Source organism: Stappia sp. (assembly GCF_040110915.1).
GTDB lineage: Bacteria > Pseudomonadota > Alphaproteobacteria > Rhizobiales > Stappiaceae > Stappia.
In genome coordinates this window covers 4099990-4156303 of sequence record NZ_CP157793.1, presented here as the reverse complement: position 1 = coordinate 4156303, position 56314 = coordinate 4099990, and the positions used below count along the sequence as shown (strand labels likewise).

The following is a 56314-nucleotide window of genomic DNA, read 5'->3' as shown; positions in this document are numbered from 1 at the left end:
CCGCTGGTCGCGCGGTATGCCGGGCCCGTCGTCCTCCACCTCGAGGCAGGCCGTGCCGCCGGCCCGCGTCACGCGCACCGTGGCGGCATGACCGGCGCCCGCGTGCAGGATCGCGTTCTCCAGAAGATTGGACAGCAACTCGCGCAAGAGCATCGGTTGACCGGAGACGAAGACCGGGCCGTCGGGCGCCTCGAACCCGAGATCCAGTCGGGCGCGGGCGGCGCGCGGCTCCACGCGAGCGGTCACCCGCCGGGCGAGATCGGCGAGATCGACGGCCTCCGCGTCGAGCCGGTCGGCGGAGGCCTCGTCGATACGCGCCAAGAGCAGCAATTGGGCGAGCGTGCGTTCGCTTTGCGCCACCGCCGCATCGGCCACGTCGAGCGCGGCGCGGACCGTCTCGGGATCGTCGGCGCGGCGCGCCAGTTCGATCTGGGTGCGGATGATCGCAAGCGGCGTGCGGATCTGGTGCGAGGCATTGCCGGTGAAGCGGCGCAGCGCGGCGAGCGCCTCCGACAGCCGCCCCATGAAGCCGTTGATCGCGGCGACCAGCCGGTCGACCTCGCGCGGAACCGCATGGCGGATCGGACGGAGATCGTCGGGCGTGCGCCGGTCGACCGCCTCCTCCAGCCGCGCGAGCGGCCGCAGCGCCCGGCGCACGCCGAAGAAGACCGCCGTTGCGGCTATCGCGATCAGCAAGCCCTGTCGCAGCGCGGAGCGCAGCAGGATATCCTCGGCGAGCGCCCGGCGCGCCGTGGTGGTTTCCGCGACCGCGACGCGGTAGCCGATCGACCGGTCGGTGGCCGAGGCCGCCCCCGACAGAACGACGACGCGCACCGGCTCGCCGCGATAGACCGCATCGGCGAAATAGGGCTGGCGCGCAAGCCGCGTGCCCTCCGGCACGTCGGGCATCGGCAAGTGCCGGTAGCCCGTGACGAAGGTGCCGGGCGGCCCGTCGACCCGGTAGAACACCCGGTCCTCGGCGGCACTCGTCAGCATCTCCAGCGCCACGAAGGGAACGTCCACCTCGATCTCGTCGTCGCCATTGACCACGACGCGCTCCGCGATGGCCAGCGCCGATCCGGCCAATACCCGGTCGAGCACCGCATTGGCGGTTTCGCGCGCGTCGCGGTAGGTGTCGACCAGACCGAGCGCGGCCAGCACGGAAAAGGGCACCAGCAGCCACAGCAGCAGGCGCCCGGTGAGCGAGCGCAGGACCGGACGGCGCGCCGGGCGCAGATCGGCGCTCATGCCGGCGCCCTCATGGCCGCGCCCTCATGGCCAACGTCCTCATGGCCAACGCCCTCATGGCCGCGTCCTCACGCCGTTTCCAGCGCATAGCCGAGACCGCGCGCGGTGCGGATCTTCAGCCCGTGCGGCTCCAGCCTTCGGCGCAGGCGCGAAACGTATTGTTCCACCGCATTGTCGGAGAGCTCGTCGTCGAAGGCGGTCAGCCGCTCGGCGATCTGCTGTTTGGACACGACCCGCTCGCTGCGTCCGATCAGGATCTGCAGCACGCTCAACTCGCGCGCCGTCAGGTCGAGCGGACGCCCGTCCACCAGCGCCTGGCGGGCATCGAGGTCGAAGGTCAGCGGCCCGAACTCCAGCCGTCCGCCGCGCGCCCCGGCATGACGGCGCAGCACCGCGCGCACGCGCGCCTGCAGCTCCGCCACGTCGAAGGGCTTGGTCATGTAGTCGTCGGCGCCGCAATCGAGACCGCGTACCCGCTCGTCCAGCGCGCCGCGCGCGGTCAGCACAAGCACCGCCGTCGGCGTGCCGCGCGCACGGATCTCGCTCAAGAGGGACAGCCCGTCCGTGTCCGGCAGCGACAGATCGAGGATCACCAGATCGAACGGCCCGGTCGCGAGCGCCGCCCGCGCGCCTTCCCCGTCATGCACGACGTCGGCGACATAGCCGGCATCGCCCATCACCCGGGCGATGCCGGCGGCCAGGGTCGCATTGTCCTCGACGATGAGCAGGCGCATGGGGCATCCCGGGTTGCGCGGTGACGGTCCCCGCACGCGGGGCCGGCGGGCAAGCGCGACCGAGTTTAACCGCAGCGCGCCGCCCCGATGCAAGCGCGGACATGCCTTCGCGGCAAGAGCTTGCCCCGGACCCGGACGGACCGACATACTGCCGGGCATGATCCGCCGTTTTCGTTCCTGGCTTCCCGTTGTCGCGCTCGCCCTGTTGCTGGGGTCGGTCGTGCCGCTTGCAGGCAGCGCCCGCGCCGCCGACGCGCCGACACTCGTCCTGCCCGCCACGGCCGACGAGCCGCGCCGGCTGACGATCTACTCCTCCCTCGACGCGACGCTCGCCGAACCGCTGCTGCGCGCCTTCCAGGCCCGGCGGGCGGATGTGACCATCGCCTTTCACGAATTGCAGACGCAGGACATCTACGCCCGCATCGTCGAGGAGACGGACCAGGGCGTGCCAACGGCCGATCTCGCCTTTTCCTCCGCGATGGACCTGCAGGTGAAACTCGCCAACGACGGCTACGCCCAGGCGGTGCGCCTGCCCTCGGCCGAAGCGCTGCCAGACTGGGCGCGCTGGCGCGACACGGTCTATGGCACGACCTTCGAGCCGGCGGTGATCCTCTATCACAAGCCGTCCTTCGCCGGGCGCGCGCCGCCGCGCACACGCGCCGCCCTGGCCGATTTCCTGAAAGCCAACGAGGCCGATGTTTACGGCCGGGTCGGCACCTACGATGTGGAACGTGCCGGGCTGGGGCTGTTCTTTCTGGCGCGCGACCGCGAGCACAACCGCGACATCTGGAGCCTGTTCAACGCGCTCGGCGCGGCCGGCGTGAAGCTCTATTCCAATTCCTCGGCCATCGTCGAACGGGTCGCCGACGGCCGGTTTCTGCTCGGCTACAACATTCTCGGCTCCTATGCCGCGGCCTGGGCGAAGAGCGCGCCGGACCTCGGCATCGTGCTGCCGGAAGACTACACGGTCGTGATGTCGCGCATCGGGCTGGTGCCGCGCGCCGCCGCCGCCCCCGATCTCGGCGCCGCCTTTCTCGATTTCCTGCTGTCGCGCGAGGGCCAGCGGGTGATGTCGGACGATCTCGGCCTGCCGGCCCTGCATCCCGATCTCGACGGCGCCAACACGGCAACCGGCTTGCGCCGGGTCTACGGCACCCGCCTGCGCCCGATCGCGGTGGCGCCCGCGCTCGTGGTCTATCTCGACCAGGTGAAACGCCAGCGGCTGATCGAGCGCTGGAACCGGGCGCTACGCACGCAATAGACCTTCGCGGCCGCAGCAAGCCTTTTGCGACGCAGCGACAGCTTCACGTCAGACAAGCGTGGCAGAGTGAGCGTCCGGTGTCGTTCGCGCGGCGCCGGCCGCTGCGGACGCGCGGGTGTGGAGGCACCCGGGCGGACGGCGGATCAGCCCTTCAAGGAGGGGCCCCTTCAAGAACCAGGAACACCATCGCCGGTCGGGCGCTCCACGGGGTCCGCGGGCGATGGCGGGAGGAACATCAATGAGCAAGACCACACGACGCGGCCTGGTGGCCGTCGCCGCCGCCTTCGGGCTCGCCGTCGCCAGCGCGGGTACGCAGGCCGCCGACATCGAGTCCATTCACTTCCTCGTGCCCGGCGGCGCCGGCGGCGGTTGGGACGGCACGGCGCGCGGCACCGGCGAGGCGCTGACCAAGGCCGGCATCGTCGGCCAGGCCTCCTACGAGAACATGTCCGGCGGCGGCGGCGGCAAGGCCATCGCGCATCTGATCGAGATCGCCGACAAGGCGGACGACACGCTGATGGTGAACTCCACGCCGATCGTCATCCGCTCCCTGCAGAAGGTGTTTCCGCAGTCCTTCCGCGATCTCACGCCGATCGCCGGCACCATCGGCGACTATGCCGCGCTGGTCGTCCACACCGACAGCGACATCCAGGACTTCGGCGCGCTGGCCGCCGCCTTCAAGGCGGATCCGACCAGCGTCTCGCTCGGCGGCGGCTCGGTCGCCGGCGGCATGGACCACCTCGTCGCCGCGATGATCATGAAGGGCGCCGGCGGCAATCCGACCGACGTGAAGTACGTGCCCTACGACGCGGGCGGCAAGGCCATGGCCGGCCTTCTGTCGGGCGAGATCCAGGCACTGTCGACGGGCTTCGGCGAGGCGATCGAACTGGCCAAGCAGGACCAGGTCCGCATCCTCTGCGTGACCTCGGCCGAGCGGCTGCCGGCGGCGACCGATGTGCCGACCTGCATCGAGGCGGGCGCGGCCGGCGCGGAATTCGTGAACTGGCGCGGCTTCTTCGGCGCGCCGGGCCTGTCGGCGGAGAAGCAGAAGGCCTACATCGACGCCTTCACCAAGATGTACGACACCCCGGAGTGGGAAACCGTGCGTGCGCGCAACGGCTGGGTCAACATCTTCAACCCGGGCGAGGATTTCTCCGCCTTCCTGGAAAAGCAGGAGCGTGAAATCGGCGGGCTGATGAAGGAACTCGGCTTCCTGTGATCGCCGGAGTGTCCCGGGGGCGCGGCCGCGGCGCCGTGCCCTCGGAACCGTCGCACGTCCTTTCCCTCGCAATTCAAGGATCGGCCATCCGCGATGCTGACCCGCGACCGTATCGGCGCGCTTCTTCTGCTCGCCTTCTCGCTCGGCTACGGGGCGATGATCTTCAACATCCCGCTCCTGCCGTTTCAGGCCAATCAGGCCTTCACCGCCCGCACCCTGCCCCAGGCGCTCACCGTGCTCGGCGTCGTCCTGTCGCTCGCGCTGCTGTTCAAGCCGCTGCGCGAGGCGGACCGGGCGGCAGACGCGCGCTGGCGGGAGACCATGGCGCGCCTGCTGCGGCGCGTGCCGGACCACGGCTTTCCGCTCGGCAAGGTGCTGATGCTCTGCGTCCTGATGGTGATCTACGGCCTCACCGTGCGCCCCTTCGGTTTCCTGCTCGCCACCTCGGTCTTTCTCATCGGCGGCATGACGGTGCTCGGCGAACGGCGGTGGGGGATGGTGGTCGCCACCTCGGTCGCGGTCGTCGTCTTCTTCTGGACGCTGATGACCCAGTTCCTCGGCGTCTATATCGCGCCGCTGCCGGACATCCTCGGATTCGGGAGATAGGCCATGCTCGACGGCATTCTCATCGGTCTCAACACGGCCATTTCCCCGATCAACATCCTGATGGTCGTGATCGGCTGTTTCGCCGGAACCTTCATCGGCATGCTGCCGGGTCTCGGGCCGATCTCGGCCATCGCGCTGATGATCCCCATCACTTACGGCTTCGATCCCGCCACCGGGCTCATCCTGATGGCCGGCGTCTACTACGGCGCGGTGTTCGGCGGGTCGACCTCCTCGATCCTGATCAACGCGCCGGGCATTGCCGGCACGGTCGCAACCGCCTTCGACGGCTATCCGATGGCGAAACAGGGGCACGCCGGCAAGGCGCTGGCGATCGCCGCCTATGCGTCGTTTTCCGGCGGCACCATCGCGGCGATCTTCCTCCTGTTCGCCGCGCCGTCGCTGGCCAAGGTATCGCTCGCCTTCCAGTCGACGGACTATTTCGCGCTGATGGTGCTGGGGCTGACGGCCGTCGCCGCCTTTGCCGGGCGCGGCAATGTCATCAAGGCGCTGCTGATGACCGTGCTGGGGCTGATGCTTTCCACCGTCGGCACGGACGAGACGCAGGGCATCCAGCGCTTCACCTTCGGCATGATCGACCTGATCGACGGCATTTCCTTCCTGTTGCTCGCAATGGCGACCTTCGCGCTCTCCGAGGCGTTGATGTCGGTGCTGAAACCGCGCACGGCGGAAGAGGCGGCGCGCGAGAAGGAGGCCAACGCCAACCTCGGCTCGATGAAGCTCAGCGGCGAGGAGGTGAAGGAAATGGCGCCCGTCGTCGGCCGCTCCTCGGTGCTCGGCTTTCTGGTCGGGGTGCTGCCGGGCGCCGGCGCGACCATCGCCTCCTTCCTCGCCTACGGCATGGAACAGCGGCTTGCCGGTCCGAAGAAGGGCAAGCTCTTCGGCCATGGCTCGGTGCGCGGGCTGGCCGCGCCCGAGACGGCCAACAACGCCGCCTCGTCGGGCTCCTTCGTGCCGCTCCTGACACTGGGAATCCCCGGCTCGGGCACCACGGCGATCATGCTGGGGGCGCTGATTTCCTACGGCATCCAGCCGGGACCGCGCCTCTTTCAGGAAAATCCGGAGGTGTTCTGGTCGGTCATCATCTCGATGTACATCGGCAATGTGATCCTGCTGATCCTGAACCTGCCGCTGATCCCCTATATCGCCCGCGTGCTCGCCCTGCCGCACACGGTGCTGGTGCCGATGATCCTGTTCTTTTCGCTGATCGGCGTCTATTTCGTATCGTTCAACACCTTCGACATCCAGCTGATGGTGATCTTCGCGGTCGCCGCACTTGTGCTGAGATTGCTCGACATGCCGATGGCGCCGATGCTGCTGGGGTTCATCCTCGGCGGCATGATGGAGGAAAACCTGCGCCGCGCGCTCATCATCAACAACGACAGTTGGTCGTTCCTGTGGGAGCGCCCGCTGACGCTGACCATCCTGGTGGTCGCGGTGCTGGTGCTCGTGGTGCCGATGATCTCGCCGCTCATCGCCCGCGCGCTGTCGCGCCGTCGCGAGGCGGCCGGCGAAGGGGGATGAAGGGGGATGAAGGGGGATGAAGGGGGAAAAGGCGCGCGCGTCCGGTCTTCCCTGCCGCGAAACGACGAAAGGCGCGCCCCGGGGCGCGCCTTTCGCCTGTTTGGAGCCGGTGGTCCCGGCAGCAACGGCGGCTCGGTCAGCTCGCCTCGCGGATCCCTGAGAGGAAGGCTTCCACGTTCTGCCGCAGGCGCTTTTCCTCGTTCTGCAGCGTCTCGGCGTCCTGACGGATGCGCAGGGCCACGCTGCCGGTCAGCTGCGCCGCTTCGGAGACGCCCGCGATGTTGCGCGACACATCCTGCGTGCCGGCGGTCGCCTCCTGGACGTTCATGGCGATCTCGTTGGTCGCGGCCCCCTGCTGCTCGACGCTCGCCGCGATATCGCCGGAGATCCGGTTGATCTCCTCGATGGTGCGGGAGATCTCGCGGATCGCGCCGACGGCCCCGTCGGTTTCCGTCTGCACCTGCTGGATCTGGGCGACGATCTCGTCGGTGGCCTTGGAGGTCTGGGTGGCGAGTTCCTTCACTTCCGCCGCGACCACGGCGAACCCCTTGCCGGCCTCGCCGGCGCGCGCCGCCTCGATGGTCGCGTTGAGCGCCAGAAGGTTGGTCTGTTCGGCGATGTCGTTGATGAGCTTCACCACCTCGCCGATGCGGCTTGCGGCGATCGACAGGCCCTCGATCTTGGTGTTGGTCTGCTCCGCCTGCGACACCGCGCTCTCCGCGATATCGGCGGAGGCGCGCACCTGGCGCGAGATCTCGGAGACGGAGGCCGACAGTTCCTCGGCCGCCGCCGCCACGGTGCCGACGTTGGAGGAGGCCTCTTCCGAGGCGGCCGCAACGGCCGTGCTCTGGGCGCTGGTGTTTTCCGCCGCGCCGGTCAGTTCGCCGGCGGCGGCGTTCAGGTTCTCGACCGAATGGGCCACCGATGCCAGAAGCTGCGCGGCGGAGGCGTCGAAATCGCCGGTCAGCCGGGCGACCTCCTCGGCGCGGGCGATGCGGCGCTTCTGCTCCTGCTCCTGCTGGGCCGACAGGCTTTCCGCCTGCGCGGACTTCTCGCGGAAGACCTCGAGCGCCTTGCCGATGCGGCCGATCTCGTCGGAGCGCTCGGCGGTGTCGATGTCGACGCTGTAATTGCCGTCGATCAGCGCCTGGATGTGGTCGAGCGTGCGCTCCACCGGCTTGCGGATGATGCGCTGGCCGACGATGTAAAGCGCCGCGCCGACGCCGACGAGCAGCACGAGGCCGACGCCGACGATCCACATCACGATGGTGTTGGAAGCCACGTTCAGGCTCGACAGCGGCACGCTGACGAGCACCGACCATGTCTGCCCGGTCTCGCCGATCTCCACCGGAATGACCATGCGCATCACGTCCTCGCCGAGCGCGCGGGAGAAGCCGGTGTAGTCCAGCGCCCGGCCGTCCGCGATCGCCGCAAGCGCCTGATCGGCGCCGGCCGCCTCGTCGTCGACGAACGCCTCGCGGAACGGCTTGCCGATCAGCGAGGTATCGGGATGCGCCACCCAGGTACCGACCTGCGACACAAGCATGATCATGCCCGTGCCCAGCGGCTTGATCTTGGCAAGCTCTTCCGAAAAGCCGGTGGCGAAGACATCGATGCCGGCCGCACCCAGGATCTTGGATCCATCCATGATGGGCGCGGACATGGACACGCCGATCGCCATGTCGTCGCCGACGGGCCAGGTGTAGGGTTCGGTCGCGAAAAGATCGCCGGTGCGGTAGGTGTGGTTGAACCATTCCTTGTCGGGCGCATCGGTGATCTCGCCCGTGGGACGGTGGCCAAGCGAGCCGTCTGCATTGCGGTAGACATAGGGCCGCCACTGCCCGGTCGCGTCGTGCCAGCTGTCGGCATTCGCGAAGTCCGCGTTGCGCCCGTCGAGTTCGTCGGTGATGACGACGCCCCAGGCGCCCGACAGCGTCTTGTCGCCGCGCACCTTCTGCACGACGATTTCCGTCCAGGCCTGGCGGTCGGTCACGCCCTTGGCCTTCAGGACCGTGAAGGCCTCGGCCAGACTCCGCGTGGTCGTCAGGCCCTTTTCGAGCTGACGGCGGATCGACTGGGCCTCACGCTCGCCGACTGCGCGGGCCTCGCCGATGGCGATGTCCTTGGCGATCCGGGACGATTGCCATGCAATGATGGATATTCCGCAGACAAGTGTCAGGAACAGCACAAGGCTGCTCGTGACGACGAGCTTCACCGTGATCGACGCATTCTTGAACATGGGGCCACCTGGTCGCTTCGTGGATGCGCCGGTTTCCGCCCGCCGCCTCACGATACGCTTGCGCTGCACCGCGATAACAGGAAGTAAACGGCAGCCCGTTTCCTAGGAAATGATTTTTTTCTACCCAACCTGCGGTCGAAAAATTAATCAAGGGTTGTATTTACGAAGAAATACGCAGGGGTGGATTGCGCACCCCCGCGTCATGATTTGCCGGATCGGCGGTTACATCTTGTCGGTGACGGCCGTGGTCGTCGCGCCTTCCGGCTCCCTGGTGATGACCGGGTCGGAGCCGCCGCTCAAGAGCGTCATCACGGTGCGCTGATAGTCCGCCGGGTCGAGCCGTCCGTCGGCCCCTTCGGTCAGCTTGTTGATCTCGCGCATCATGCGGCGCTGGTGCTTTTCGGTCTGCGCGCCGGTGGCGTCGTTTTCCAGCACGATGTCGGCCGCCTCGTCCGGGTTCTCCCGCGCATAGGCCCAGCCCTTCATCGAGGCGCGCACAAAGCGGGCCATCTTGTCGACGAAGGCCGGGTCCTCGAGGTTCTCCTCAAGGACGTAGAGACCGTCCTCCAGCGTCGCCACGCCCTGATCCTCGTATTTGAAGACGACGAGCTCACTCTCGGGAATGCCGGCGTCGATGACCTGCCAGTATTCGTTGTAGGTCATGGTTGAGATGCAGTCGGCCTGCTTCTGCAGCAGGGGATCGACGTTGAAGCCCTGCTTGAGCACCGTCACGCCGTCGTCGCTGCCGTCGGTGGGAATGCCGAGCTGGCTCATCCAGGACAGGAACGGATACTCGTTGCCGAAGAACCACACGCCGAGCGTCCGGCCGCGGAAGTCCTCCGGCTTGGTGATGCCCGTCTCCTTCAGGCAGGTCAGCATCATGCCCGACCGGGCGAAGGGCTGGGCGATGTTGACCAGCGGCACGCCGCGTTCGCGGCTCGCCAGCGCCGACGGCATCCAGTCGACGATCACGTCGGCCCCGCCGCCGGCGATCACCTGCGGCGGCGCGATGTCCGGGCCGCCCGGCTTGATCGTGACGTCCAGGCCTTCCTCCTCGTAGAAGCCCTTGTCCTTGGCCACGTAATAGCCGCCGAACTGGGCCTGGGTGACCCACTTCAACTGCAAGGTGACCTCGTCGGCCGCCTGTGCCGGCCCGAAGGCCAGGGCGAGCGCGGCCGCGGCAAGCAATGTCCGTTTCATCTGCTACTCCCTCTGGTTTCGGCCCCGCCGCCCGTTATCCCCGGACTGACGGATGCCAGAAGGTGACCCAGCGTTCGACGAGGGCCACCAAGCCGTAGAAAAGAGATCCGGCGAGCGCCGCAACGGCGATCGACGCCCAGACCATGTCGACGTTCATGCGCCCCACCTCGGTGGAGATGCGAAAGCCCATGCCGACAATCGGCGTGCCGAAGAATTCCGCAACAATGGCCCCGATGAGGGCAAGGGTCGAGTTGATTTTCAAGGCATTGAAGACGAAGGGCATGGCCATCGGCAGCCGCATCTTGAGCAGGGTCTGGCGATAGTCTGCCGCATATGTGTGCATCAGGTCGTGCTGGATGCGATCCGCCGCGGCAAGCCCGGTCACCGTGTTCACCAGCATCGGGAAGAAGGTCATCACGATGACCACCGCCGCCTTGGACGGCCAGTCGAAGCCGAACCACATGACCATGATCGGCGCGACGCCGATGATCGGCAGGGCGGAGACGAGATTGCCCACCGGCAGCAGCCCGCGCCGCAGGAAGGGCACGCGGTCGGCGAGGATGGCGACCAGAAAGCCCGCGGTGCAGCCGATGGCGTAGCCGATCAGAACGCCCTTGAGGAAAGTCTGCTGGAAATCCGCCCAGAGGATATGCGGCGACACGAGTATCCGGTCCCAGATCATCGCCGGCGGCGGCAGCAGCACCTTCGGCACGTCGAAACCGACGACCAGGATCTGCCACAGGATCAAGAGCCAGATGCCGAAGGTGAGCGGGATGGCGAGGGCCACCGCCCGGCGCAGCCCCGGCGCGCGCGGCTCGAGCGCCGCCATTTCCTCCACCGACAGCCAGGCCATCGCCCAGGCGACGACGACACAGGCCCAGAACGCCCCGCCGGCCGCGCCCGGATGCCCGCCGATCAGCCCGATCAGCGCGGCGGCCAGTCCATAGGACACGACCCCCAGCGCAAGACAGGCGAGCGCACCGGTCAGCCGCTTCAGCCGATAGGCGGCAAGCACGAGCAGGGCCGCGACCGCGCCGAGCAGCACCAGCGGCACATCGACGAAATCGCGCCGCACCCCCTCGCCGTCGATCACGGGAAACAGGAAGCCGACGACGACGAGCAGAAGCGCCCCGGTCGACAGCACCAGCGCAACGGGACCGAGGCGCGCGGCCCCCGACGGGACGGCGGCGGACGACGCGGCGGGAGACGAGGTCACGGGCGCGCTCATGTGGCCATTCCCATGCGCTTGAGAACAAGCTTTTCCGCCGCCCCGATCAGCGAGACGAGGCCGGCGGCGAGCACGGCGGCGACGATCAGCGCCGACCAGATCTGCACCGTCTGCCCGTAGTAGGAACCGGCCAGCAGGCGGGCACCCAGGCCCGCGACGGCGCCCGTCGGCAGTTCGCCGACGATGGCACCGACAAGGCTTGCCGCGACGCCGATCTTCATGGAGGCGAAGAGATAGGGCATGGCGGAGGGAAGCCGCAGCTTCCACAGGGTTTGCGAGGTGCTCGCGGAATAGGTCTTCATCAGATCGAGCTGGATGAGTTCGGGCGCGCGCAGCCCCTTCACCATGCCCACCGTGACGGGGAAGAAGGAGAGATAGGTGGAGATGAAGGCCTTGGGCAGCAGGCCCGAGATCCCCACCGCGTTGAGAACGACGATGATCATCGGGGCGATCGCCAGGATGGGAATCGTCTGCGAGGAGATCACCCAGGGCATCAGGCTCTTGTCGAGCACGCGCGAATGCACCACGCCGATGGCGAGCACGATCCCGAGCGCGGTTCCGAAGAGGAAGCCGAGCAGGGTCGAGGACAGCGTGATGCCGCTGTGATAGACGAGGCTGCGCTTCGAGGTGACGCTCTTTTCCGCCGTCGTCTCCCAGATCTCGACGGCGACCTGATGCGGGGCGGGCAGCACGGGCCGGTCCTGCGCCAGCGTGTCGGCGATCAGCCGCGTCAGCGGCACGTCGGTCTGGCCGGCGCGCTCGTAGATGCCCTGCTGAAACGGCGTGTTGAGAAGGACGGCGGCGCCGTACCAGATCGCGACGATGGCCGCGACGACCACGAGCACGGGCCCGGCGGTGCCCTGCATCAGGCCGGCGAGGGGGGAGCGGGCGGGAGGAGACAGCGTCGTCGAGGTCATGCCGCGTCTTGCCTCCGCTCGAACCAAGTCTCCACGGCCTCAAGCAGCGCGGCCGCCGCGGGCGGCTTCAGCGCCGCGCCGAAGTGCACCGTGCGTCCGTCGCAGTCGAAGGCGATCGCCCCATAGGCCCCGACCGGAAGGCCGAGGCCCTCGTGCTGTTCCGCATGCTGGGGAACCTCGGGTTGCGGCCTGTCTTCGACACGGCGCAGCTCGCGGACCTGCCCCGCCGGGTAGTGCCAGGAGCGGGCGATGAAGGGCAGGACGAGGCGCTTCGTCACCGTGTCGTCGCGCAGGATCAGGACCTCGCGGCCCAGGACCATCCAGATCATCGACAGGAAGGTCGCGAGCCAGGCCAGCGTCAGGATCGCGGCCCAGACGGACAGGGTGAACTGGACGAAGACCGGGGCCTCCATCGGCGCGGTCATCAGCGACAGGGACAGATAGCCGGCGAAACTCAGGCCGAAAAGCCACAGACCGAGGAACACGAGGCCGGGCCCGTTGCGGGTCGAGGCCACCTCGATCCAGGTTCCGACGGCGTCGGAATAGATGCTCAGACGGCCGATCTTCCGGGTTTCGCCGGTCATGCGGCCACCTCCTTTCGCGCAAGCCAGGTTTCAAGAGACGCGAGCAGGGCATCGCCCGCCTTGGGCCCGAGCGCGGCCCCGATATAAACGGTCTGTCCGTCGTGCTCGAAGGCGACCGCGCCATAGCGCCCGAGCGGAAAGCCGACCCCCTCGTGCTGGGCAATGTCGGGATCGCCGGTCTCCTCGTTGCGGCGCGGGTCGGACACAAGCTCCGCCGCATAGTCGCGGGTGATCCCGACCCAGGGCAGGACCAGCCGCTTGGTCAGCACGCCGTCGCGCAGGATCAGGATCTCGCGGCCGGCGAGCATCCACACGATGCCGGCGGCAATGGCGACCCAGCCGGCGGCCCAGAGCGAACACCACACGGCGATGAAGACGGAGAACGCCGGCGGCCCGCCAAAGGAGCCAAACAGCATGGACACCGACACGAAGCCCGCCATCGACCAGCCGGCCAGCGCGATCAGCAGGAACACCAGGACCGGCAGGGGGCGGCGGGCCGTCACCTCGATCCAGGTGCCGATCTCGTCGGTGTAGATGGACAAGCGCCCGAGGCGCTTCGTCGTGCCGGACGTCGATGCGGCTTGCACGGTGGGCATCTGCGACGCTGCGCTCATGAAGCCGCCTCCCGCGTCGCCCGCTCCACGCGCGCAAGGATCGCCTCGCGCAGGGTCTGCGCCTGCTCCAGCGTCACGCCGGAGACCAAGCGCTGCGGCGCGGCCCGCTCGCTCTTGATCTCCAGACCGAAGCCCGGCCAGTCGACGGGCTTCGCCTTGGCCTTTCCGTATTCCGTCTGCAGCAGCGCGACGTTGGACAGTGCCGACAGCGGCCAGCTCCGCCTCGGACCCAGGGGCACCGCGCCAATCCCGGGAAGCAGAAGCATCGCGGCGACCTCCACGTGCGGTCCGAGACGCACGAAGATCGAACCAAAGTTCGCCCGCGCCAGCTCGTAGAGCATGTAGCCGAGCAGGCCGACCATCGCGGCGGTGACGATATCGAGATGCGCGCGGGCATAAATCACCGTGGCGACGGCCAGGAAGCCCACGGGCAGCAAGGCAAAAGCCGTTGCGAGCGGCTTCTGCCGTGACAGGACGGTGAAGCGCTCGCCATCGCCGTCGCGCGCCCGCGTCATCCGCGTCGCCCGCCAGCCGACCCGGAATCGCACCGCCTCAGCTGTCATGGGCCCCTCTCCGTCGGCATGTCTCAGTCGTCATAGGAATGCCCCGCCCGAAGACCCTCGCGCACGCGATGCGCGATTTTCAGGAACTCCGGCGTCTCGCGGATGTCGAGGGTGCGGTTGCGCGGCAGGTCGCTTTCGATCACGTCGTAGATGCGACCCGGGCGCGGGAAGAGCACCACGATCTTGGTCGACAGGAACACCGCTTCCGGGATCGAGTGGGTGACGAAGACGACGGTCTTGTGGGTCTTGTCCCACAGCTTCAGGAGCTGTTCGTTCAGGTGATCGCGCACGATCTCGTCGAGCGCGCCGAAGGGCTCGTCCATCAGCAGCAGATCGGGATCGAAGGAGAGCGCCCGGGCAATGGAGGCCCGCTGCTGCATGCCGCCCGACAATTGCCAGGGATACTTGCGCTCGAAGCCGGCGAGATTGACCAGCTCCATGTTCTTCGCGATGCGCGCCGCGCGCTCTTCCCGGGAAAAGCCCATGATCTCCAGCGGCAGGGCGATGTTGTCGGCAATCGTCCGCCAGGGATAGAGCGCGGCGGCCTGAAAGACGTAGCCATAAGCGCGCGCCAGCCGCGCTGCATCCGGGCTCATGCCGTTGACCGAGATGGTGCCGCCGGTCGGCTGCTCCAGATCGGCGATGACGCGCAGAAGCGTGGTCTTGCCGCAGCCCGACGGCCCGATGAAGGAGACGAAGTCGCCCTCCTCGATGGTCAGCTCAATGTCCGACAGCGCATGCACCGGACCGTCGTTTGTCTGAAAGGTGAGCGACAGCTTGTCGATGTCGATGACGGATCGGCACCCCGCCGTCGCCGCTGCGTCGTCCGTGGTGGTCGCGTGTCCCTGGCTCACTCGTGTCTCCGTCCGCATGCCGCATAATCGCGGCGGCCCTCGGCATTGAGGGCCGCCCCGGGTCTCACACCCCGCTGACGGGAATGCCCGTGCGCTCCACCTTGCGTGGCGCGGTGAGTTCCTTCCAGGTGGACAGCGCGGCATTGACCGCCTGGAACGGCGTGCGCTTGACGAATTTGCCGTGCCCCTGCTTGTCGATCACCTTGCCGTCGTCGAAGGCGAGGCGTCCCCGCGTCAAAGTGAAGCGCGGAAGCCCCTTCACATGCTTGCCCTCGAAGACGTTGTAATCGATGGCCGAGACCTGATTGGCGGCCGCGATCGTCTTTTCCTTCGCCGGGTCCCAGACGACAATGTCGGCATCCGCGCCGACCAGGATCGCGCCCTTCTTGGGGTACATGTTGAGGATCTTGGCGATGTTCGTCGAGGTGACGGCGACGAATTCGTTCTTGGTCAGCCGACCCGTCTCGACGCCGTGGGTCCACAGCATCGGCATGCGGTCTTCCAGACCGCCGGTGCCGTTCGGGATCTTGGTGAAATCGCCGATGCCGGTGCGCTTCTGCTCCGTGGTAAAGGCGCAATGGTCGGTCGCCACCACCTGCAAGGAGCCCGATTGCAGGCCGGCCCAGAGGCTGTCCTGGTGCTTCTTGTCGCGGAAAGGCGGCGACATCACCCGCCGCGCCGCGTGATCCCAGTCCGGATGCCGGTACTCGCTGTCGTCCAGTGTGAGATGCTGGATCAGCGGCTCGCCGTAGCAGCGGATGCCGTTCTGCTTGGCCCGGCGGATCGCCTCATGCGCCTGCTCCGAGGAGGTGTGCACCACATAGACCGGCACGCCGGCCATGTCGGCGATCATGATCGCGCGGTTCGTCGCCTCGCCCTCGACTTCCGCCGGACGGGAATAGGCGTGCGCTTCCGGCCCGTTGTTGCCCTCGGCGAGCAGCTTTTCCTGAAGCTGGGCGACCACGTCGCCGTTTTCCGCATGCACCATCGGCAGCGCGCCGAGCGCCGCGCAGCGCTGGAAGGAGGCGAACATCTCGTCGTCCTCGATCATCAGCGCGCCCTTGTAGGCCATGAAGTGCTTGAAGGTGTTGATGCCCTTCTCCTTCACGACCGTCTCCATCTCGTTGAAGACCTGCTCGCTCCACCAGGTGATCGCCATGTGGAAGGAATAGTCGCAATGGGCCATCGTCGACTTGTTGTCCCACATCTGGATCGCCTCGAGCAGGGACTGCTCCGGCGCCGGCAGGCAGAAGTCGACGACCATCGACGTGCCGCCGGCCAGGGCCGCGCGCGTGCCGCTGTCGAAATTGTCGGTCGAATAGGTGCCCATGAAGGGCATTTCCAGATGCACATGCGGGTCGATGCCGCCCGGCATCACATAGCAGCCGGTCGCGTCCAGCACCTCGTCGCCCGAAAGGTTCGGGCCGATCTCGACGATGGTGCCGTCCTCGATCTTCACGTCGGCCTCATAGGTGAGATCGGCGGTGACGACCGTGCCGCCCTTGATCACTTTGCTGGTCATCTCTGGTCCCCTCTTTCGTCTTCATACCGCGCGGCCCGTTTCCGGGCTCTTGGATTGCCGCGGTCTAGTGCTCCTCAGAATGCGCCCGGCCTCCGCCCGTGCAGGCTCCCCGATCCCGGATCTCGCTGACGCTCGTCCGGGATGACGTCGGAGCGGGTTTCCTCCATTTCCGCGTCCTCCCGGGCAAGGCGAAGCCGCGACCCGGGATCGGAGAGGCACGGCAATGCCGCATCAGGCACAACGCAAGTCCCTCACTCCACAATCTCCGCGCTCTCCAGCACCGCGTGCAGCAGCACGTCGGCGCCGGCGGTCGCCAAGTCCTTGGAGATCTCCATTGCTTTACATCGCCATGGCCAATGGCGGGTCACCGGGTCATTGCCGCTTTCGGATCGACTCTCCGGCTGTTCGAATCCGATGCGCACCCGACGATTCTCATCGGATGAACGTGCAGGAGAGCAAAGCGTCAGGGAGCAAATGTCGTCCTCGAACCTGACAAAGCGGATTTCAGACCTCGACCAGGCCGAGCCGTCTTTCAACCCGCGCCAGCCGCTCGTCCATCCGATCGACGCGCGTCGAAAGGCTGGCATATTGCGCCTCGAGTATCCCAAGTCGGGTCTTGATCTCGCGAAGGTCGTCGGAGTGGCGCGCAAGCGTGCCCTGGATCGCCTTGAGCGTTTCCAGCAGCAGCTCGTTCGTGACGCCCTCGCGGGGATCCACGGCCATAAGGCTCGCCTTTCGTGGTGCAACCGGGGGATCATAGGCTGATTTCCCTCACTCCACAATCTCCGCGCTCTCCAGCACCGCGTGCAGAAGCACGTCGGCGCCGGCGGTCGCCCACTCCTTCGAAATCTCCTCCGCCTCGTTGTGCGACAGCCCGTCGACGCAGGGGCACATGATCATCGAGGTGGGCGCGATGCGGTTGATCCAGCAGGCGTCGTGGCCGGCGCCCGAGACGATGTCCATGTGGCTGTAGCCCAGCCGTTCGGCGGCCGAGCGCACGGCAGTGACGCAGCCCTCGTCGAAGGTGACGGGGTCGAAGTGCCCGACCGGCTCGATCTCCAGCGAAAGCCCCAGGTCCTCGGCGATCTTCGGCGCGCGGTCCTCGAATTCCGCCTTCATGCCGTCGAGAATCGTCTGGTCGGGCGAGCGGAAGTCGATGGTGAAGACCACCTTGCCCGGGATCACGTTGCGGGAATTGGGATAGACGTCGCAGTGGCCGATGGCGCCGACCGCGCGGGGCTGATGCCTCATGGCGATCTCGTGCACCAGCTCCGTCAGGCGCGCCATGCCGAGACCGGCATTCCGGCGCATCGGCATCGGCGTGGAGCCGGTGTGGCTGTCCTTTCCGGTCACCGTGACCTGCAGCCACCACAGGCCCTGGCCGTGGGTGACGACGCCGATGTCCTTGCCTTCCGCCTCGAGGATCGGGCCCTGCTCGATGTGCAGTTCGAACATGGCGTGGATCCTGTCCTTGCGCGATCCCACCGGCTCGTCGCCGACCCAACCGATGCGTTTCAGTTCGTCGCCGAACGCCTTGCCCTCGGCGTCGACGCGACCGTAGGCCCAGTCCTGGTCGTGCATGCCGGCGAAGACGCCCGAGGCCAGCATGGCCGGGGCGAAGCGGGTGCCTTCCTCGTTGGTCCAGTTGGTGACGACGATCGGCCGTTTCGTCTTGATGTCGAGGTCGTTGAGCGTGCGGATGAGTTCCAGTCCGCCGAGCACGCCGAGCACGCCGTCGTATTTGCCGCCCGTCGGCTGGGTGTCGAGATGCGAGCCGACGTAGACCGGATCGGCGTCCGGATCGGTGCCCGCGCGCGTCATGAACATGTTGCCCATGGTGTCCACGGCCATGGACATGCCGGCCTGTTCGCACCAGGCCTGAAACAGCTTGCGGCCCTCGTTGTCGGCGTCGGTCAGCGTCTGGCGGTTGTTGCCGCCGGCGACCCCGGGTCCGATTCTGGCCATCTCCATCAGGCTGTCCCACAGCCGGTCGCCGTCGATGCGGATGTTCTTGGCCGGTGCGTTCATGTCTGCTCCCTTCCGGTGGTGATGCCTTGCGGTGGCGCTTGTGCCCGCCGGCTCCCCCCGACGGGATGCCTGTCAGTCTGTCGAACGCCCTAGTCCATGTTCGGGAAGGTGTAGACCGCCCCGTCCTTGATGCCGGCCGGCCAGCGGGTGGTCACCGTCTTCAGCCGGGTGTTGAAGCGCACGCCTTCCGCGCCGTAGATCGAATGATCGCCGAAGAGCGAACGCTTCCAGCCGCCGAAGGAGAAATAGGCGACCGGCACCGGGATCGGCACGTTGATGCCGACCATGCCGACCTCGATGCCGTCGGCGAAGGCGCGCGCGGCGTCCCCGTCGCGGGTGAAGATCGCGGTGCCGTTGCCATATTCGTGGGAATTGATCAGATCGAGCGCCTCGTCGTAGCCGCCGGCGCGCACCACCGACAGCACCGGGCCGAAGATCTCCTCCCGGTAGACCGTCATGTCCTTCGTCACCCGGTCGAACAGCGTGCCGCCGACGAAATAGCCGTTCTCGTAGCCCTGAAGCGAGAAGCCGCGCCCGTCGACGACCAGTTCCGCGCCTTCCTTTTCGCCCTGGTCGATGTAGCCCAACACCTTGCGCATGTGGGCGTCCGTCACCAGCGGCCCCATCTCCGCGTCCGGATCGGTGGCGGGGCCGATCTTGAGCCCCTGCACCCGGGGCTTGAGCTTTTCGACCAGCCGGTCGGCGGTGTCCTCGCCGATGGGCACGGCGACCGAGATCGCCATGCAGCGCTCGCCGGCCGAGCCGTAGCCCGCGCCCATCAGCGCGTCCGCCGCCTGATCCATGTCGGCGTCGGGCATGACGATCATGTGGTTCTTCGCCCCGCCCAACGCCTGCACGCGTTTGCCGTGGGCGGTGCCGGTCGCATAGACGTATTCCGCGATCGGCGTCGAGCCGACGAAGGAGATCGCCTTCACATCGGCATGCGTCAGCAGGACGTCGACCGCCTCCTTGTCGCCGTGCACGACATTGAGCACCCCGTCGGGGAACCCGGCCTTCTGGAAGAGATCGTAGACGACCATCGCCGCCGACGGGTCGCGCTCCGACGGCTTGAGGACGAAGGTGTTCCCGCAGGCGACCGAGATCGGATACATCCACAGTGGCACCATCGCCGGGAAGTTGAACGGCGTGATGCCGGCGACGACCCCGAGCGGTTGACGGTCGGAATAGCTGTCGATGGCCGGGCCGACGTTGCGGGCGAATTCGCCTTTCAGCAGATGCGGAATGCCGCAGGCGAACTCCACCACCTCGATGCCGCGCGCGACCTCGCCCAGCGCATCGTCATGCGTCTTGCCGTGCTCCGCCGAGATCGCCCGCGCGATGTCGTCGGCATGGGCGGACAGAAGTTCCTTGAAGCGGAACATGTGGCGCGCCCGCTTCATCGGCGGCGTGTCGCGCCAGGCGGGGAAGGCGGCTTTCGCCGCCGCGATCGCCTCTTCCACCTCCGCGGCCGTCGACAGGCCGAGGGTCGCGGTCTGTTCGCCGGTCGCCGGGTTGAAGACGGGCGCGGTGCGGGCGGAACGGGAGGCGACGCGGGCGCCGCCGATGGCATTCTCGATCACGGTCATGAACGAACCTTGCGGGTTGAACGGCTCTTGTCCGGTCAGTCGATGCTCTCGAGCACGCTGCGCAGCGTGTCGACCAGCTGATCGATCTGACCCTTTTCGATGATGAGCGGCGGCGACAGGGCGATGATGTCGCCGGTCGTGCGGATCAGCGACCCGGCCTCATAGGCCTTGAGAAAGGCGGAGAAGGCCCGCTTCGTCGGCTCGCCGGCGATCGGCTCCAGTTCCACCGCGCCGATCAGGCCGATGTTGCGGATGTCGATGACGTGGCGCGTTCCCTTGAGCGAGTGCAGGGCGTCGGCCCAGTAGTCCTCCAATTCCGCCGCGCGGGTCAGCAGTCCCTCCTCCTCATAGGTGTCGAGGGTCCCGAGCGCCGCCGCGCAGGCGACCGGATGGCCGGAATAGGTGTAGCCGTGGAAGAACTCGATGAGATGCTCCGGGCCGGTCATGAAGGCGTCGTGAATGTCGCGGGTGCAGAACACCGCGCCCATGGGGATCACGCCGTTGGTGATGCCCTTAGCCGTCGTCACCAGATCCGGCATCACGCCGAAATGCTCCACCGCGAAGGGCGAGCCGAGACGGCCGAACCCGGTGATCACCTCGTCGAAGATCAGCAGGATGCCGTGCTGGTCGCAGATCGCGCGCAGCCGCTCCAGGTACCCCTTGGGCGGGATCAGCACGCCGGTGGAGCCCGCGACCGGCTCGACGATCACCGCCGCGATGGTCGAGGGATCGTGCAGCTGCACCAGCCGGATCAGCTCCTCGGCATACTCGGCGCCGCTCTCGGGCTGGCCGCGCGAATAGGCGTTGCGCTCCAGATCGTGGGTGTGGCGGATGTGGTCGACGCCGCCGAGCAGCGTGCCGAACATCTTGCGGTTGGCGACAATGCCGCCGACCGAGATGCCGCCGAAGTTGACCCCGTGATAGCCGCGCTCGCGGCCGATCAGCCGCGTCCGCGATCCCTCGCCGCGCACCCGGTGATAGGCCAGCGCCATCTTCAGCGCGGTTTCCACCGATTCCGAGCCGGAATTGGTGAAGAACACATGGTCGAGCGGGGTCGGCATCAGCGCCGACAGGCGGGCGGCCAGTTCGAAGGCGTGCGGATGGCCCATCTGGAAGGCCGGCGCGTAGTCGAGCTCGGCGACCTGGCGCTGCACGGCCTCGGTGATCCTCGGCCGGGCGTGGCCGGCGTTGCAGCACCACAGGCCGGCGGTCCCGTCCAGCACGTCGCGCCCGTCGGCCGTCTTGTAGTACATGCCCTCGGCGCCGACGAAGAGGCGCGGGTTCTGCTTGAACTGCCGGTTCGCGGTGAACGGCATCCAGAAGGCGTCGAGATTGTTGGTGTTGAGCGCGGGCTGCGACATGGATCCTCCGAAACCCCTTGCGCGCGGCGCACGCGGGGTCTTGCGTCTTGGTGATGCGAGTGGCCGCACGGGTGCCATGGCCAGGATCCATGCACTCCACGTGCCGTGCCGGGCCGCAGCCTAGCACCGCCTCTCGTTCCCCGTCTTCCCGCAGATCGCATTCACATGCCGGCGATCACACCCCGCGCCGGATCGGCGGGAGCGGACCTGATTGCGCGGCACATGCGCGGCTGCGGCAGAGCCCCGCGCGATGGGCGCGAAAGCCTTTCGGACCGCGACCTTGGGTCGTGATCGCGAACTGGAAGGGTGCGGCCGTCCGGTCTCGTTGATGTGGTGCCGGCGGTCCGTCGCGTGTTATCCATTGAGTCAGATCGAAAAACCTGACCAAATGGTCAAATCGAGCCTAGGAACGCTTGACCATCCGGTCAAGATCATTTTTTGGCCGACCTGCCGAATTGATGACCAGAGCCGATGCGCCCCACCGAAAAACCCGCAAAGAGCGCGATCCGGGCAGAAAACGAACGCGCGATTCTCAAGGCGGCGGAAGAAGTCTTCGCCGAACGCGGCTTTCGCGGCGCGACGACGGGCGTGATCGCCGACCGGGCCGGAATTCCCAAGGCCAACCTTCACTATTACTTCCCCACCAAGGAAGCGCTCTATCGCCGTGTGGTGGAGCACATCTTCAACGTCTGGCTGGATGCCGCCAACACCTTCGACGAGAGCGACGATCCGGTCGCGGCGCTGAGCGCCTATATCTCCGCCAAGATGGATATCTCCCGCGCCCATCCGATGGGCTCCAAGGTGTGGGCGAACGAGATCCTGCACAAGGCGCCGGTGATCCAGGATTATCTGGAAACGACGCTGCGCGAATGGACCGCCTCGCGCGTCGCGGTGATCGACCGCTGGATCGCCGACGGAAAGATGGCGCCGGTCAACCCTCACTACCTGCTCTACATGATCTGGGCGACCACCCAGCATTACGCCGATTTCAACCACCAGATCGACACGCTGAACGGCGGCGAGCCGCTCTCCGACGCGCAGTTCGAGGAGGCGAAACGCACCGTGATCGGCATCGTTCTGGCCGGTATCGGCGCGGTTCCGGCGCCCGCTCCCGGGTCGGGCCCGGCGGACGTCACGCGATTGCGGGAGGCGTGAGATGGACCGTCCCGACCCATCGAACACGCCGGGCGCGCCTACCCGATCCGACCGCACACCCCCGGCGCGTACCCGCATTCAGGAACGGAACCGCGCGCGCATCCTCGCCGCCGCGCTCACCGCGTTTGCCCGCTATGGCTATCGCGGCGCCCGCGTCGACCAGATCGCGGACGACGCGGGCATGTCGAAATCGAACCTGCTCTACTACTTCGGCTCCAAGTCGGCGATCTACAAGGCCGTGCTCGCCGACCTTCTGGAGCGCTGGCTCGCGCCCTTGCGCACGCTCGATGCCGACGGCGACCCGCGCAGCGAACTCACCGCCTATATCGACGCCAAGCTGCGGTTTTCCGCCGAGGAACCGGAAGCCTCGCGGCTCTTCGCCAACGAGGTGATGCAGGGCGCGCCGCAGATCCGCGACGTGCTGGAAGGCCCGCTCAAGGAGTTGGTGGAGGAAAAAGCGGAGGTGCTGCGGCACTGGGCGCGCGCCGGCAAGATCCGCGCCGTCGACCCGCATCATCTGATCTTCCTGATCTGGGCGACGACCCAGCACTATGCCGACTTCGCGCCGCAGATCGCCGCCCTCACCGGACGCGGCATCGAGGACGCGGGCTTTCGCAGGGACGCCCGGGAGACGCTTGCCACGCTGATCTTCGAGGGGCTGCTGCCGCGCGGCGCGGAGACGCAAGCGGACGACTGAGGCCGCGCCGGCGCTCGCGTTCCCCTAGGGCGTTGATCTCCCCTGCGGCCTTGATCTCCCCCGCGGCACGCGTATCCTCGATGGGGATCGGGCCGGCGCCTGCCGGTCCCGTCTCACGCGCGCGCCCGGACGACGGCTCTCCATTCTCTCGGCCCGCGCCTGCATGGAGCCCCGTCATGCGCCTGCCGATCCTTGCCGCGTCCCTCGCCCTCGCCGCCTCGCTCGCCCTCGCCCCCGCGCCGGCCCTTGCCGCGTCCTGCGGCAACGACGGCAGCGGGTTCAACGCCTGGCTCGCCGACTTCAAGCGCAAGGCGGTTCGCTCCGGCGTGTCACAGCGCACGGTCAATGCGGCGCTCGGAAATCTCTCCTACAATCGCAAGGTCATCCGTCGCGATCGCGGGCAGAAGTCCTTCAGGCTCAGTTTCGAGCAGTTTCTCGCCCGCCGGGCGCCGCCGAGCACCATCGCCATCGGCCGCAAGCGGCTGCGCCAGCACGCGGCCGTGCTCGACCGGGTCGAGCGTCGCTACGGCGTTCAGAAGGAAGTGATCGTCTCGATCTGGGGGCTGGAGTCGGGCTTCGGCCGCTTCATGGGCGACATCCCGATCTTCTCCTCGCTCGCGACGCTCGCCTACGACTGCCGCCGCTCGGCCTTCTTCACCAACGAGCTGATGAGCGCGCTCAGGATCGCGGATCGCGGCATGATGCGGATCTCCGACATGAAGGGCGCCTGGGCCGGCGAAATCGGCCAGACGCAGTTCCTCGCCTCCAGCTACGAGAAATACGCCGTCGACTTCGACGGCGACGGACGGCCCAATCTGATCCGCTCCACCCCGGACGTCTTCGCTTCCACGGCGAATTTCCTGCGCCGGCACGGCTGGCGCAAGGGCGCGGACTGGTCGCCCGGCACCGCGAACTTCGGCGTGCTGCGCGACTGGAACCGCGCCAAGGTCTACCAGCGCACCATCGCCTACATGGCGACGCAACTGGCGCAGTGAGGGGGATCGGCGACGTTGACGATCAGGGCTCTGCGCCGCTCCGCGACACTTCCAACAGGATGACCCACGGTGTCTCGAAATCGAGCCTGAGCTCGGCAACCGGGATCCTTGATTCCGGCAAGGCCGCAGCGATGGTGTCACGGAACTCCGCCGCGATCAGCGCTTCCAGCTTCTCCAGGAGCCGCGAGCGCTCGATCAGGCTCGTAACTGTTGGCGAAAACGCACTGGAGACCAGTTCGACATTCGCCGCGACGCCAGCACCGTCAGGTGTCGGACGGAACCGCGTGGCAAAGCACACCTTGCTGTGCTCCTGCGCGATGCGCGTCTTCATCAGGTCGCGTCCCTGCACCAGGGCCTGCCCGAAGAGCGAGCTCGACAGCCCGTAGGTTCCCTTGTTGCAGAACCAGCGCTCATAGACAATGAACGGGCAGATCTCGAGCGTCTGCTCCACTTCGGCCGACGTATCGACCTCGTCGTCCAACAGGCTGCGGTCGATGGAGACGCCGCTCAGTGTCATCCGATCACCGCATTCCTGATAGGGCATCGATCGCGGGATCACCTCGCGCAATTCCTGCCGCAACTGGACGGTGTCAATGGAGACGATCTGCGTGGCCGACTCGTTTTCAGTCTGTGCAGGAGCCTCACGCGCGTGGCCGAATGTCGCCAGGACGGCGAGAGCGCCGATCGCGGTCCACCGTCTCATGGCTCTCTCGGCTCCCGATTCACGAGAATCAGGGCGGACACCGTGGCGACCTGCCGCTTCTCGATGAGTTTCTCATCGTCCGCCTCGATCGTCAGAAAGTGCAGGAAGCGAACGTGGTTCATCGCCGGAATGTCTATCGCATCTTCCGATATGAGATGCGTCAGCTCGGCGTAATAGGTTCCAGGCCATGGCTCCTGAAGCCGCACGGGACGTCCGTCGGCCACCGGACGGTTCAGGAACACCTGCAGGTCGTCGATCGAGCTGGCAAGTTCGACCTCCTCCCCACCCGCCGCCTGTATGGACACGCGGCGGACTTCGAGCACGAGATGCACATCGTGCTGTTTCCGCGCGCCTTCCACCCGATCCGGTGCTTCCTCGGGAGACGATCCGCCTGGCCCTTGCCGTCTTTCGGGCAAGCGATAGCCGTAGAAGGGAATGATCAACTGATCGTCGCCGGGCAGCGCACCTTCGAGCAGGCAATTGCCCTCGTCCGGCAGGTCAACGGGATCGGGGGTCGACGACGCGGCGAGGATGCTCTGCAGGAACGCATCGCGGCACCGTGGATCGAAGACCTGGATCTTTCGTTCGAGCCCGAAGGTCGCATGACCGTGAAAGGCCAATGTCGGGCGCTTGCGAACGAGCGTGTCGACGAAGCGCGGCAGATCGGCGTCCCTCATCTTGCCGCCGATTCCATCCTTCAAGACGGTCTCCGCGCCGTCGCGGATCGACGTGGCGAGGGATGAACTTGGTTTGGCAGCGGCCGCCGTGATCCAGGAGTCGATCCGGGCGTCGACAGCGCTGCGGATCGCGCTCGTCTCGACTGTTGCCAGCCGGTCGGTCACGTGCTGCTCGGTTCTGAAAAAATCGTGAGCGAGCGTGGAGATGACCCGGTCGGTCAGACCGTACTCGAACAAGCCGAGGACAAACAGGGCGACCGCGACGGCACTCCCGCCGCCCCAGAACGATTTCTGGCGCCAGAAGGGTCGCTCGAGATCGGCGAGGCGGGCAAGAGGCGTGCCCTTCTGGTCGTCCGCACCCAGTGCCTCGGTCGTCACGGCGGCTGCCCGCTCCGACATGGACTTCTCGGCGTCGACCGAGTTGAGCACCTCGCGCGCGACTTCGCGCGCGCAATCTCGGATGATTGCCTTCTGGCCCTCGTCGAAATCCGGCATGACAACTCTCGATAGGATCTCGCAACGAAGTGCACCCTATACGACTTCCTGCCGCTAGGTAAGCCGATTCACGTGTCCGCTCACCGTCCGCGCCCGACGTCACGCTGCAGGACCAGCGTCGCCAGCGCGGTCACGACCACGCCGGCCACCGTCCAGGCGCCGGGCCAGGGCGCGCCGAGCACCATCGTCTCGAGCAGCACGAAGGACGGCAGCAGGTAGGTGTAGGCCATCATCGGCCCGGACGGCAGACGCAGGCTGGCGTAGGTCGCGAAGTAGAAGCTCGAGGCGGTCGGGAACACCGCCAGATAGGCGATGCCGAGGAACACATGCGCCGGCACGGCTGTCCAGTCGGTCGCAAGGATCTCGCGCCAGCCATAGGCGACGAGCAGCACGGCGCCGCATACCAGGATCCAGAAGTTGAAGACCTCCAGCGGCTCGCCGGCATTCAGGAGCCGCATCAGCGGTGAGTAGAACGCATAGGCCGCAACGCCGAAAAAGAAGAGGGTCTCGCCGGGACCGAACTCGAAGCGGGCCAGGCGCGACAGGTCCGCGCCGTAGAGAACCAGCAGCGCGCCCAGCGCTCCGATCCCCAGACACAAGATCTGCCGCCGCGACACGCGCTGGCGCAGCAGCGCGAACCCGGCCAGCGCCGTGAAACCGGGCAGCAGCGTGAACACCGCCCCGGCGTTGAGCGCCGAGGTGAGCCGCAGCGCCTCGAACATGGTGACGAAGAAGACGCAGAGCACCGCCGCGATCACCGCATAGACGGGAAAGCGCGCAGGCCTTGGCCGTGTCCACAGGCCCTTCGCGGTGGCGAGGCCGGCGAAGATGGCGGCGGCCAGGCAGAAGCGCAGGGCGGTCAGCACCGCCGGGTCGAGCCCTTGCGTGATCGCGTGACCCACCGGGAAGGAGGTCGAGACCAGAAACACGAAGCCGAGCATCGCCAGATGGGCGCGCCCGGTCTCGTCGGCGTGCGGGGCGGCGGGTGCGGTCATCGCACCCGCCGCCGGTTGCGCCCGGCGCAGCCTGTCATGCGGTCCTCATGCGGGCCTCACGATGCGGGGGCCGTCATTCGGCGGCCTCCATCGTCCGGTTCGGGTTGTTCGGGTGGGTGGTCCAGTTGGCGTACTCGGGATCGATCGGCTTGCCGGTGCGCGGATCGACGCCTTCGGCGATATGCTCCATGGTGATGCAGTTTTCCACGGGGCAGACGGAAACGCAAAGGTTGCAGCCGACGCATTCCTCGTCGATCACCTCGAAGTGGCGCAGGCCGTCCTTCATCGACGTGATCGCCTGGTGCGAGGTGTCCTCGCAGGCGATGTGGCAGCGCCCGCACTTGATGCAGGCGTCCTGATCGATGCGGGCCTTGACCACATAGTTGAGGTTGAGCTGCTGCCAGTCGCTGACGTTGGGCACCGCCTTGCCGACGAACTGGTCGATCGAGGTATAGCCCTTCTCGTCCATCCAGTCGGACAGGCCGTCGATCATCTCCTCGACGATCTTGAAGCCGTAGGTCATGGCCGCCGTGCAGACCTGCACGGTGCCCGCCCCCAGCGCCATGAACTCGGCCGCGTCCTTCCAGGTCGTCACGCCGCCGATGCCGGAGATCGGCAGGCCGTGGGTTTCGGGATCGCGGGCGATCTCGGCCACCATGTTGAGCGCGATCGGCTTGACCGCCGGGCCGCAATAGCCGCCGTGGGCGCCGCGTCCGTCGATGGTCGGCTCCGGCGCCATCCGGTCGAGATCGACCGACACGATGGAGTTGATCGTATTGATCAGGCTGACCGCGTCGGCCCCGCCGGCCTTGGCCGCCTGTGCCGGCTTGCGGATGTCGGTGATGTTGGGCGTCAGCTTGACGATCACCGGCATGTCGGTGTGCGTCTTGCACCAGCGGGTGACCATCTCGATGTATTCCGGCACCTGGCCCACGGCCGAGCCCATGCCGCGCTCGCTCATGCCGTGCGGACAGCCGAAGTTGAGCTCGACACCGTCGGCGCCGGTGTCCTCGACCCTTTTGAGGATGTCGATCCAGTTCTTTTCCTCACACGGCACCATCAGCGACACGATCATCGCCCGGTCGGGCCAGTCGCGCTTGACCTGCCTGATCTCGCGCAGGTTCACCTCCAGCGGCCGGTCGGTGATGAGCTCGATGTTGTTGAAGCCGATGAGATTGCGGTCGCGGCCGTGCACCGCGCCGTAGCGCGGGCCGTTGACGTTGACGATCGGCGGATCCTCGCCGAGCGTCTTCCACACGACGCCGCCCCAGCCGGCCTCGAAGGCCCGCACGACGTTATAGGCCTTGTCGGTGGGCGGCGCGGAGGCGAGCCAGAACGGATTGGGCGACGAGATGCCGAGAAAACTGGTGGTGAGATCGGCCATTTGAAAAACCTCCCCTCTTGAGCGATGGGGGTGAAACGGGGCGCGCGCGCCGGGTCGGACGAGAAGCGTCCGTCAGGCGCTCAGCGCGGCGTGAATGGCGGCGGCGGCGATCTTGCCGTCCTCCACCGCGGCGACGGTCAGATCCTCGCCGCCGGCGATGCAGTCGCCGCCGGCCCAGACGGTGTCGAGCGAGGTCCTGCGATCCGCGTCGACCGCGATGCGCCCGCCCTCGAGCGCAAGCGCCCCGGACCCGCCGAGCGCATCCGCCACGAAGGTCTGGCCGATCGCCTTGAAGACCTGGTCGGCCTCCAGCGTCACCGTCTCGCCGGTGCCGGCGAGCCGTCCGTCGGCGTCGGTCGCGGTGCGTTCCAGCTCGAGGGCGCGCACATGGCCGTTGGCGCCGACCAGCGCCTTCGGCTGCAGCCATTCGCGGATCACGACGCCGTTGGTGAGCGCCACCTCCTGCTCGTAGGCGCTGGCCTTCATCGCATCGCGGTCGCGGCGATAGGCGATGGTCACCTCCTCCGCGCCGAGCCGCTTGATCTGCACCGCGATGTCGATGGCCGTCATGCCGCCGCCGATGACGACGACCTTGCGCCCCACCGGCAGCTTGGCGAGGTTCTTCGCCTGGCGCAGCTCCGCGATATAGGCGACCGCGTCGATCACCCCGTCGAGCGCCTCGCCCTCGGCCCGAAGCGCGTTGACGCCGGGCAGGCCCATGCCGAGGAACACCGCGTCGAACTCCGACCGCAGCCCCTCAAGCGTGATGTCGCGACCGAGCGCCTTGTTGCATTCGACCGTGATGCCGCCGATGGCGAGGATGAAATCGACCTCGCGTTGCGCGAAATCATGCGTCGTCTTGTAGGCGGCGATGCCATATTCGTTGAGCCCGCCGATCTTGTCGCGCGCCTCGAAGATCGTGATGTCATGCCCCTCGCGGGCCAGCGCATGGGCACAGGCGAGCCCCGCCGGTCCGCCGCCGACGACGGCGACCTTGCGGCCCGTCGGCGCGGCGCGCGTGTAGGGATGCGCCTGCGAGCGCGCCAGGAAGGTGTCGGTGGCATGGCGCTGCAACAGGCCGATCTGCACCGGCTTGTCCTCTGCGAGGTTGCGCACGCAGGCCTCCTCGCACAACGTCTCGGTCGGGCAGACGCGGGCGCACATGCCGCCGAGAATGTTCTCCGCGAAGATCGTCTTGGCCGAGCCGATCGGATTGCCGGTCGAGATCTGGCGGATGAATTTCGGAATGTCGATCGACGTCGGGCACGCGATGGTGCACGGCGCGTCGTAGCAGAAATAGCATCGGTCCGCCTCGACCTTCGCCTCATGGGCGCCAAGCGGGGGATGCAGGTCGTCGAAGTTTTCCAGATAGTCGTCGGGCGAGAGCCGCCCCGCGCGAATGTCGGGGGGTGTCAGGGCGTCGGCCATGGCTGCACCTTCTGCGACGGCCGGAGCCCGCACGGGGTCCGGCGCGATGTTCTCCTCGTGGACCCGGGACGGCCTCCTCTTGCCGTCGGTCCGGATGTGGTGATTGCGCACGGCCCGCCTCTCGTTGGGCGGAGGCGGGTCCGTTCGGGTATTGGGCCGAATTTTGACCAAATAGTCAAATTCATTCCCGGAGCCCCCTCGGGCGGCGCCGGACTTGGCAGGCACGGGCGGCGCATGCGATACGCGACGGATCTCATGCGCCGCGCTCAAGCGCCTCATTCAAGCGCATGCCCCGCCTCAGCTTTTCGGAGACCCTTCGTGACCCGACCCGTGCTTTACGACTACTGGCGTTCCTCGGCGAGTTACCGCGTCCGCATCGCCTTGAACCTGCTCGGCATCGCCCATGACACGGTGCCGGTGAACCTCCTGACCGGCGCGCATCGCGGCGCGGAGAACCTGGCCCGCAATCGCCAGGGCCTGGTGCCGACGCTCGACATCGACGGCGTCATGCTGACCCAGTCGCTCGCCATCGTCGAATATCTGCATGAAACGCGCGAGGGCAGCACGCTGCTGCCGGCCGATGCGCTCGGCCGCCAGCGGGTGCGCGCGCTCGCCCATGCGGTGGCGATGGAGATCCATCCCGTGTGCAATCTCTCCGTCGCCGCCCATGTGGCGGAGCTCACCGGCGGCGGCGACGCGGCCAAGGTCGCCTGGATGCAGACCTTCATCGGCAAGGGGCTGGCGGCGCTGGAAGCGATGCTCGACGCGCCGCAGACCGGCACCTTCTGCCATGGCGACACCCCGACGCTCGCCGATCTCTGCCTCGTGCCGCAGGTGTTCAACGCGCGGCGCTGGGGCGTCGATCTCGACGGGTGCCCGAGGCTGGTGGCGATCGATGCCGCCTGCGCCAGGCTGGACGCCTTCGCCGCCGCCCACCCCGACCGGATCGGCCCGCCCGACGCCTGAGCCCGGACGCCTGACTCTGGAGCCTGACGTTGGCGCACGATCCACGCGCCCCTTGGCGCCGCCCGGGAAAACGCGCCATGATCGGCGTCGCGCGGAATCGCGCAGATGTCATCACGGGAGAGGCGCATGCTGACCAGCACCACCAGCACCCTGCAGGGGCGCGAGATCATCGATTACAAGGGGATCGTCACCGGAGAGGCGATCCTCGGCGCCAATGTCTTCAAGGACCTCTTCGCCGGCATTCGCGACATCGTCGGCGGCCGCTCGGCGGCGTATGAGGAAGAGTTGATGCGCGCCCGCATGATCGCGCTCGACGAAATGAAGACGCGCGCCGGCGAGCTTGGCGCCAATGCGGTGATCGGCATCGATCTGGACTATGAGACCGTCGGCCAGGGCGGGTCCATGCTGATGGTCAGCGCCACCGGCACGGCGGTCGTCGTGCGCTGACGCCGCCTCATCAAGACACCGACCGCGAGGATCTAACACAAACGGCGGCGGGAGTGCCCCGCCGCCGTTGTCCAGTCTGCGCCGATGCCGCGACCGGGAGACGCTCAGTCCAGCCCCTCGAAGAGCGCGGTCGACAGGTAGCGCTCGGCAAAGGAGGGGATGATCACGACGATACGCTTGCCGGCCATCTCGGGCCGGGCGCCGACCTTGAGCGCGGCGGCGAGCGCCGCGCCCGAGGAAATGCCGACCGGCAGGCCTTCCAGCCGCGCCGCCTTGCGCGCCATCTCGAAGGCCTCTTCGTTGGAGACCTGCACGACCTCGTCGTAGACCTTGGTGTTGAGCACGCCCGGCACGAAGCCCGCGCCGATGCCCTGGATCTTGTGCGGCCCCGGCTGACCGCCGGACAGGATCGGACTGTCGGTCGGCTCGACGGCCACGACCTTGACGTTGGGATCGCGCTCCTTGAGCACTTCGCCGACGCCGGTGATCGTGCCGCCGGTGCCGATGCCGGAGACGAAGACGTCGAGATTGCCGCCGGTGTCGTTCCAGATCTCCTCCGCCGTCGTGGCGCGATGGATCGCCGGGTTCGCCGGGTTCTCGAACTGCTGCGGGATCACCGCGCCGTCGATCTCGGCCAGCATTTCCTCGGCGCGCGCGACCGCGCCCTTCATGCCCTTCGGGCCTTCCGTGAGCTCCAGCTCGGCGCCGAGCAACTTCAGCATCTTGCGCCGCTCGATGGACATGGTCTCCGGCATCACCAGGATCAGCCGGTAGCCCTTGGCGGCGGCCACGAAGGCCAGCGCGATGCCGGTGTTGCCGGACGTCGGCTCGATCAGCGTGGTCTTGCCCGGCACGATGGTGCCCTTGGCTTCCAGAGCCTCGATCATCGCCACGCCGATGCGGTCCTTGACGCTGGAGATCGGGTTGAAGAACTCCAGCTTGCCGAGGATCTCGGCCTTGACGCCGGCCTCCTCGGCCAGCCGGTCGAGGCGCACCAGCGGCGTGTCGCCGATGGTCTCGGTCATGGAGGCATAGATCCGGCCGCGGCCGGGCGTGGGGGTGTTCATGGCAAACTCCTTCGTCGGCGGCCGGACCGGTCGGCAGGCCGGCCGGCAGGAAAGGGACATGGCCTCAATCTAGGCGCGCGGAGCGGATCATGCGAGGGGGGCGCGCGCCATCCGCGCCCGGCGGCATGGAATTCGATTTCGGAAAAGCCGGCATCCGCAGCATGATTTTCCAATGCCACACACGCGCGCTCGCCCCTTCGGCCTGACCGGTCAGTGATGCCCGGTCGACCCGAAACCGCCCGTGCCGCGCCGGGTCTCGTCCAGATCGTTGACCTCGATGAGGTCGGCGCGGGCGAACGGCGCCACCACCATCTGCGCGATGCGCGCGCCACGCTCCACGACGAAGGGCGCCTCGCCCAGATTGATCAGGATCACCTTGATCTCGCCGCGATAATCCGGATCGATGGTGCCCGGCGTGTTGAGCACCGTGACCCCATGGCGGGCGGCCAGCCCGGAGCGCGGGCGCACCTGCGCCTCGGTGTTGGGCGGCAGGGCGATGGCGATGCCGGTCGGCACCAGCGCCCGGGCGCCGGGCGCGATCTTAAGCGGCTGGTCGACGGCGGCCAGAAGGTCCATGCCCGCCGCCTCGTCGCTCTGATAGGCGGGCAGCGGCAGGTCGAGGCCGTGCGGCAGGCGGCGCACGCGCAAGGGAAGGGTCATGCGGATCATCCCGTTTTCGAAGGAAGCAACAGGGGGAACGCCCCCGGAACAAAGACAGAGCGCCGGTCGGCGCCCCGTCCATCGCATCGCCGCGCGAGCGACTCAACCGGCCGGCCGGCGCTAAGCGCCCGACCGCTCAGCCGAGACGCCGCGCGATCTCCTCGACCAGACGCCGGGCCACCTCCGCCTTGGGGAGCTTCGGCCAGTCGGTGACGCCGTCACGCGCGACGAGGCGCACGGTGTTGTCCTCGCCGCCCATCACCCCGTGCTCGGCCGACACGTCGTTGGCGACGATGAGATCGGCCCCCTTGCGGTCGAGCTTGGCGCGGGCGTTGTCGACCACATCGCGGGTTTCGGCGGCAAAGCCCACCACGAGGCGCGGGCGCAATGTGCCATGCCGGCCAATGGTCGCGAGAATGTCCGGATTTTCGGCAAGTTTCAGCGGCGGCACCGTGCCGCTGCCGTCCTTCTTGATCTTGTCGCCTTGCGCATCCGCCGCGCGCCAGTCGGCGACGGCGGCCGCCATCACCGCCACATCGGCGGGCAGCGCCGCGTCGACGGCGGCGAGCATTTCGCGCGCCGTCTCGACATGCACGACCGTGACGCCAGCCGGATCGGGGAGCGTCACCGGACCGGAGACCAGCGTCACCCGCGCGCCGGCACGCGCCATTTCGGCGGCAATCGCATGGCCCTGCTTGCCCGACGAGCGGTTGGCGATGTAGCGCACCGGATCGATGGGTTCATGGGTCGGGCCGGAGGTGATCAGCACATGCCGGCCGGCCAGGGCGCCCGGTGTCGTCTCCCGCCCCCCCAGAAGATCCTCGAGCGCGGCGGCGATCTCCAGCGGTTCGGCCATGCGCCCGACGCCCGCCTCGCCGGTTTCCGCCATCTCGCCGGCGTTCGGCCCCACGAACCGGACGCCGTCGGCCCCCAGTTGCGCCGCGTTGCGCCGGGTCGCGGGATGGCTCCACATGGCCGGGTTCATCGCCGGGGCGATCAGCAGCGGCCGGTCGCTTGCCAGCAGAACGGCGGTGGCGAGATCGCCGGCGAGCCCGGCCGCCATCTTCGCCATCAGATCGGCGGTCGCCGGCGCGACCACGATGGCGTCGGCCTCGCGCGCCAGCCGGATATGCCCGACGTCGTGCTCGTCCTCGCGGTCGAAGAGGTCGCAGAACACCTTGTCGCCGGTCAGCGCCCCGACCGCGAGCGGCGTGACGAACTGGCGCGCCCCCTCGGTCATCACCGCCCGCACCCGGGCGCCGCGCTCGCGCAGCCGGCGGATGAGGTCGAGGCTCTTGTAGGCGGCGATGCCGCCGCCGACGATCAGAAGGATGCGTTTGCCCGCGAGCGTCCCGGGCCCGGCCGGCGTCATGGCGTTACCCGCCGGCGCCGAAGGCACGCGGCGCGGGCGACACGACGCGCGCGCCCGATCCCGTCACCTCGTAGATCGCAAGGCCGCGGTCGTTGGTCCCCTGGCGGTTGAAGCGGAACACGCCGTCGATGCCGAGGAAGCCGTCGCGGTTTGTCAGCACGCGCTCGGAGAAGCGGGCCTGGCCGGCGGAGCGGACGAGACCGGCGGCCAGGATCGTCGCATCGTAGGCAATGGTCGCGTTGCGCGGCGGCGCGCTGCCGTAGGCGGCCTGGTAGCGCTGCGCGAAAGACTGGAAACCGGATTTGTCCGGCCCCGGGAACCATGCGCCGGTGAGCGGCGAGGCGTTGAGCACCTGCGGCGTGTCCCACTGGCCGCTGCCGAGCAGCTTGGTGGTGCCGAGATTGACCCCGCTCGTGGTGAGCGACTGCGCCACGAAGGGAGCCACATTGCCTTCCGGCACGAAGACCGCGTCGATCTGCTGCGCGTTGGCGGCAATCCGCGCGAGCTTGGCGGCAATGTCGGTCGTGTCGCCGCCCTGGGTGGTGTATTTCTCGATCGCCACGATCCGCGCGCCGGCGCGCCCCACCTCCTGGCGGAAGGCGGCCTCGACCACCGCGCCGTAGGACGTGTCGGGCAGGAGCGCGGCGAAGGAGCGCTTGCCCTGGCGCGCCGCATGGCCGACGACGCGCGTCACGTCGCTGCGCGGCAGGAAGCTGAGCAGATAGACGCCGCGCGAGGCAACCGATTCATCGCTGGAGAAGGCGACCACCGGCACGCCCGAGGAGCGCGCCATCGAGCCCGCGCCGCCGACCGCCGGCGCGAAGACCGGCCCGAGCAGCAGTTCCGCACCTTCCGCGATGGCGGCCTGCGCCGCCTGACGGCCGCCCTCGGCCGTGCCGCCGGTGTCCTTGATCAGGATCTGGATGTCGGCGCCCTGAAAATCCTTGAGCGCGAGGTCGGCCGCGTTGCGGAAGACCGACGCGATGGAGCTGGCGCTGCCGCCGCCGCTCATCGGCAACAGCAGGCCGACGCGCACGGAGCCCGCGCCCAGCGTCTGGCCGCTCACCCCCGGCTGGCCCTCGGGCGTGGAGGGATAGCCGGGAAACTCTCCGAGCCCGGAGCCCGCGCAGCCGGCCAGAACCGCCGCCGCGGCGACCGCCATGCCGATGCGCGCCCCGCGAAGGCCGCCACGGATCTTGCGAATACCCTGAAGCACTGCGCCTAAACTCCCCGAATGTCCGCAGTCGTTGCCCGAATGCCCGCGCGCTCGCGCACCCAAGACCGCAAGACGCTTAGCAGTCCGCCCCGCGCCCTGCAAATTCTTGCGCATAAACTTGGCGTTTTCCATGTTTCCTGTCAAAACGGCCCCGGCGCGCAGGCGCGCCTCTTAAGACAGACAGAGCGCGCAGGCGCGTTTCTCAATACAGCCAGGGCGCGCCCGCACATCCGACCGCCCGTCACGCCCATCCGCAGGACCGCAATGCCCGCAAAGCCCGACAGCGACGACAGGACCGCCGGCGCCCGGCGCGGCTTTCACATCGGCGCGCGGGGCTTCGACGCGCAACCGGCGGCGCCGGGGCTCTACATCGTCTCCACGCCCATCGGCAATCTGGGCGATATCACCGTGCGCGCCCTGGAAACGCTCGCCGGCGTCGACCGCATCGCCTGCGAGGACACCCGCGTCACCGCCACCTTGATGCAGCGTTTCGGCCTGTCGACGCCGCTCACCGCCTATCACGAGCACAATGCGGCGAAGGTGCGCCCGCGCCTGATGGCCCTTCTGGAGAGCGGCGGCTCGGTGGCGCTCGTCTCCGATGCCGGCACGCCGCTCGTCTCCGATCCCGGCTACCGGCTGGTGCGCGAGGTGCTCGAGGCCGGCCACCGGGTCATTCCCATTCCCGGCGCGAGCGCGCCGCTCGCCGCGCTCGTCGGCGCGGGGCTTCCCTCAGACACGGTCTGTTTCGCCGGCTTCCTGCCCCAGAAGCAGGGCCAGCGCCGCAGCCGTCTGGAAGAGCTTGCCCGCATCCCGGCCACGCTGGTGCTGTTCGAAAGCCCGCGCCGGCTGGCCACGGCGCTGGCCGACATGGGCGAGGTGCTCGGCGAGGCCCGCCAGGCGGCGGTGGCGCGCGAACTCACCAAGCGCTTCGAGACCTTCGAGCGCGGCACGCTGGGCGAGCTGGCCGAACGCTACGCCGGGGAAACGGTCAAGGGCGAGATCGTGGTGTGCATCGCGCCGCCCGAGACCGTCACGCAGGCCGACCCGGCCGACGCCGACGCGCTGCTCACCGAAGCGCTCGCCACCATGAAGGCCTCGGCGGCCGCCAAGCATGTGGCGCAGATGACCGGGCTGGAGCGCAAGGAGCTTTACGCCCGCGCGATGGAGCTCAAGGACGGGCCCGGGGACAGGCTCGGGGATGGGCCCAAGGATTGGACGGCGTCCGACGCGTGATGCGCTTTCGCCCGGCGGTTGCTACAACAACCCTGAACCCTGCCCCCACGTCCTATCGGGAGACTGCCTTGACCAAGATCATCATGGTGTTCTTCGCGCTCGTGGCCGCCATTCAGGTGATCAAGCCGCTCGGCTGGCCGGGGCTGAAGCACCGGCGCGATGCCTGGAAGCTCGCCGTCGGCGGCTTTCTGGTCACGCTCGTCGCGGTGATCCTGGCCGCCACGTTCCAGCCGGCGGCGTGAGCGGGCCGGCGACATGAGCGGCCCCGCCCGCAGCCGCCAGGCCGCCTATCGGCTCGGATTGCGGGCCGAGACCCGCGCCGCGCTGGCGCTCCGGCTCAAGGGCTGGCGCATTCTCGCGCGGCGGTTCCGCTCGAACGGCGGCGAGATCGACCTGATCGCCCGCAAGGGCGACACGATCGCCTTCGTCGAGGTCAAGGCCCGCGCCAGCCGCGACGCGGCGCTGCTCTCGATCACGCCGCACGCCCAGCGACGTATCGCGGCCGCCGCCCGCGCCTGGCGCTCGCAGGCCGCAGCGCCCGACAGCGCGACCTTCCGCTTCGACGCCGTGCTGATCGTGCCCCGGCGCTGGCCGGAGCACATTGCCGACGCCTTCCGCCCGCCGGATATCTGACACGTATGATCCGGCACGTATGATCTGGCACGTATGATCTGGCAGGCTTGATCCGGCACGCCCCAGAGGGCCGCCCCCGGCTGGACGGCTGGACAAAGGTAGCGCGGACCCGCATATGCTTGGCCCAAAGTCCCCTCCCCGCGCCCCCGACCGGGCGGCGCCCGCGCCGGAGCCCTTCATGACCTCTTCCCATCCGCTCAAGGTCGCGGTCCAGATGGACCACATCGCTTCCATCAACATCGCTGGCGACAGCGCCTTCGCGCTGATGCTGGAAGCGCAGGCGCGCGGTCACGACCTCTATCACTACACACCCGACCGGCTGGCGATGACCGGCGACACGGTGACGGCGGCGGTGGAACCGGTCGCCGTGCGCGACACGGTCGGCGATCACTTCACGCTTGGCGACAAGCGTCTGGTCGATCTCGGCGACATGGACGTGATCCTGATGCGGCAGGACCCGCCCTTCGACATGGCCTATGTCGCGGCCACCCACATGCTTGAGAAGATCCACCCGAAAACGCTGGTGGTGAACGACCCGGCCTCCGTGCGCAACGCGCCGGAGAAGCTCTTCGTCACCGAATTCGCCGACCTGATGCCGCCGACACTGATCACCCGCGACCGCGACGCCATCGACGCGTTTCGCGCCGAGCACGGCGACATCGTGATGAAGCCGCTGTTCGGCCATGGCGGCGCGGCGGTCTTCCGCATCACCCAGGACGATCTCAACTACGGCTCGCTCTACGACTTCTTCGCCGTGACCTTCCGCGAGCCCTGGGTGATCCAGCGCTTCCTGCCCAATGTGGCGAAGGGCGACAAGCGCATCCTGCTGGTCGACGGCGAGTTCGCCGGCGCGGTCAACCGCGTGCCGCAGGAAGGCGATCTGCGCTCCAACATGGTGCGTGGCGGCGCGGCGCGCGAGGCCGATCTCTCGCCGCGCGAACGCGAGATCTGCGCCCGTCTCGGCCCGGCGCTGCGCGAGAAGGGGCTGATCCTGGTCGGCATCGACGTGATCGACGACTGCCTGACCGAGATCAACGTCACGGCGCCGACCGGCATTCGCGCCGTCGCGAAACTCGGCGGCCCCGACATCGCCGCCGCCTTCTGGACGAGCGTCGAACAGAAGCGCGCAGCGCAGGGCTGAAACTCCCCCGCGACACGCTCCGCAGTTGTGAAGCCCGAACGGTTGCGCTAGGTTGCAAGCGTTTCGAAGACACGCGATTGCGGGACCGGAGGGCGGGCGATGGTGTCACGGATCGCGACCGTGGCGTTTCAGGGCATTGAGGCCAAGCCCGTCGACGTGCAGGTGCAGATCGGGCCGGGCCAGGTGGCCTTCACCATCGTCGGCCTGCCCGACAAGGCGGTGGGCGAAAGCCGCGAGCGCGTGCGTTCCGCGCTGCTTGCCTCGGGCCTGTCGCTGCCGGCCAAGCGTGTCACGGTCAACCTCGCCCCGGCGGATCTGCCCAAGGAAGGCTCGCATTTCGACCTGCCGATCGCGCTCGCGTTGATGGCGGCCATGGGCGCGCTGCCGGCCGCCGATCTCGACGGCTACGTGGTGCTCGGCGAACTGGCACTCGACGGCACCGTGTCGCCGGTCGCCGGGGTGCTGCCGGCGGCGATCGCCGCCAACGCGCAGGCGAGAGGCCTGATCTGCCCCGCCGCCTGCGGCCCGGAAGCCGCCTGGGCGGATGCGGAGATGGACATTCTCGCCCCGCAATCGCTGATCCAGCTCGCCAACCACTTCAAGGGCACGCAGGCGCTGTCGCGCCCCGTGCCCCGGCTCAACGCGGACCTTGCCCCGCTGCCGGACCTTTCGGAGGTGCGCGGCCAGGAATCGGCCAAGCGCGCGCTGGAGATCGCGGCGGCCGGCGGGCACAATCTGCTGATGGTGGGACCGCCGGGGGCGGGCAAGTCGATGCTGGCGAGCCGCCTGCCCTCCATCCTTCCGCCGCTGACGCCGAAGGAACTTCTCGAGGTCTCGATGGTCGCCTCCATCGCCGGGGAACTCGCCGACGGCAAATTGTCGGAGCGCCGGCCGTTTCGCGCGCCGCACCACTCCGCCTCCATGGCGGCCCTCGTCGGCGGGGGCATGCGCGCCCGCCCCGGCGAGGTGTCGCTCGCCCACAACGGGGTGCTGTTTCTCGACGAACTGCCAGAGTTCCAGCCGCAGGTGCTCGACAGCCTGCGCCAGCCGCTGGAAAGCGGCGAGACGGTGATCGTGCGCGCCAACCACCGCACCACCTATCCCTCGCGCGTGCAGCTGATCGCCGCGATGAACCCCTGCCGCTGCGGCCATGCGGGCGAGCCGGGCCATGTGTGCAAGCGCGGCGAGCGCTGCGTCACCGAATACCAGTCGCGCCTGTCGGGGCCGCTGCTCGACCGCATCGACCTGAGGATCGAGGTGCCGGCCGTCACCGCCGTCGATCTGATCAGCCCCGGCCGGGCGGAAAACTCCGCCGATGTGGCCGTGCGGGTCGCGGCGGCGCGCGAACGGCAGATCGCGCGCTATGCCGCGCTGGGCCTGCCGGCGCGCACCAACGCCCAGGCCGGCGCGCGCACCATCGAGGAGGTGGCGAAGCCCGATGCCGCCGGGCTGGACCTTCTGCACAGCGCGGCGGAAAGCCTGGCCCTGTCGGCGCGCGGCTATCACCGCATTCTCAAGGTCGCGCGCACGCTCGCCGATCTCGACGGCGCGGACACCGTGGGGCGGATGCATCTCGCCGAGGCGCTGAGCTATCGCGGCGCCTCCTTCGACCGCAAGGCGGCCTGACCCCGCCCGCCCCCGCACCACGTCGGACACCCGCCCCGACGGGACGCAACCCTTTCTCAATCCTTGCCCCGGACACTGGCGTGACTGACGGTGCCCCTGCACCGCTTCGTTTCCTCGCGCCCAGAGGTCCGGTTTCTCGTGCCGACATCCGCCGATACCCGCCCCGCGTCCCGATCCGCTGCCGCGACGACGCCCGGTTCGGCCCGTCCGGGACGGGCGGCGACGCTTCTGGTCGCCCTGGTCGCCTTTCTCGCCGGCGGCGCGGGATTGCTGGCGCTGGTGCCGGAGGCGGCGCGTCTGGCGGTCGCCGGCACGGCGCTGACGCTGACCGGCGTGGGCCTTGCGGTGCTCGGCGTCGTGCAGGCGCGCATGGAGGCCCGCGCGGCCGAGCTTGCCGCCGACTGCGCCCGGGCCCGGGCGGACGCCGAGACCCTGCGCGACGAGGTCTGGCACCTGCAGGAAAGCGAGACGCGTCATCGCGCGGTGCTCGACACGCTCGGCGACGTCGTCACCCGCTGGCGGCACGGCGGCGAGGTGGTCTACGCCAACGACGCGGCGCGACGGCTCTTCCCGGACGGGCACATCGATCCGGCGGGCGCGCCGGACGCCGATCCGGGTACCCCGCGCCCCGCCGACCTGTGCCTGGAGACCGCAAGCGGACCGCGCTGGTTCGCCCGGCGCGACGTGCCCGTGCGCGATCCGGGCAGCGGGGAGCCGCTGATCCAGACGATCCTGCGCGACGTGACCGACCGGCGGCGAATCGAGGATGCGCTGGTCGCCGCGCGCAATCAGGCGGAGACGGCCAATGCCTCCAAGAGCCGGTTTCTCGCCACGGTGAGTCACGAGATCCGCACGCCGCTCAACGGCATTCTCGGCATGGCCGGGCTGCTGCGCGACACGCGGCTGACGGCGGAACAGGCAAGCTATGTCGAGGCGATCCGGGGCTCCGGCGAAATCCTACTGATGCTGATCAACGAGGTGCTCGACATGTCGAAGATCGAGGCCGGGCGCCTCGATCTCGCGCCGGGGCCGGTGGAACTCGCCCCGCTGGCGGAAGGGGTGAGCGAACTCCTCGCCCCGCGCGCCCAGGCCAAGGGGCTGGAGATCGCCTGCGCCATCGCCCCCGACATGCCCGAGCGCATCGTCGTCGACGGGGTGCGGCTGCGCCAGATCCTGTTCAACCTCGCCGGCAACGGGCTGAAATTCACCGAAGAGGGCGGCGTCGCCATCGAGATCGCCCCCGTCGAACCAGGCGGCATGGAGGCGGGCGACGCGGAAACCTGCGACGGGACGCCGACCCGTTTCGCCGTGACGGTGACCGACACGGGCATCGGCTTTTCCGAAGCGGACGCCGAGCGTCTGTTCGGGGAGTTCGAGCAGGTCGATCACGGGCCGGCCCGACGCTTCGACGGCGCGGGGCTCGGACTTGCCATCTCGCGCCGGCTCGCCCGGCTGATGGGCGGCGACATCACCGCCGTCTCGACGCCCGGCGCCGGCGCGCGCTTTCGCGTCGAGCTGCCCCTCGAACGCGCGGAAAGCGACGGGGCCGGACCTCCGCACGCCCCGCCACGAACGCCGGCGCTTGCCGGTCGCCGCATCGCCTTTGTCACCACGAGTCGGGTCGAGGGCCCGTTGCTCGCCCGGCGCCTGGCTGCGGAGGGCGCGCGGGCGGAGCTGATCGCCCCCGGCGATCCGGACGGCGACGAAACGCTGCTGGCGGCGGATCTGATCCTGCTCGATCCCGGCGCGGTCGCAGATGCCGGCGCCTGGCTCGCCGGGGCACATGCCGCGGGCGCCGAGGCGCCGGCCGTCGTGCTGATCGCGCCGACCGAACGCGACCGGCTGCCCCGGCTCAAGGCGGCCGGCTTCGGCGCCTATCTGATCCGCCCGGTGCGCGCCGCCTCGCTGGTGCAGGTCGCGACCGCGATGCTTGACGGCCCGCAGGGCGCGCACGACTGGGACGGCCTGCCCGACCCGCACGCAGGCCCGGCCGACCGTCACGACCGCGCGCCCGCCATCCGTCCGCTGCATCTGCTCGTCGCCGACGACAACGACATCAACCGCATGCTCACCGAGGCGCTGGTGCGCAAGCTCGGGCACGAGTGCACCGTGGTGATCGACGGCGCCTCGGCGCTGGAGGCGCTGCAATCGCCGCAGGGCTTCGATATGGTGCTGATGGACCTGCACATGCCCGGCATCGACGGGCTGACCGCCATCCACCGTTTCCGCGATCTGGAACGGCGCAAGGGCTGGCCGGCGGTGCCGGTCTATGCGGTGACCGCCGACGTCACGCCGGAGGCGCGCGACGCGGCCCTGGCGGCCGGCGCCGATGCGGTCCTGGCCAAGCCGCTCGACCCGGAGCGTCTCGGCACGGCGCTCGCCACCGCCACCGCGCGCCGCTCCGCCTGAGGCGGGGTTCAGGAAACTTCCCAGATTGTCACGCAAGTGTCGGGAAAGTATGGTCTGTGGCACGGTTAATACCACCGGCTGCCCGCCGTCTTCGCGTATCCGGGGCGCAAACGCATCGGGGCGTTTCGGCCACACGGCCGACCCCGCGCGGACCGGGCGGGGACACAAACGGGAACCGGACGGCGACGCGCGGAAAACCGGGCGCAAAAACCGTTTGCTGGGGGCACGCTTGAGGAAGAGCACCACGACCATGCCGAGATCGGGTCTATTGTCACCGCTGTCACCGCGCGGCCTCGTCCGCAAGTTCGTGCCCGCCGCCGCCACTGCGGCGCTGCGGCCCAACTGGCTGCCGGGCGGCGCTGTCAAACCGGCCGGGCGCTCGACCCCGAGCCTCGGGCGCATCGGATCGCTGGAGGTGCGCCTCGCCCGCACCGCCAAGGAGATCCGCAAGGCCCAGGCGCTGCGCTATCACGTCTTCTACGAGGAAATGTCCGCCGTCGCGGACCCCCAGACGCAGGCCGCCGGGCGCGACATCGACGCCTATGACGCGATCTGCGACCACCTGCTGGTGCTCGATCACGAGGCGGTCGAGCGCAACGCCCCCTTCGGGCGCAAGAAGCCGCGCATCGTCGGCACCTACCGCCTGCTGCGCCAGGATGTGGCGGAGCGCAACGGCGGTTTCTACACGGCCGGCGAATTCGACATCCAGGCGCTGGTCGACGCCCATGCCGGCAAGAGGTTTCTGGAACTCGGCCGGTCCTGCGTTTTGCCGCCCTACCGCACCAAGCGCACGGTCGAGCTGCTGTGGCACGGGATCTGGGCCTATGTGCTGATGCATCGCATCGACGTGATGGTCGGCTGCGCCTCGATCGAGGGCACCGATCCCGATCGGCTCGCCGCGCAGCTTTCCTTCCTGCACCACCACGCCCGCGCGCCGGAGGACTGGCGGGTGCGGGCCGTGGACAGCCGCTACGTGGACATGAACCGGCTCGCCAGGGACGCGGTGAACGAGCGCCAGGCGCTGCGCGAGCTGCCGCCGCTCATCAAGGGGTATCTCCGCCTCGGCGCCTACATCGGCGACGGCGCGGTCATCGACCACCAGTTCGGCACCACCGACGTGCTGATCGTCCTGCCGGTGAGCGCCCTCAACAGCCGCTACGTGAATTACTACGGCGCCGACGCCCAGCGCTACGCGAGCTGATCCAGGACGCCCGACGTCAGGCGAGGGAGACCGGACCTGTCGTCCAGGAGCATCGGGCCCGCGCCAAGTAATTTGCAAACGGCGGGCCCGCGCCAATTTCCTACAAACGGCGGGCCCGCGCCAATTTCCTACAAACGGCGGGCCCGCGCCTCTAGACCCCGCATGTCGGCGAGCGTCGCGGCGCTGCCTTCGAGCCGCGCCGGGTCCAGCTTGAGAAAGCCGAAGCGCGTCAGAAACGCGTCCTGATCGGCCGGCGCCAGCGCCAGCACGGCCGGGTAATAGGCCCATTGTCCGAAGCCGATGGTGGAGGCGATCAGCGAGCGGGCGAGTCCGCGTCCGCGATAGGCCGCCTCGACGCCGAGCCCCGACAGCCACAGCGCCCCGTCCAGTTCGCCCGCCATCGCGAAGGCGACCGGACGGCGGCGCAGGAAGGCGGCCCAGACGCGGCCCTCGCTCGCCAGCACGTCGAGTTCCGCCATCAGATCCCGGCCGTTGGAGGCGGGCAGCCAGGCCGCGCGATCCTCCGCCGTCCACCACAGGTCGTGGATCCGGTCGACCTCCTCGCGTTCGACGGCGCGAATGACGAAGGCGGCCGCATCGCTCACGGCTGCGGCCCGTCGTAGCCCTCGATGACCACCAGATCCGACACCGACGCCTTTTCGCGCAGGGACTTGGCATGCGCATAAGCATCGCTGCGGTAGCAGGCGAGCGCAGAATCGTAGCTGTCGAACTCGATCACGACATTGCGCTGGCGCGCCGCGCCCTCGACGCATTCGAACGCCCCGCCGCGCACCAGAAACCGGCCGCCATAGGCGCGAAAGGCCTCCGCATTGGCCGCCACATAGGCCTTGTAGGCGTCCATGTCGGTCACATCGACCCGCCCGATCCAGTAGCCCTTCGCCATAGGCGTCTCCCGTGTCTGCGCCGTGAACCGGCCTTTCGGACAGGGGTAGGGGAGGCGGGCACGCGTGTAAAGGGCAGCGCCCATGAGCCTTGAGGGGGCGGCCGGCCCGTCAGGCTTAACACCCCCTTAAATCGCCGTATTTAAGCTGCACAGCCGGGCGGCGAAAAGGAGTGCCGCGCCGGACGGCGCGCCTCCTTGCAGCGCCTTCCTCCCGCGTCTTGGGGACACCGAACGACACGATGGCACGAGGATCGTCCAGGACCAGCCGGCGCGAACCGCGCCTGACCGGCGACGCGGCGCGCGACGGCGGCACGCTCGACATGCGCCTGACGGGCGCCGACCGCGCGGTGGTGTCGGGCCAGCCCAAATCCGGCCGCAAGGCGCAGAAACCGGCAGCCGGCAAGGCGCGCACCGCCTCCCCGAAAACCGGGAAACGCGGCACGCGCGGCACCGGTGGCGGGCGCGGTGGCGGCGGACGTGGCGGCGGCAGGCGGCGCGGGCTCGTCGGCGTCCTGCGGCGCGGGCTCTACTGGACCATGGTGCTCGGCATCTGGGCCGGCATCGCCGGCATCGGCGTGCTCGGCTATTACGCCGCCTATCTGCCTCCGACGTCGGAGTGGCAGGTGCCGCAGCGCCCGCCCAACGTGCGCATCGTCGCCGCCGACGGCACGCTGATGGCCAATCGCGGCGACACCGGCGGCGAGGCGGTGCGGCTGGAACAGCTCCCGCCCTATCTGCCGCAGGCGGTGATCTCCATCGAGGACCGGCGGTTCCGCTCGCATTTCGGGCTCGACCCCATCGGGCTGGCGCGAGCCATGGTCACCAACGTCAGCAGCGGACGGCTGGTGCAGGGCGGCTCGACGCTGACCCAGCAGCTTGCCAAGAATCTCTTTCTGGAGCCCGACCGCACCTTGAAGCGCAAGGTGCAGGAAGCGGTGCTGGCGCTGTGGCTGGAGGCCAATCACTCCAAGGACGAGATCCTGGAGATGTATCTGAACCGCGTCTATTTCGGCGCCGGCGCCTATGGCGTCGATGCCGCCGCGCGGCGCTACTTCGGCAAGTCGGCGCGCATGGTGACCGTCGCGGAGGCCGCGACCCTGGCCGGCCTGCTGCGCGCGCCCTCGCGCCTTGCCCCGACGCGCGATCCCGATGCCGCGCATGCCCGTGCCTCCACCGTGCTCGCCGCCATGGCGGAGGAAGGCTATCTCACAGAACAAGAAGCCCGCGACGCCATCGCCGCGCCGATGCGCGTCGTCACCCATCACACTTCGGCCAGCGAAAACTACGTCGCCGACTGGGTGATGGAGCAATTGCCGAGCTTCGTCGGCGCCATCGAAAGCGACATCATCGTCGACACGACCATCGATCTCGGCCTGCAGATCATCGCCGAGGACGCCTTGCGCCGGGCGCTTGCCGAGGAGGGCGCCGAACGCGGCGTCGAACAGGGCGCGGTCGTCACGCTCGACCGGGCCGGCGCGGTGAAGGCGCTGGTCGGCGGGCGCGACTATGCGACGAGCCAGTTCAACCGGGCGGTCCACGCCAAGCGCCAGCCCGGCTCCGCCTTCAAGCCCTTCGTCTATCTGGCCGCGCTCGAACGCGGGCTGTCGCCCGGCACGGTGCGGGTCGACGAGCCGGTGCGTTTCGGCCGCTGGGCGCCGCAAAACTACTCCAAGGACTATCGTGGCCCGGTGACCCTCACCGAGGGGCTGTCGCTGTCGCTCAACACCATCGCCGCCAAGCTGGCCAACGAGGTCGGCCCGCGCGCCATCATCCGCACGGCGAAGAAGCTCGGCATCACCTCGCCGATGCCGGCGAACCTGTCGATCGCGCTCGGCACGGCGGAGGTGACGCCGCTGGAGATCGCGGCCGCCTATGTGCCCTTTTCCAACGGCGGCTACGGTGTCGTGCCGCATGTCATCCGCCAGATCCGCACGGTCGACGGCAAGATCCTCTATGCCCGCACCGGCGACGGACCCGGCCGGGTGCTCGACCATCGCACGCTGGCCGACATGAACATGATGATGGCCGAGACCCTGCTGACCGGCACGGGCAAGCAGGCGCATCTGCCCGGCCGGCCCGCCGGCGGCAAGACCGGCACCAGCCAGAAGTTCCGCGACGGCTGGTTCATCGGCTACACGGGCACGCTGACGAGCGCGGTGTGGCTCGGCAACGACGACAATTCGCCGACCCGGCGCGCGACCGGCGGCTCGCTGCCGGCGAAGATCTGGAAAGAGGTGATGACCGCCGGACACCAGGGCGTGCCTGTCGCCGGGCTGCCGGGCGTGATCGACCGGCCGATGCGCGTCGCCGAGCCGGCCGCGCCCGACGCGCCGGTGACGATGCCGCCGGCCGAAGGCGATCCGGCGCGCCGGCTTCCCCCGATGCGCGACGGGGATACCGGCGGCGGACCGCTCGATCTGCTCAACCGGATCTTCGGCGGCTGAGGCTGCCTTCCGACGTCAGCCGGTCAGACGCATGTGCCGCGTCGCCCAGAAGACGGCGAGCGCCGCCAGCCCCAGGGCCGCGATGATCGCGCCGAGCGCCACTCCGGCGCCGCCGAGCGTCGCGCTGACGCCGATGCCGACGACCGCCGCCGTGCCCATCTGGCCGATGCCCATCAGCGAGGAGGCGGTGCCGGCGCGCTCGGGAAAGGGCATCAGGGCGGCCGCCTGCGACTGCGGCAGGACGAGCCCCACGCCGACCATGTAGATCATCATCGGCAGCACCACGGCAGCCGCCGAGGGCGTGGCCAGCAGGGCGACCAGCATTGCCGTGCCGCCGAGCGCCAGAAGCCCCGTGCCGAGCGCGATGGTGACCTCCGCGCCGCGTTTCGGCGCCACCCGCTGGCCGAGCACCGTGCCGACCACATAGGCGCCTGCACAAAGGCCGAAGGCGATGCCATAGACCGACGGGGCAAGCCCGTAGATGTCCTGCAGCACGAAGGACGAGCCGGAAATGAAGGCGAACAGTCCGCAGTAGGTCAGCGTCACGATCGCCAGATAGGCGCGGAACACGCCATGGCGCAGCAGTCCCGCGAAGCCGCGCAGCATCGCGGCCAGGGAGAAGCGAGTCGGATCGCGCCGCGCCAGCGTTTCCGGCAGGCCGCGCCAGACGGCGAGGATGACGATCCCCGCGAAGACCATCGATACGAGAAAGACGAAGCGCCAGCCGGCGGCGCCCGAGATCAACCCGCCGAAAAAGGGCGCGACGGCCGGCGCCAGCCCCATGATCGAGCCCATGCGCGCCAGCTCCTGGCCCGCGCGCGGACCGTCGTAGAGATCGCGCACCACGGCGCGCGCCAGCACCACCGGGCCGGCGGCGCCGAAGGCCTGCAGGAAGCGGGCGGCGATCAGCACCTCGACGGTGGGCGCCAGCGTGCAGGCGAGGCTCGCCACGGCATAGATCCCGAGGCCCGTCAGCAGCACCGGCTTGCGGCCCAGCCGGTCGGCGAGCGGGCCGTAGAAGATCTGCCCCACGGCGAAGCCGACGAGGAACATCGACAGGGTGAGCTGCACGGCCGCGTTGGCGGTGTCCAGCTCGCGCAGGATCTCCGGCAGGGCGGGCAGATACATGTCGGTCGACAGGGGCCCGAGCGCCGTCAGGCTGGCGAGCAGGATCGTCAACAGCCAGGTGTCGGGCTTGAGCATGCAGGCGCGCTCCGCGTTCGTTTGTCTTGGCCAGAGTGGGCCGGGCCAGAGTGGGCCGGGCCAGAGTGGGCCGAAAGGGATCGGGCCGGACGGCCGGACCCGCGACAAGGGCAGGCGGACGGGCGGAAGACGCCTATCCGTAAAGGTGGAGCCGGGCGCCCTCGCGCCGCAGCCAGTCGCGGGCCGTGTCGGTCTGGGGGGCGAGCTCCCGGCACAGCGCCCAGAAGCGCGGCCCGTGGTTCATCTCCCTGAGATGCGCGACCTCATGCGCTGCGACGTAATCCAGGATCGCGGGCGGCGCAAGCACCAGCCGCCAGGAAAAGGACAGCCGGCCGGTGCTGCTGCACGAGCCCCAGCGGCTGCGCGTGTCGCGCAGGGTGAGGCCGGAGACCCGGGCTCCGAGCCGCTCCGCATGGCCGGAAACAGCCGCCTCAAGATCGCGCCGCGCTTCCCGCCGGAGCCAGTCGGTGAGCTTGCGCCCGACATGCGCGGCGTCCCCCGGAACGACGAGGAGCGGATGCGGCGTGCCATCGCACACCCGCACCAGACCGCGCAGGCCGCCGCCGGCCACGATCGCATGCGGCGTGCCGCGAAAGGGAACCGTGCCGCCGTCGGCGAAGGGCACGGGATCGGGCCGTCCGGCGAGTTGCCGGGCCAGCCAGTCGCGCTGACGGTGGGCGAAGTCGCGCGCCGTCTCCAGCGTGCCGCGCTGCGGCACGGTCAGCACCGGATCGCCGCCCGTGGCCGGCAGGCGCAGGATGTAGCGCCGGGCCCTGGCGTTGCGCACCAGCCGGATCGTATGCTCCGCGCCGTCGATGCTCAGCGAGATCGCCTCGGGCAGCGGATCGACACGCCTGCGCCACATGGGCTTACACCGTCACGAGATCTTCGAAGCGCTTCGGCGCGGTGCCGTTGAGCGGGTTCTTCGCCGACCAGCGATAGCGGATCGTCTCGAAGCGCATGTCGCGGGCATCGACCAGCAGCAGGCGTCCGATGAGCCCCTCGCCGAAGCCGGCGATCTCCTTGATCGCCTCCATCGCCTGCATGGTGCCGATCATGCCGGTCAGCGCGCCGAGCACGCCGGCCTCGGCGCAGGTCGGCAGCAGCCCGTCGGCGGGACGCTCGGGAAAGAGGCAGCGGTAGGTCGGGTTGGGCGTACCTTCAGAATCGCGCTCATGCGGCTTCAGCAGCGTCAGCGATCCGTCGAGCCGGCCGACGGCCCCCGTCACCAGCGGTTTGCCGGCGAAGAAACAGGCATCGGACACCAGATAGCGCGTCGCGAAATTGTCCGAGCCGTCGATCACCAGATCGTAGCGGCCGATAAGCGCGAGCGCGTTGGCGGGACAAAGCCGCTCCGCCCAGGGCTCGACCTTCACATGCGGATTGAGCCGGGCGATGGCCTCGGCCGCGCTGGCCACCTTGGGTTCACCGAGCTGGTCGGTGTCGTGGATGACCTGGCGCTGCAGGTTCGACAGGGACACGGTGTCGTCGTCGACCACGCCGAGCGTGCCGACGCCGGCGGCGGCGAGATATTGCAGCACCGGCGCGCCGAGCCCGCCGGCGCCGATCACCAGCACGCGGGCGGCCTTGAGTTTCTGCTGCCCGGGACCGCCCACGTCCTGCAGGACGATGTGGCGGGCGTAGCGTTCGAGTTCGGCGGGGGAGAGGGTCGTCATGGATCTTTTCGCGGTGTTGGGCGTGAGCGTCGCATCCCTGCGCGTGTGGTGGCAACCGGGCGGCGCAGGGTCAGCGCAGCAAGCGACCGACGAGGCGGGCGGTGTAATCCACCATCGGGATGATGCGCGCGTAATTGAGGCGCGTCGGGCCGATGACGCCGAGCACGCCGATGATGCGCTCGTCCTGATCGCGGAAGGGCGAGACGACGATGGAGGATCCCGACAGGGAGAACAGCTTGTTCTCCGAACCGATGAAGATGCGCACCCCCTCCCCGCCTTCGGCCGCGGCCAGAAGCTGAATGAGGTCGCGCTTCTTTTCCAGATCGTCGAACAGCAGGCGGATGCGCTCCAGATCCTCTTCCGCTTCCAGATCGGACAGGAGGTTGGAACGGCCACGCACGATCAGCGAGCCGACATCCGTGCTCGCCCCGCTCTTGGTCGCGATGCCCGCCTCCACGAGCTTGGCGGTCAGCGCGTCGAGCTCCTGCTGGTGCCGGTCGCGCTGGGTCTCCAGTTCCCGGCGCGCCTCGGCCAGCGTGCGGCCTCGAATCAGGTTGGTGAGATAGTTCGACGCCTCCACCAGCGCCGACTGCGGCAGGCCGGGCGGCAGATCGACGACCCGGTTCTCCACCGACCCGTCGTCGGCGACCAGCACGACCAGCGCCTTGAGCGGCTCCAGACGGACGAATTCCACGTGGCGCAGCCGCGCGTCGGCCTTGTGGGTGAAGACCACCCCGGCGCCGCGCGACAGACCCGACAGCATCTGGCTCGCCTCGGTCAGCAGCTGTTCGCTGGTGCGCTCGCTCTGCGCCGCCTTGACCTGCACCTCGATCTGGGCGCGCTCGTCCTGCGTCAGGTCGCCGACCTCGAGCAGCGCGTCGACGAAGAAGCGCAGGCCGCCCTCCGTCGGCAGCCGGCCGGCGGAGGTATGGGGCGCATAGAGCAGGCCGGAATGTTCCAGATCCGCCATCACGTTGCGGATCGAGGCCGGGGACAGCTGGATGCCGGGATGGCGCGACAGATTGCGCGACCCGACCGGCTCGCCGGTGTCGAGGTAGCTTTCCACGATCGCCCGGAAGATCTCCCGCGAGCGCTGGTCCAGCTCGTGCAGGCTGACCGGAGGCACACCCAAAGTCACGTCTCGTCGATCCCCATCAGCTCCGTCTCGTTTCGCCGGTCCCGGTGCCGGGACCGCGGTCGGGCGGCGCGCGTGCGCTCCGCCGTGTCCTAGATATAGGACATATCGCGCCAAGACCGTAGTCCCCCGTTGCGCGCCCGCGAACCCCCATTTCAACGCGCGGGACTTTGCATTAGAAGAACGGCAGAAACGCAGTCTGGAAAGGGATCGACATGCGGCCATCCAAACGTGCGGCCGACGAGCTGCGCGCCGTCACGCTGGAACGCGGCGTCTCCAAACACGCGGAAGGCTCCTGCCTCGTGAAGTTCGGAGACACGCATGTGCTGTGCACCGCGAGCCTCGAGGACCGGGTGCCGCCCTGGCTGCGCGGCCAGAACCGCGGCTGGGTGACGGCGGAATACGGCATGCTGCCGCGCGCCACCGGCGAGCGCATGCGCCGCGAGGCCTCGGCCGGCAAGCAGTCGGGCCGCACGCTGGAGATCCAGCGCCTCATCGGGCGCTCGCTGCGCGCCGTGGTCGATCTGCCCGCACTCGGCGAGCGGCAGATCTCGGTCGACTGCGACGTGATCCAGGCCGACGGCGGCACGCGCACGGCGGCGATCACCGGCGCCTGGGTGGCGCTCAAGGATTGCCTGGAGTGGATGCGCGCGCGCGACATGGTCGGCGCCAACGTGCTGAAGGATCACGTGGCCGCGATTTCCTGCGGCATCTATGCCGGCACGCCGGTGCTCGATCTCGACTATGTCGAGGATTCCGACGCCGACACGGACGCGAATTTCGTGATGACGGGCACGGGCGGCATCGTCGAGATCCAGGGCACGGCGGAAGGAACGCCCTTCACCGAGGAGGAATTCGCCGCGCTGCTCGCCCTCGCCAAGACCGGCATCTCGCGCCTCGTCGACTTCCAGAAGATGGCCATTTCCTGAAAACCCCCTTTCCCGAGGCACGCATGACCACCGCATCCCGCCGTCTCGCCCCCGGGCGCATCGTTCTGGCCAGCCACAATGCGGGCAAGCTGCGCGAGTTCGACGAGTTGATGGCCCCCTTCGGCTTCGACGTCGTCTCGGCCGGTGCGCTCGACCTGCCTGAACCGGAGGAAACCGGCACGACCTTCGAGGCCAATGCCGAGTTGAAGGCCCGCGCGGCGGCTGAGGCCGCCGGTCTGCCGGCGCTCGCCGACGACAGCGGCTTCTGTGTGGCCGCGCTCGACGGCGCGCCGGGCATCTATTCCGCGCGCTGGGCCGGGCCGGACAAGGACTTCGCCATGGCCATGCGCACGGTGGCGGAGAAGCTCTCGGCCGCCGGCGTCGCGCAGGCCGAGGGCGCGCGCGCCTCCTTCGTCGCCGTGCTGTGTCTCGCCTGGCCGGACGGGCACGCGGAGTTCTTCCGCGGCGAGGTGGAGGGCGAGATCGCCTGGCCGCCGCGCGGCGACGGCGGCTTCGGCTACGACCCGATGTTCAGGCCCGACGGGCACACGCGCACCTTCGCGGAAATGTCCTCGCAGGAAAAACACGGCTGGTCGCGCACCGGCCCGGCCCTGTCGCATCGCGCGCGCGCCTTCCAGGCCTTTTCGGCGGCCTGTCTGGAGCGCGCATGACCACGCAGGCGGACGGCGGTTTCGGCATTTATGTGCATTGGCCGTTCTGCGAGGCCAAATGTCCCTATTGCGACTTCAACAGCCACGTCCGCCATGCGGCCATCGACCAGCCGCGCTTCGCCGCCGCCTTCGAACGCGAACTGGCGGCTTTCGCCACGCGCACGCCCGGGCGCACGGTGAATTCGATCTTTCTCGGCGGCGGCACGCCGTCGCTGATGGAGCCGGCGACGGTCGGGCGCATTCTCGATGCCATCGGCGGGCTGTGGACGGTCGCGCCGGATGCGGAGGTCTCGCTGGAGGCGAACCCCTCCTCCGTGGAGGCGACACGGTTTCGCGGCTACCGCGCGGCCGGGGTCAACCGGCTGTCGATCGGCGTGCAGGCGCTCGACGATGCCGATCTCAAGCGCCTCGGCCGGCTGCACGACGTCGCCCAGGCGCGCGACGCGATCGCGATTGCGCGCGCCACCTTCGAGCGGATTTCCTTCGATCTGATCTACGCGCGGCCCGACCAGAGCGCCGCCGCCTGGCAGGCGGAACTCGGCGAGGCCATCGATCTCGCCGCCGATCACCTGTCGCTCTACCAGCTCACCATCGAGCAGGGCACGCCCTATTTCGAGCTGCATCGCACCGGCAAGCTCGTCGTGCCCGATCCCGACACGGCCGCGCATCTTTACGATCTCACGCAGGAAATCTGCGACGCGCGCGGGCTGCCGGCCTATGAGGTCTCGAACCACGCAAGGCCCGGCGCGGAGTGCCGGCACAATCTCGTCTACTGGCGCTATGGCGACTATGTCGGCGTCGGGCCGGGCGCGCACGGCCGGCTGACGCAAGGCGCGGGCAAGGTCGCGACCGCCACCGAACGCCACCCCGAAACCTGGCTCGCCGCCGTCGAGGCGCAGGGCCACGGCCTGGTGGAAGACACGCCGCTGACGGAGGAAGAGCAGGGCGACGAGTTTCTCGTGATGGGCCTGCGCCTCACCGAGGGCATCGACCTCGCCCGCTACGAGGCCATCGCCGGGCGCCGGATCGATCCGCGCCGGCTGGACGACCTGATCGGGCACGGCATGGTCGAGCGCCTCGGCGGCACCCGCGTGCGCGTCACCCCGGCCGGCATGCTCGTTCTCGATGCCGTGGTCGCGGATCTCGCGGCCTGAGTCGCGCGCCGTTCCGACCTGCCCTTTTCGGCGGCGCAACACGGCACGGGCAAGTCAAGCGCTGAAACAATAGGCAAATTTGCCGAGAAATGGCCTGTCGACGTCTGTCGCGCTTGATGTAACCTTCCAGCTTGTCATATTATTTTTGCAATGCGAAAAACAGTCTGGCCATCTCCAGCCAGCACAGGACGGGGGTCGATCGCGTGCCGCTTTATCACATGTACGAATTCACCCATGCGGCGATGAGCCCGATCCGGGCCGGTGCCGACATGACGCGCCTCTACTTCCAGAATCCGCTCAATCCGCTCAGCCACACCCCCGCCGGCCGGCAGGTGGCCGCCGGATGCGAACTCATCGAGCGCATGACCCGGCGCTACGGCAAGCCCGAGTTCGGGCTCGACCAGACGACCGTCAGCGGCGTCAAGGTGCCGGTGCGCGAGGAGGTCGTTTGGAGCAAGCCGTTCTGCAACCTGCTTCATTTCGACCGCAAGACCGGCCCCCGGCGGCGCAATGATCCCCGCATCCTGATCGTCGCGCCGATGTCGGGCCACTATGCGACGCTGCTGCGCGGCACGGTCGAGACGCTGCTGCCGAGCGCCGACATCTACATCACCGACTGGGTCGACGCGCGCATGGTTCCGGTCACCGAAGGACGCTTCGATCTCGACGACTACATCGACTACATCATCGAGATGCTGCACTTCCTCGGGCCCGACACGCATCTGATGGCGGTGTGCCAGCCCTCGGTGCCTGCCCTTGCCGCCGTCGCGGTGATGGAAGCCCATGGCGACCCGATGGCGCCGGCCTCGATGACGCTGATGGGCGGCCCGATCGACACGCGGATCAACCCGACCGCCGTGAACGACCTGGCCGAGAACAAGGGCATCGAGTGGTTCGAGCGCAACGTCATCATGAAGGTGCCGTTTCCGCAGCCCGGCTTCATGCGCGACGTCTATCCCGGCTTTCTCCAGCTGTCGGGCTTCATGAGCATGAACCTCGACCGGCACATGAACGCCCACCACGAGTTCTTCAACCACCTGGTGGCCGGCGACGGCGACAGCGCCGAGAAGCACCGCGAGTTCTACGACGAGTATCTCGCCGTCATGGATCTGGCGGCGGAGTTCTACCTCCAGACCGTCGAGACCGTGTTCATCAAACACGCACTGCCCAAGGGCGAGTTCCGCCATCGCGGCGAGACGGTCGACTGCGGCGCGATCCGGCGCACCGCCCTGCTCACCGTCGAAGGCGAGAAGGACGACATCACCGGGCGCGGCCAGACCAAGGCGGCGCACGATCTGTGCGTCAACCTCTCGCCCGACATGCAGGCCCATTACATGCAGCCCGACGTCGGTCACTATGGCGTCTTCAACGGCTCGCGCTTCCGCTCCGAAATCGCCCCGCGCATCCTCGATTTCATCCGCACCCACTACAAGCGCCCCGAAACGGCGCCGGCCGCGCCAAAGGCGCCGGTTCCGGTGAAGGACGCGGTGAAGCGCGAGACCTCCGAGCCCGTCGCGCGTCCCGCGGCAACGCAGGACAAGGCGGCGGCGAAGGCCGAGACCGCGTCCCCGCGCGCCGGCGACCCGCTGGCCACCGTGCTGCTGGCCGAACCGCAGGGCGCGGCGGACGATCTCACCGCCATCACCGGTGTCGGGCCGAAGCTTCAGACCGCGCTCAACGGGGCCGGCATCTTCCACTTCTGGCAGATCGCCGCGCTCACCGACGCGCAGATCGAGGCGCTGGACGGCAAGCTCGACTTCAAGGGCCGGATTGCCCGCGAGGGCTGGATCGAACAGGCGCGCAAGCTGGCGGCGGCCCAGCCCGCGGAGGGCTGACCGCCCGGCTCCCTCCCCCCAGGCATCCTTCCCCCAGGCATCCTTGCAAGGCCCGCGCGAACCCGCCTCGCGCGGGCCTTGTGCGTTTTCACCCCACTTCGGACCGCCGTTTCGACCCCGCCCGGCGCCTCGCCCCGCGTCACGCCTATGCCCCTCGGGTCGGCGGTCGCCTGTTGATATCCGGTTATACAAATACGCTGAAATCTCATTTTACATTACCTTTTGTATCAAACACCCTGCGACCCCTGACAAGATTGCGTGCCCGGGACGGGCGACCGTCGCACGCGAAAAACGGGAGGACCCCCATGCTTTCGAAGATCACAACCTCGGCGCGGCGCGTTCTCGGCGCGGGCGCGATGGTCGCGGGCCTTCTGGCCGGCACCGCGCTGCCGGCCACTGCGCAGGAGGTCACGCTGCGCGTCCATCAGTTCCTGCCGCTGCAGGCCGCGATCCCGTCGCGCGCGATCGCGCCGTGGATCGAGGCGGTGGAAGCCCAGTCGGACGGGCGCATCAAGGTGGAGCATTACCCGTCCATGCAGCTCGGCGGCGCGCCGCCG

At 68.7% G+C, this 56314-nt stretch carries 53 protein-coding genes (2 of these 53 running past the window's edge); 22 read left to right on the top strand and 31 right to left on the bottom strand.

Features of this window, described 5'->3' with window-relative positions:
- Nucleotides 1-1248, bottom strand: partial view of a sensor histidine kinase gene (locus ABL312_RS18620; protein WP_349358900.1) — the 5' portion only. The gene continues 300 nt to the left of window position 1, outside the view; 1248 of the gene's 1548 nt are visible here — the first part of the coding sequence; its start codon is at nt 1246-1248; its stop codon lies off the left edge, out of view.
- A 68-nt stretch (nt 1249-1316) separates the two neighbouring features.
- The gene (locus ABL312_RS18615) at nt 1317-1982 is read right to left on the bottom strand and encodes a response regulator transcription factor (protein ID WP_349358899.1); all 666 of its coding nucleotides are present in this window, start codon (nt 1980-1982) and stop codon (nt 1317-1319) included.
- Nucleotides 1983-2139: 157 nt separating this feature from the next.
- On the opposite strand from ABL312_RS18615, the gene ABL312_RS18610 reads away from it, so the two are divergent.
- From ABL312_RS18610 to ABL312_RS18595, 4 genes are all read left to right on the top strand, one after another.
- On the top strand, nt 2140-3243 hold the full coding sequence (locus tag ABL312_RS18610; protein WP_349358898.1) for an ABC transporter substrate-binding protein: 1104 nt from the start codon (nt 2140-2142) through the stop codon (nt 3241-3243).
- Between the two features lie 238 nt (nt 3244-3481).
- Nucleotides 3482-4462, top strand: coding sequence for a tripartite tricarboxylate transporter substrate-binding protein (locus ABL312_RS18605; RefSeq protein WP_349358896.1), 981 nt, complete (start codon nt 3482-3484; stop codon nt 4460-4462).
- A gap of 93 nt (nt 4463-4555) precedes the next feature.
- Complete coding sequence (locus ABL312_RS18600; protein WP_349358895.1) at nt 4556-5068, top strand: tripartite tricarboxylate transporter TctB family protein; 513 nt, start codon at nt 4556-4558, stop codon at nt 5066-5068.
- A gap of 3 nt (nt 5069-5071) precedes the next feature.
- Nucleotides 5072-6610: a tripartite tricarboxylate transporter permease gene (locus ABL312_RS18595; RefSeq protein WP_349358894.1), complete on the top strand. Its 1539-nt coding sequence runs from the start codon at nt 5072-5074 to the stop codon at nt 6608-6610.
- 136 nt (nt 6611-6746) lie between these two features.
- Here the strand turns inward: ABL312_RS18595 and ABL312_RS18590 are convergent, their stop codons facing one another.
- The 14 genes from ABL312_RS18590 to ABL312_RS18525 form a co-directional block, all read right to left on the bottom strand.
- Nucleotides 6747-8849: a methyl-accepting chemotaxis protein gene (locus ABL312_RS18590; RefSeq protein ID WP_349358893.1), complete on the bottom strand. Its 2103-nt coding sequence runs from the start codon at nt 8847-8849 to the stop codon at nt 6747-6749.
- Nucleotides 8850-9071: 222 nt separating this feature from the next.
- A complete protein-coding gene (locus tag ABL312_RS18585) occupies nt 9072-10049 on the bottom strand; it encodes an ABC transporter substrate-binding protein (RefSeq protein ID WP_349358892.1) in 978 nt (325 codons plus the stop codon).
- Between the two features lie 34 nt (nt 10050-10083).
- The gene (locus ABL312_RS18580) at nt 10084-11277 is read right to left on the bottom strand and encodes an ABC transporter permease (RefSeq protein WP_349358891.1); all 1194 of its coding nucleotides are present in this window, start codon (nt 11275-11277) and stop codon (nt 10084-10086) included.
- Complete coding sequence (locus ABL312_RS18575; RefSeq protein WP_349358890.1) at nt 11274-12194, bottom strand: ABC transporter permease; 921 nt, start codon at nt 12192-12194, stop codon at nt 11274-11276. Before ABL312_RS18575 ends, ABL312_RS18580 begins: the two co-directional genes overlap by 4 nt.
- A complete protein-coding gene (locus ABL312_RS18570) occupies nt 12191-12778 on the bottom strand; it encodes a hypothetical protein (RefSeq protein WP_349358889.1) in 588 nt (195 codons plus the stop codon). Before ABL312_RS18570 ends, ABL312_RS18575 begins: the two co-directional genes overlap by 4 nt.
- Entirely contained in the window at nt 12775-13392 is a 618-nt protein-coding gene (locus tag ABL312_RS18565; protein ID WP_349358888.1) for a hypothetical protein, read from the bottom strand. The genes ABL312_RS18570 and ABL312_RS18565 overlap by 4 nt, the downstream gene beginning before the upstream one ends.
- A complete protein-coding gene (locus tag ABL312_RS18560; protein ID WP_349358886.1) occupies nt 13389-13955 on the bottom strand; it encodes a hypothetical protein in 567 nt (188 codons plus the stop codon). The genes ABL312_RS18565 and ABL312_RS18560 overlap by 4 nt, the downstream gene beginning before the upstream one ends.
- A gap of 23 nt (nt 13956-13978) precedes the next feature.
- Entirely contained in the window at nt 13979-14746 is a 768-nt protein-coding gene (locus tag ABL312_RS18555; protein ID WP_349361457.1) for an ABC transporter ATP-binding protein, read from the bottom strand.
- 127 nt (nt 14747-14873) lie between these two features.
- Nucleotides 14874-16331, bottom strand: a complete 1458-nt coding sequence (gene hydA, locus ABL312_RS18550; protein WP_349358884.1) for a dihydropyrimidinase — start codon at nt 16329-16331, stop codon at nt 14874-14876.
- A 251-nt stretch (nt 16332-16582) separates the two neighbouring features.
- Nucleotides 16583-16753, bottom strand: coding sequence for a hypothetical protein (locus ABL312_RS18545; RefSeq protein ID WP_349361488.1), 171 nt, complete (start codon nt 16751-16753; stop codon nt 16583-16585).
- An 82-nt stretch (nt 16754-16835) separates the two neighbouring features.
- A complete protein-coding gene (locus ABL312_RS18540) occupies nt 16836-17054 on the bottom strand; it encodes a hypothetical protein (protein WP_349358883.1) in 219 nt (72 codons plus the stop codon).
- 48 nt (nt 17055-17102) lie between these two features.
- Complete coding sequence (locus ABL312_RS18535) at nt 17103-18359, bottom strand: Zn-dependent hydrolase (protein WP_349358882.1); 1257 nt, start codon at nt 18357-18359, stop codon at nt 17103-17105.
- Between the two features lie 89 nt (nt 18360-18448).
- Nucleotides 18449-19945 carry a CoA-acylating methylmalonate-semialdehyde dehydrogenase gene (locus tag ABL312_RS18530; RefSeq protein WP_349358881.1) on the bottom strand — a complete coding sequence of 499 codons (1497 nt, stop codon included), beginning with the start codon at nt 19943-19945 and terminating at the stop codon, nt 18449-18451.
- 35 nt (nt 19946-19980) lie between these two features.
- Complete coding sequence (locus tag ABL312_RS18525; protein WP_349358880.1) at nt 19981-21306, bottom strand: aspartate aminotransferase family protein; 1326 nt, start codon at nt 21304-21306, stop codon at nt 19981-19983.
- Between the two features lie 471 nt (nt 21307-21777).
- Between ABL312_RS18525 and ABL312_RS18520 the strand changes: the two genes are divergently transcribed.
- From ABL312_RS18520 to ABL312_RS18510, 3 genes are all read left to right on the top strand, one after another.
- Nucleotides 21778-22461, top strand: a complete 684-nt coding sequence (locus ABL312_RS18520; protein ID WP_349358878.1) for a TetR/AcrR family transcriptional regulator — start codon at nt 21778-21780, stop codon at nt 22459-22461.
- 1 nt (nt 22462) lies between these two features.
- Nucleotides 22463-23158, top strand: a complete 696-nt coding sequence (locus ABL312_RS18515) for a TetR family transcriptional regulator C-terminal domain-containing protein (RefSeq protein WP_349358877.1) — start codon at nt 22463-22465, stop codon at nt 23156-23158.
- 176 nt (nt 23159-23334) lie between these two features.
- Complete coding sequence (locus tag ABL312_RS18510; RefSeq protein ID WP_349358876.1) at nt 23335-24153, top strand: lytic murein transglycosylase; 819 nt, start codon at nt 23335-23337, stop codon at nt 24151-24153.
- Nucleotides 24154-24175: 22 nt separating this feature from the next.
- Here the strand turns inward: ABL312_RS18510 and ABL312_RS18505 are convergent, their stop codons facing one another.
- From ABL312_RS18505 to ABL312_RS18485, 5 genes are all read right to left on the bottom strand, one after another.
- Entirely contained in the window at nt 24176-24856 is a 681-nt protein-coding gene (locus tag ABL312_RS18505) for a hypothetical protein (protein WP_349358875.1), read from the bottom strand.
- Nucleotides 24853-26028, bottom strand: a complete 1176-nt coding sequence (locus tag ABL312_RS18500; RefSeq protein WP_349358874.1) for a hypothetical protein — start codon at nt 26026-26028, stop codon at nt 24853-24855. Before ABL312_RS18500 ends, ABL312_RS18505 begins: the two co-directional genes overlap by 4 nt.
- A gap of 80 nt (nt 26029-26108) precedes the next feature.
- A complete protein-coding gene (locus tag ABL312_RS18495) occupies nt 26109-27023 on the bottom strand; it encodes a DMT family transporter (protein ID WP_349358873.1) in 915 nt (304 codons plus the stop codon).
- A 73-nt stretch (nt 27024-27096) separates the two neighbouring features.
- On the bottom strand, nt 27097-28407 hold the full coding sequence (preA, locus tag ABL312_RS18490; RefSeq protein WP_349358872.1) for an NAD-dependent dihydropyrimidine dehydrogenase subunit PreA: 1311 nt from the start codon (nt 28405-28407) through the stop codon (nt 27097-27099).
- A 72-nt stretch (nt 28408-28479) separates the two neighbouring features.
- A complete protein-coding gene (locus ABL312_RS18485) occupies nt 28480-29835 on the bottom strand; it encodes an NAD(P)-dependent oxidoreductase (protein WP_349358871.1) in 1356 nt (451 codons plus the stop codon).
- A gap of 318 nt (nt 29836-30153) precedes the next feature.
- Here ABL312_RS18485 and maiA point away from each other — a divergent pair, with 318 nt between their 5' ends.
- Nucleotides 30154-30801, top strand: coding sequence for a maleylacetoacetate isomerase (gene maiA, locus ABL312_RS18480; RefSeq protein WP_349358870.1), 648 nt, complete (start codon nt 30154-30156; stop codon nt 30799-30801).
- Between the two features lie 126 nt (nt 30802-30927).
- Nucleotides 30928-31248: a heavy metal-binding domain-containing protein gene (locus ABL312_RS18475; RefSeq protein WP_349358869.1), complete on the top strand. Its 321-nt coding sequence runs from the start codon at nt 30928-30930 to the stop codon at nt 31246-31248.
- Between the two features lie 104 nt (nt 31249-31352).
- On the opposite strand, the gene cysK is transcribed toward ABL312_RS18475, so the two are convergent.
- From cysK to ABL312_RS18455, 4 genes are all read right to left on the bottom strand, one after another.
- A complete protein-coding gene (cysK, locus tag ABL312_RS18470; RefSeq protein WP_349358868.1) occupies nt 31353-32315 on the bottom strand; it encodes a cysteine synthase A in 963 nt (320 codons plus the stop codon).
- 210 nt (nt 32316-32525) lie between these two features.
- Nucleotides 32526-32981 (bottom strand): dUTP diphosphatase, encoded by a 456-nt coding sequence (gene dut, locus ABL312_RS18465; RefSeq protein ID WP_349361456.1) that lies wholly within the window; start codon nt 32979-32981, stop codon nt 32526-32528.
- A 130-nt stretch (nt 32982-33111) separates the two neighbouring features.
- Nucleotides 33112-34347: a bifunctional phosphopantothenoylcysteine decarboxylase/phosphopantothenate--cysteine ligase CoaBC gene (gene coaBC / locus ABL312_RS18460; RefSeq protein ID WP_349358867.1), complete on the bottom strand. Its 1236-nt coding sequence runs from the start codon at nt 34345-34347 to the stop codon at nt 33112-33114.
- Nucleotides 34348-34351: 4 nt separating this feature from the next.
- The gene (locus ABL312_RS18455; protein ID WP_349358866.1) at nt 34352-35563 is read right to left on the bottom strand and encodes a penicillin-binding protein activator; all 1212 of its coding nucleotides are present in this window, start codon (nt 35561-35563) and stop codon (nt 34352-34354) included.
- A 264-nt stretch (nt 35564-35827) separates the two neighbouring features.
- On the opposite strand from ABL312_RS18455, the gene rsmI reads away from it, so the two are divergent.
- From rsmI to ABL312_RS18420, 7 genes are all read left to right on the top strand, one after another.
- Complete coding sequence (gene rsmI / locus ABL312_RS18450) at nt 35828-36796, top strand: 16S rRNA (cytidine(1402)-2'-O)-methyltransferase (RefSeq protein WP_349358865.1); 969 nt, start codon at nt 35828-35830, stop codon at nt 36794-36796.
- A gap of 68 nt (nt 36797-36864) precedes the next feature.
- Nucleotides 36865-37038, top strand: coding sequence for a hypothetical protein (locus ABL312_RS18445; RefSeq protein ID WP_349358864.1), 174 nt, complete (start codon nt 36865-36867; stop codon nt 37036-37038).
- A 13-nt stretch (nt 37039-37051) separates the two neighbouring features.
- Entirely contained in the window at nt 37052-37429 is a 378-nt protein-coding gene (locus ABL312_RS18440) for a YraN family protein (RefSeq protein ID WP_349358863.1), read from the top strand.
- A 178-nt stretch (nt 37430-37607) separates the two neighbouring features.
- Nucleotides 37608-38570 (top strand): glutathione synthase, encoded by a 963-nt coding sequence (gene gshB / locus ABL312_RS18435; RefSeq protein ID WP_349358862.1) that lies wholly within the window; start codon nt 37608-37610, stop codon nt 38568-38570.
- 99 nt (nt 38571-38669) lie between these two features.
- Entirely contained in the window at nt 38670-40196 is a 1527-nt protein-coding gene (locus ABL312_RS18430; RefSeq protein ID WP_349358861.1) for a YifB family Mg chelatase-like AAA ATPase, read from the top strand.
- A gap of 138 nt (nt 40197-40334) precedes the next feature.
- A complete protein-coding gene (locus ABL312_RS18425) occupies nt 40335-42605 on the top strand; it encodes an ATP-binding protein (RefSeq protein ID WP_349358860.1) in 2271 nt (756 codons plus the stop codon).
- Nucleotides 42606-42855: 250 nt separating this feature from the next.
- Nucleotides 42856-43806 carry a GNAT family N-acetyltransferase gene (locus ABL312_RS18420; RefSeq protein ID WP_374730151.1) on the top strand — a complete coding sequence of 317 codons (951 nt, stop codon included), beginning with the start codon at nt 42856-42858 and terminating at the stop codon, nt 43804-43806.
- A 128-nt stretch (nt 43807-43934) separates the two neighbouring features.
- On the opposite strand, the gene ABL312_RS18415 is transcribed toward ABL312_RS18420, so the two are convergent.
- Both ABL312_RS18415 and ABL312_RS18410 read right to left on the bottom strand, forming a co-directional pair.
- Complete coding sequence (locus ABL312_RS18415) at nt 43935-44411, bottom strand: GNAT family N-acetyltransferase (protein WP_349358859.1); 477 nt, start codon at nt 44409-44411, stop codon at nt 43935-43937.
- Nucleotides 44408-44710 (bottom strand): DUF1330 domain-containing protein, encoded by a 303-nt coding sequence (locus ABL312_RS18410; protein WP_349358858.1) that lies wholly within the window; start codon nt 44708-44710, stop codon nt 44408-44410. The genes ABL312_RS18415 and ABL312_RS18410 overlap by 4 nt, the downstream gene beginning before the upstream one ends.
- A 239-nt stretch (nt 44711-44949) precedes the next feature.
- Here ABL312_RS18410 and ABL312_RS18405 point away from each other — a divergent pair, with 239 nt between their 5' ends.
- Nucleotides 44950-47154: a PBP1A family penicillin-binding protein gene (locus tag ABL312_RS18405; protein ID WP_349358857.1), complete on the top strand. Its 2205-nt coding sequence runs from the start codon at nt 44950-44952 to the stop codon at nt 47152-47154.
- Nucleotides 47155-47169: 15 nt separating this feature from the next.
- Here the strand turns inward: ABL312_RS18405 and ABL312_RS18400 are convergent, their stop codons facing one another.
- The 4 genes from ABL312_RS18400 to hrcA form a co-directional block, all read right to left on the bottom strand.
- Nucleotides 47170-48357 carry a multidrug effflux MFS transporter gene (locus ABL312_RS18400; protein ID WP_349358856.1) on the bottom strand — a complete coding sequence of 396 codons (1188 nt, stop codon included), beginning with the start codon at nt 48355-48357 and terminating at the stop codon, nt 47170-47172.
- A gap of 133 nt (nt 48358-48490) precedes the next feature.
- Nucleotides 48491-49222 (bottom strand): SprT family zinc-dependent metalloprotease, encoded by a 732-nt coding sequence (locus tag ABL312_RS18395; protein ID WP_349358855.1) that lies wholly within the window; start codon nt 49220-49222, stop codon nt 48491-48493.
- 4 nt (nt 49223-49226) lie between these two features.
- A complete protein-coding gene (locus tag ABL312_RS18390; RefSeq protein ID WP_349358854.1) occupies nt 49227-50033 on the bottom strand; it encodes a molybdopterin-synthase adenylyltransferase MoeB in 807 nt (268 codons plus the stop codon).
- A gap of 70 nt (nt 50034-50103) precedes the next feature.
- Nucleotides 50104-51171, bottom strand: coding sequence for a heat-inducible transcriptional repressor HrcA (gene hrcA / locus ABL312_RS18385; protein WP_349358853.1), 1068 nt, complete (start codon nt 51169-51171; stop codon nt 50104-50106).
- Between the two features lie 212 nt (nt 51172-51383).
- Between hrcA and rph the strand changes: the two genes are divergently transcribed.
- The 5 genes from rph to ABL312_RS18360 form a co-directional block, all read left to right on the top strand.
- Entirely contained in the window at nt 51384-52097 is a 714-nt protein-coding gene (gene rph, locus ABL312_RS18380; RefSeq protein ID WP_349358852.1) for a ribonuclease PH, read from the top strand.
- Between the two features lie 23 nt (nt 52098-52120).
- On the top strand, nt 52121-52768 hold the full coding sequence (gene rdgB / locus ABL312_RS18375; RefSeq protein ID WP_349358851.1) for an RdgB/HAM1 family non-canonical purine NTP pyrophosphatase: 648 nt from the start codon (nt 52121-52123) through the stop codon (nt 52766-52768).
- Complete coding sequence (gene hemW, locus ABL312_RS18370) at nt 52765-53922, top strand: radical SAM family heme chaperone HemW (RefSeq protein ID WP_349358850.1); 1158 nt, start codon at nt 52765-52767, stop codon at nt 53920-53922. Before rdgB ends, hemW begins: the two co-directional genes overlap by 4 nt.
- A 242-nt stretch (nt 53923-54164) precedes the next feature.
- Nucleotides 54165-55757, top strand: coding sequence for a polyhydroxyalkanoate depolymerase (gene phaZ / locus ABL312_RS18365; protein ID WP_374730216.1), 1593 nt, complete (start codon nt 54165-54167; stop codon nt 55755-55757).
- Between the two features lie 305 nt (nt 55758-56062).
- Nucleotides 56063-56314, top strand: the beginning of a protein-coding gene (locus ABL312_RS18360; protein ID WP_349358849.1) for a TRAP transporter substrate-binding protein. Its footprint extends 807 nt past the window's final position; the window shows 252 of its 1059 coding nt (coding positions 1-252); the start codon lies at nt 56063-56065; the stop codon falls past the right edge of the window.

What these genes read in the sequence shown, in the direction of transcription:
- ABL312_RS18615 (WP_349358899.1), bottom strand. Translation starts at nt 1,982, where the DNA reads ATGCGCCTGCTCATCGTCGAGGACAATGCGACCCTGGCCGCCGGCATC.
- ABL312_RS18610 (WP_349358898.1), top strand. Translation starts at nt 2,140, where the DNA reads ATGATCCGCCGTTTTCGTTCCTGGCTTCCCGTTGTCGCGCTCGCCCTG.
- ABL312_RS18605 (WP_349358896.1), top strand. Translation starts at nt 3,482, where the DNA reads ATGAGCAAGACCACACGACGCGGCCTGGTGGCCGTCGCCGCCGCCTTC.
- ABL312_RS18600 (WP_349358895.1), top strand. Translation starts at nt 4,556, where the DNA reads ATGCTGACCCGCGACCGTATCGGCGCGCTTCTTCTGCTCGCCTTCTCG.
- ABL312_RS18595 (WP_349358894.1), top strand. Translation starts at nt 5,072, where the DNA reads ATGCTCGACGGCATTCTCATCGGTCTCAACACGGCCATTTCCCCGATC.
- ABL312_RS18590 (WP_349358893.1), bottom strand. Translation starts at nt 8,849, where the DNA reads ATGTTCAAGAATGCGTCGATCACGGTGAAGCTCGTCGTCACGAGCAGC.
- ABL312_RS18585 (WP_349358892.1), bottom strand. Translation starts at nt 10,049, where the DNA reads ATGAAACGGACATTGCTTGCCGCGGCCGCGCTCGCCCTGGCCTTCGGG.
- ABL312_RS18580 (WP_349358891.1), bottom strand. Translation starts at nt 11,277, where the DNA reads ATGAGCGCGCCCGTGACCTCGTCTCCCGCCGCGTCGTCCGCCGCCGTC.
- ABL312_RS18575 (WP_349358890.1), bottom strand. Translation starts at nt 12,194, where the DNA reads ATGACCTCGACGACGCTGTCTCCTCCCGCCCGCTCCCCCCTCGCCGGC.
- ABL312_RS18570 (WP_349358889.1), bottom strand. Translation starts at nt 12,778, where the DNA reads ATGACCGGCGAAACCCGGAAGATCGGCCGTCTGAGCATCTATTCCGAC.
- ABL312_RS18565 (WP_349358888.1), bottom strand. Translation starts at nt 13,392, where the DNA reads ATGAGCGCAGCGTCGCAGATGCCCACCGTGCAAGCCGCATCGACGTCC.
- ABL312_RS18560 (WP_349358886.1), bottom strand. Translation starts at nt 13,955, where the DNA reads ATGACAGCTGAGGCGGTGCGATTCCGGGTCGGCTGGCGGGCGACGCGG.
- hydA (WP_349358884.1), bottom strand. Translation starts at nt 16,331, where the DNA reads ATGACCAGCAAAGTGATCAAGGGCGGCACGGTCGTCACCGCCGATCTC.
- ABL312_RS18540 (WP_349358883.1), bottom strand. Translation starts at nt 17,054, where the DNA reads ATGGCCGTGGATCCCCGCGAGGGCGTCACGAACGAGCTGCTGCTGGAA.
- ABL312_RS18535 (WP_349358882.1), bottom strand. Translation starts at nt 18,359, where the DNA reads ATGAACGCACCGGCCAAGAACATCCGCATCGACGGCGACCGGCTGTGG.
- ABL312_RS18530 (WP_349358881.1), bottom strand. Translation starts at nt 19,945, where the DNA reads ATGACCGTGATCGAGAATGCCATCGGCGGCGCCCGCGTCGCCTCCCGT.
- ABL312_RS18525 (WP_349358880.1), bottom strand. Translation starts at nt 21,306, where the DNA reads ATGTCGCAGCCCGCGCTCAACACCAACAATCTCGACGCCTTCTGGATG.
- ABL312_RS18520 (WP_349358878.1), top strand. Translation starts at nt 21,778, where the DNA reads ATGCGCCCCACCGAAAAACCCGCAAAGAGCGCGATCCGGGCAGAAAAC.
- ABL312_RS18515 (WP_349358877.1), top strand. Translation starts at nt 22,463, where the DNA reads ATGGACCGTCCCGACCCATCGAACACGCCGGGCGCGCCTACCCGATCC.
- ABL312_RS18510 (WP_349358876.1), top strand. Translation starts at nt 23,335, where the DNA reads ATGCGCCTGCCGATCCTTGCCGCGTCCCTCGCCCTCGCCGCCTCGCTC.
- ABL312_RS18505 (WP_349358875.1), bottom strand. Translation starts at nt 24,856, where the DNA reads ATGAGACGGTGGACCGCGATCGGCGCTCTCGCCGTCCTGGCGACATTC.
- ABL312_RS18500 (WP_349358874.1), bottom strand. Translation starts at nt 26,028, where the DNA reads ATGCCGGATTTCGACGAGGGCCAGAAGGCAATCATCCGAGATTGCGCG.
- ABL312_RS18495 (WP_349358873.1), bottom strand. Translation starts at nt 27,023, where the DNA reads ATGACCGCACCCGCCGCCCCGCACGCCGACGAGACCGGGCGCGCCCAT.
- preA (WP_349358872.1), bottom strand. Translation starts at nt 28,407, where the DNA reads ATGGCCGATCTCACCACCAGTTTTCTCGGCATCTCGTCGCCCAATCCG.
- ABL312_RS18485 (WP_349358871.1), bottom strand. Translation starts at nt 29,835, where the DNA reads ATGGCCGACGCCCTGACACCCCCCGACATTCGCGCGGGGCGGCTCTCG.
- ABL312_RS18475 (WP_349358869.1), top strand. Translation starts at nt 30,928, where the DNA reads ATGCTGACCAGCACCACCAGCACCCTGCAGGGGCGCGAGATCATCGAT.
- cysK (WP_349358868.1), bottom strand. Translation starts at nt 32,315, where the DNA reads ATGAACACCCCCACGCCCGGCCGCGGCCGGATCTATGCCTCCATGACC.
- coaBC (WP_349358867.1), bottom strand. Translation starts at nt 34,347, where the DNA reads ATGACGCCGGCCGGGCCCGGGACGCTCGCGGGCAAACGCATCCTTCTG.
- rsmI (WP_349358865.1), top strand. Translation starts at nt 35,828, where the DNA reads ATGCCCGCAAAGCCCGACAGCGACGACAGGACCGCCGGCGCCCGGCGC.
- ABL312_RS18440 (WP_349358863.1), top strand. Translation starts at nt 37,052, where the DNA reads ATGAGCGGCCCCGCCCGCAGCCGCCAGGCCGCCTATCGGCTCGGATTG.
- gshB (WP_349358862.1), top strand. Translation starts at nt 37,608, where the DNA reads ATGACCTCTTCCCATCCGCTCAAGGTCGCGGTCCAGATGGACCACATC.
- ABL312_RS18430 (WP_349358861.1), top strand. Translation starts at nt 38,670, where the DNA reads ATGGTGTCACGGATCGCGACCGTGGCGTTTCAGGGCATTGAGGCCAAG.
- ABL312_RS18420 (WP_374730151.1), top strand. Translation starts at nt 42,856, where the DNA reads ATGCCGAGATCGGGTCTATTGTCACCGCTGTCACCGCGCGGCCTCGTC.
- ABL312_RS18410 (WP_349358858.1), bottom strand. Translation starts at nt 44,710, where the DNA reads ATGGCGAAGGGCTACTGGATCGGGCGGGTCGATGTGACCGACATGGAC.
- ABL312_RS18405 (WP_349358857.1), top strand. Translation starts at nt 44,950, where the DNA reads ATGGCACGAGGATCGTCCAGGACCAGCCGGCGCGAACCGCGCCTGACC.
- ABL312_RS18400 (WP_349358856.1), bottom strand. Translation starts at nt 48,357, where the DNA reads ATGCTCAAGCCCGACACCTGGCTGTTGACGATCCTGCTCGCCAGCCTG.
- ABL312_RS18395 (WP_349358855.1), bottom strand. Translation starts at nt 49,222, where the DNA reads ATGTGGCGCAGGCGTGTCGATCCGCTGCCCGAGGCGATCTCGCTGAGC.
- ABL312_RS18390 (WP_349358854.1), bottom strand. Translation starts at nt 50,033, where the DNA reads ATGACGACCCTCTCCCCCGCCGAACTCGAACGCTACGCCCGCCACATC.
- rph (WP_349358852.1), top strand. Translation starts at nt 51,384, where the DNA reads ATGCGGCCATCCAAACGTGCGGCCGACGAGCTGCGCGCCGTCACGCTG.
- rdgB (WP_349358851.1), top strand. Translation starts at nt 52,121, where the DNA reads ATGACCACCGCATCCCGCCGTCTCGCCCCCGGGCGCATCGTTCTGGCC.
- hemW (WP_349358850.1), top strand. Translation starts at nt 52,765, where the DNA reads ATGACCACGCAGGCGGACGGCGGTTTCGGCATTTATGTGCATTGGCCG.
- phaZ (WP_374730216.1), top strand. Translation starts at nt 54,165, where the DNA reads ATGAGCCCGATCCGGGCCGGTGCCGACATGACGCGCCTCTACTTCCAG.